Genomic DNA, 57480 nt, shown 5'->3' with positions numbered 1-57480 from the left:
TAATTGCCCTTCCAAGGAATACCGTGACCGCGATCTAGTTCAAGTATCCATTCAGCGGCATTGTCCAGGAAGTAGCGATCATGGGTAATCGCCACGACCGTACCAGGGAAACGCAGTAAAAATTGTTCCAGCCAATCAACCGACTCCGCATCCAAATGGTTAGTAGGCTCATCGAGCAAGAGCATGTCTGGCTTGGAAAGTAAGAGTTTGCATAGGGCAACGCGACGTTTTTCACCACCGGACAACACGCCAATTTTGGCATCCCAAGGCGGCAAACGCAGCGCATCGGCCGCCATCTCCAATTGCAGTTGCACATTGTCACCAGCCGAGGTCGAGATTATTGCTTCCAATCTAGCCTGTTCGTTGGCCAGTGCGTCGAAGTCGGCGCCTTCTTCAGCATAGGCGGCATACACTTCTTCCAGTTTTGCCTGGGCTTCAAACACTTCGCCCAAAGCCGACTCCACGGCTTGACGCACGGTTTGTTCAGGATCGAGCTGCGGTTCTTGTGGCAGATAGCCGATATTCAAATTCGGCATCGGTACCGCTTCACCCTGAATATCTTTATCGATGCCTGCCATGATTTTTAACAGCGAGGATTTACCGGAACCATTCAGGCCGAGCACGCCAATTTTGGCTCCAGGAAAGAAAGAAAGCGAAATGTCTTTCAGGATCTGGCGTTTAGGCGGCACGATTTTGCCAACGCGATTCATGGTGTATACGTAGTGAGCCATTTTTGTCGATTTGTATAGTAGGAATGAAGATGATGGGAAGGATACATCAAGCGGACTAGCTTATGGGAATTCCGCGCCAAATTTGTGCTGCGCACCAATCTTGATTTAGCTCAAACCGCGTGCTGCGTTGCAGCACTACACTGGCACCGCTACTTTAAATTTAAGGAAAAGAAAATGAAAAAAATTGCATTCGCGCTCTCTTTGGCAGCTATCTGTCTGGCAGCAAATCAAGCTGCCGCGCAACAGAGCCCTTGGCAAGTACGCGCTCGCGTAGTCAACATCAGTACCGCAAACGGATCTGATCCTGTGGCGGGCGTTGGCGCATCTGACCGTATCACGGTCAGCGACAAGACAATTCCAGAAGTGGATATTTCTTACTATTTCAGCCCAAACTTGTCAGCAGAATTAATACTGACTTACCCGCAAGAGCATGATGTGATGCTCGATGGCGTGAAAATTGGTACATTCAAACACTTACCACCTACCTTGACCGCCAAATATCATTTTATGCCTGAAGCACAATTCAGTCCTTACCTTGGTGCAGGTGTCAATTACACACGGATTTCAAACGTAGATTTATTGAATGGCGCTGGCGATCTTAGTCGCAACAGCTTCGGTTTAGCGGTGCAGGCTGGCGTGGATTTCAAGTTGAGCCAAAATTGGTCTTTGAATCTGGATGTAAAAAAAGTTCAAATTCGCAGCGATGTCAGCATCAGCGGTGTCAAAGTTAGTGCCGTACAAGTCGATCCATGGTTATTCGGTGTTGGTGTCGGTTATCGCTTCTAAGTCCTTCCAAGCAAAAAAAAACCGGCTGCGGCCGGTTTTTTTTGCTTGATCACGTATGTTTGACGTTAAAAACCAAATTAACTGAAGTATTAACAGATATTTTGTTGTTAATAGTAAAATATGAGTAATGTAGCAATGTAAATAATGTGAGCAGACGTTAAAATTTGGGGTTACTCTTCAACAACCTGGGTATAAAATGACTATTCGGTTCTGCTGTCAGAGCAAAGAATCGACATCTGGTCTTTGCTATATCAGTGTGACAGAACATTTGTTGAGACTGCTTAAGCACAATACGCAGACCAAGACGCAGGCAAGTTCCTCTTAGATAGCGAGCATGGAAACAATTATTAAACATCTGGTAGAGATTACAGGGCATAGAGATCATGAGCTCCTGAATATTTCCGTCATTTCCGCATTGCGTGAATTAACACATGCCGAACAGGCGCGCGTCTTAGATATTTTGGTTTCTGGGCAACAAATTTTCGTTAAACCGCGTATCTCGTTTGAAAATGAGAAATTGATAGTCGCCGACGATGGACTTGGCGTCAACAACAACGGTGAACTGATTTCGACTTTTCCAGATTTACAAAAAGGAATTGCGGAACATCAAAATGTGATCGAGAACGTGGACGCACACGGTACGCGCACGGTCTGGTTACCCATCTGGATGAATGACAAAGTCCATACTTGCCTGGAAATCGTCAATCCGACGACTTACAACCAAAATACCAAAGAAGTCATGGATGGTATTTTGATCGTGTATCGTAATTTCCAAAATCTACTCGATTATAGTGAGCGCGATTCATTAACTGGTTTATTGAACCGCAAAACCTTCGACGATAATTTTTCAAAAATTTTACGTACTTCGGCGCTTGCCGGCGCATCCGCTGACAGTGCCCGTACCGACCCTGAGCGGCGTCATGATGAAACTGAAAAACAGCACTGGTTAGCAGTGTTGGACATCGACCACTTCAAACGTGTCAACGATCAATTCGGTCACTTATATGGCGATGAAGTACTGATTTTGATCGCCAATCTATTGCGCTCTTCATTCCGCCCTAGCGATAAATTATTCCGTTTTGGCGGTGAAGAATTCGTTATTTTGTTACGTTCCACTTCATTAGAAGACGCCAAACATATTTTTGAGCGTTTCCGTGAAAATGTAGCGCATTACGACTTTCCGCAAGTGGGCACCGTCACGGTCAGTATGGGGTTTGTGCAGATCAACCCTTTCGAACCTGCAGTCGGCATCATAGGACGGGCCGATCAAGCTCTGTATTTTGCCAAAAGCAGTGGCAGAAACAAAACCTGCTATTACGACGAGTTAGTGGAAAACGGAGATTTAAAAATTGAACATTCCAACGATGACGTGGAATTTTTTTAGATCTTTCTTACATAGACCCGATAAAAAAATGGCTCCTGCAAGGAGCCATTTTTTTCGATTAGTGCACCGCGCGTTTGACGCCCGCCATCAAGATTCCTGCCAACATCAATAAACTGCCAGAGGCACGATTGCTGGTTTTAACAAATTTGGCATTCGCAGTAAATTTTTGCGTTTTACTGCCCAACCAGGCATAAAAACTATACGTCATCGCATCCAAGCCTATGCAGGTGCTGCCGTAAATTAACATTTGCTGACCGATTGGTTTGCCTGGGTCTATAAATTGCGGTAGCAACGCGACAAAATACAGCAAGGCCTTGGGGTTAGACAACTCGACGATGACGGCATTCCAAAAAGCCGCCCAGCCCTGTATCGCCACGTTCGGTTCACTACTGACCGAGAATGCGCTGCCTTTGCTGAGTATCGTGGAAATACCCAGATAAAACAGATACGCCACACCGGCCCACTTGATGATGGAAAACAAATTGCTACTGGCGACGATCAAGGCCGCAATCCCGGTCGCCGACAAGGCGAAATACAGGGCATTGGCCAGCGCGATTCCGGCAATCGCCCAGTACGAGCGGCGCATACCGTTTGACATGCCTTGCGCCACAATCAACAGCGCAGCGGGGCCAGGGGTCAGGCAAATCACGCCGGTGGTTACAATAAAAATAAAATAGGCTTCCCAGCTCATGGCAGGCTCCAGAAAAAAAATTAATAAAAGTAGGACTCAATACCGCTAGTTACGCTTACCCATGCTCGTCAACAGGCTTGCGTGCCAGAGTAATCAACAACACACTGGCCAAAATAATCGCCATCGCCAGCATCGCGCGCGGAGCGACCGTCTCGCCAGCCAGCAAGACCCCAAGTGCCACCGCGATCACTGGATTCACATAGGCATAGCTAGAGGCCAATGCCGGTCTCACCTTAGAGAGCAAATACATATAGGCAGTGAAGGCCAGTAAAGAACCCGCCACCACCAGGTAAGACCAGGCAAAAAACGCCGGCAGAGTAATCGGGGCATTAAAATTTTCGCCCCTGGCGAAACCTATGACACATAAAAAAGCACCACCAAGTAGCATTTCGCTGGCAAAGCCCATGGCACCCGGCGCTAAATGTAGTTTTTTTTGCGACAGGACAGAACCCAGATCCCAGCAAATAATTGCGCCCAATAGCGCCATCATGCCTAGCGGTTGGGCCGATAATTCCGCCGTGCCACTGAGCAGCAGGGCACCGCAAAAACCGGTCAAAATTCCTAGCCATTCGCGCTTATTCGGCCAAACCCCGAACATGCCGGCACACAAGGACATAATCATCGGTGAACAGGCGATAAACACCGCCGTCATGCCGGAAGACACATATTGCTGCCCGACCGCAGTCAAACCCATACCGCCACCGAGCAAGAGTACGCCGACGATGCCGGCATCCCGCCATTGCCGGCGCGTCGGATAGTCAGTGCCACGCCATTTCAAATAAGCAAACAGCAAGGAACCGGCTACTAAAAAACGACTCCCCATCAATAAAAACGGGGGAAACGATTGCAGAGCTACGTGAATCGCAAAATAGGTTGAGCCCCAGACGATATACACAGTCAGTAAAGCGAATAAGACATAGCGAGGAAGTGCGCGCATAAAAAGTAAGGCAATTAATGTCAAATAAAGGAGACTAGTGTATGCGGTCGCATCTGATTTTTAAATAGATAACCCAAGGAAAATGAGGTACATTACCTTGGTATCAATCGAAAATAAGGCAAATTTCAATGAAACTAGATTTAGACTTGATGGATGCAAAAATCCTCGATATTTTGCAAGCCGATGCCCGTGTGACCTTGACCGAGATCGGCAGGCGCATCCACCTGAGCCAGCCAGCAGTGGCAGAACGCGTTAAACGCATGGAAGCGGCCAAGGTGATTACCGGCTATCACGCCAGGGTCAATCCGGAAGCCTTGGGTTACAACATCACTGCCTTTGTACGCATCGCTGGACGTACTGAATATCAGGCGGTGGCCGCCATGGCCGAAAAAATGCCGGAAGTCATAGAGTGTCATTCGATTACGGGTGACGATTGCAGTATCGTCAAAGTAGTGGTGCCTTCGGTGCGCGAACTGGAACGCATCCTGGTCGATCTGACGCGCTGCGGTGCCACCTCGACCTCGCTGATTTTGTCCTCGACATTAGAACGTCGCGCGCTCAAACCTGTGCTCGAATAAGCGATCAGACACGCCATGGAACTACGCCAACTCCGTTATTTTGTCGCGATCCTTGACCACGGCTCGCTCTCGCGCGCGGCCAAGGTCTTGCATATTGTGCAGCCTGCGTTGAGCCAGCAATTGCAACTACTGGAAGAAGAACTCGGTGCTAGCCTGATGCATAGATCGGCACAGGGCATGCAGGCCACCGATGCCGGGAAAATTTTCTACCAGCATGCGCACGCCATCCTCAAGCAAGTTAATGACGCCAAATCTGCCGTGACGCAATCAACTGATGCGCCCAGCGGAACAGTGGCGCTAGGCATACCGCAGAGCGCCTCGGGGGCATTGGCGTTTCCTTTGCTCACTGCAGTGAGGACGAAATATCCTGACATCGTCTTTCAGTTGACCGAAGAATTAACCGGGCACCTGAGCGAGCAATTGCGATCCGGTCGCCTCAATTTTGCAATCCTGTTTGATGACGGACAGTTGGCCGGACTCAACAGCAGACCCATGGTCGAAGAAGAGATGATGTACATCACGCGCGCCGACTCGCAATTTTCCGGCAAAAGAAAATCTATATCCTTGGCAAAGGCGCTGCAATCGCCCTTAATTTTGCCTAGTCTGCAGCATGGTGTCAGACCGCGCATAGAGAGCCAGTTAAGGCAGGCCGGGCTGCAATTGGCGCAGGATCAGGTGATAGATATTACCTCGATCGCGATTTTGAAATCGGCAATTATGGCCGACATGGGTGCCACCATCTTGCCGGTCTCACCGTTTCTGGCTGAGCTAGAGCGCGGCGAAATGCGTGCCTTGCCGATTTCTGGGATACACCTGTCGCGTACCGTGGTGCTGTGCTCATCGAAGAATATTCCCCTGACCAATGCCGCACTAGCAATAGAGAAACTGGTCTTGGATGTGAGCCATGAATTGTGTAGCAGCGGTCGCTGGCTAGGTGCGCGCAGCATGAGGCCTTAAGCCACACAGCGTGCGAACTTTTTAAAAACTGAGCTTCTAATGCACATTATGTTCAAGAATTTTTTCAAGCACCGCATCCGTAACGCGATCGCCCTAGGCTGGCTGATATTCTGGAGTCTGATGATCGCGGTCGCCCTGCAAGAACATCTGCGCAATGGTGGCAAGACCATCTGGGAACCGATATTTTGGGAATCTTCCTCAGCCATAGTCGGCACGTTTTTATTACTGATGCAGAGGCGACTGCTCACCAATCGTCAGTTATTACAAACACCGATACGTTGGTTTCTGGCGCAGTTGGCGGTGCTGCCTGTGATTTGCGTGCTGTTTGTTGCCATCGTTTTTGCGATTCGACATGCCGTCTATTTGGCCTTAGGGCTGGTCTATCAACATGCTAGCTGGGGCAAGTTATTTCTGTATGAATCTAGCAAACTAGGGATGTTTCTCGGTATATTTTATGTTGTCATCTTCGGGATTCAAGCGTATGCCGCTTTACTCGAAGAAAAGAAAAATTCAGAAAAATCACAAAGCTTATTGCGGCAGGCGCAGATGCATAGATTGACGCAGCAGATGCAACCTCACTTTTTGTTTAATGCACTTAATACGGTGTCGTCCCTGATGTATTCCGACCTGAAGCTAGCGGACACGGCCCTGACGCAAATCGCCGATTTACTACGAGGCACGCTGGAGTTAGATGAACAAACCGAGATCCCTCTGTCGCATGAGCTACGTCTATTGCAGGCCTACGCCAAACTCATGAGTCTGCGATTTGTCGATAGAGTGGAAATAAGCTGGGAGATCGCGGACCAGACCTTAACTTGTAAAGTTCCCGTCATGTGCTTGCAAACCTTATTAGAGAATAGTTTTAAACATACGGTAGAACGACGTTCGCAACTGACGCGTATCCGCATTGCTGCGCATTTAACCAGCACGAGCGCAAATGCGCGGCAGCTGGTACTCAGCGTAGAAGACGATGCCGGCGTACTCGGCGACATCATGGCGCCTACATCGCAAACGAGCGGTATAGGCCTAAACAATTTAAGACTACGTCTGAGCGCTCTGTATCAGGAACAGGCAACGCTACAGATTAGCCAACTGCTACCCGCCGGAGTCAGAACCGAATTACGCTTGCCATGCTGAGGACAGGATGAAAATACTCATAGTCGATGATGAACGTCCGGCACGCGACAAACTGCGCCGTCTGCTCAGCGAGCAGGCCGATGTCAGCCATATCGCCGAAGCACGCGATGGCACAGAAGCTTTGCAAGCGATACGCGAACAGCGGCCTGATCTGGTGTTCCTGGATGTGCAAATGCCAGAGTTAGATGGAATCAGCGTCGCCTCACAATTATCCGCGCCTTGTCCCTTGATCATTTTCGTCACCGCCTATGATCAGTACGCCTTACAAGCTTTTGATGCCAACGCCATCGACTATCTGATGAAACCGTATGACGAGGCACGCTTTCTGCGCGCTCTACAAAAAGCGCGTGCCCGGCTGCAAACACCAACGGCGACACCAGATCATTTGCTCAGCAATGATAGAGGCCGGGTACAAGTCATCAAACTGCTTGACATCTTGTGGCTGGAGGCAGCCGATAATTACGTCCTGGTACATACCGTCAGCGCCCAGCATATGTTGCGCCTGACCCTGAGCGGACTATTAGAAAAACTCGGCAGCGGCTTTGTCCGTTGTCACCGGCGTTATCTGGTGCAATTGTGCTACATAGAGCAACTCATACCGACACAAAAAGGCGATGCAGAGCTGATCATCCGTGGCGCCAAGCGCCTGCCTTGTAGCCGTCAGTACCGCAGCGCAGTGCTCGATTATTTGAAACTTGAACACTAACTTATTCACTTAATTAATCACTGAGTTGATCACGAGATTTTTACCGAAATAAGCCAAGCAATCCGGCTCGCCCCATCCCAAGCCCGCTTCGCCACAATTTGATGGCAAGCCCGGCCCCGTGCGCGTAGTCTCAGCCCTATCGTTCACTACCCGAAGCCATCATGTCTGATTCATCCATCGCAGCGATCTCGCAACACGCCAGCGCCAGCGAGCGCCTATATTTTTTGGACTGGGTCCGCATCATCGCCTTCTTCTTACTCATTGTTTACCACGTCGGTATGTATTACGTAGGTGAAGACTGGCATGTGAATAGCCAGCATGCCAGTGACGCCATCAAACCGCTGATGCTATTGAGTTCGCCGTGGCGCTTAGGCCTCTTGTTTCTGGTGTCGGGGGTGGCATCATCCTTTATGCTGGAGAAGTTAAGCGCAATAAAATTTGCATGGCTAAGAAGTAGCCGTTTATTCCCGCCTTTATTGTTTGGCATGCTAGTCATCGTGCCGCCGCAGACTTATTTTGAAGTCATAGAGAAGCTTGCCTACCCCGGTAGTTACCTAGACTTCATGAAGCTGTATCTGAGCGGCTATCATGGTTTTTGCAAGGATGGCTGCCTGATTTTACCGACCTGGAATCACCTCTGGTTTGTCGCCTATCTGTGGGTATATAGTCTGGCGCTGGGCTTATTCATTGCGCTTAAGCCGTCGTGGTTTTCTGCTCTGCGCAACAGTTTAATTAAGCACTTACACGGCTGGCGCATCATCGTGCTGCCTATCGCCTATCTGGCGCTGATACGCTTAACTCTGCTCAGTTATTTTCCTACTACCCATGCCCTGGTCGATGACTGGTTTAATCACGCCAACTACCTCTCGCTATTTCTGTTTGGCGCCTTGATCGCGCCCTCGGACAAGTTCTGGCAACAGGTGGCGCAACTACGCTGGCCTAGTCTAGTAATCGCACTGGCCGCCTGGATTTTTCTGATTAGTTACTACGCCTATTTCAACGATGTGCGCCCGGTTCCCGACTGGTTTCGCTTATTTCAGCGCGGCATATGGGTGAGCTTGGAATGGACGGCAATACTGGCAGCTTGCGGCTTTGCCCGCATCCATCTGCAAAAAGACCATGCGGCGCGCCGATATCTTACACTGGCGGTGTTCCCTGTGTACATATTTCACCAGACCGTGATCGTGATGTTGGCACATAGTCTGAAGCCCTTGAATTTGCCCGCCATACCGGAGGCAATATTTTTAATCATTGCGACCGTCTTACTGTCTTTTACCGGCTTTGAAATAGTCAGACGCAGCGCAATATTAAGACCTTTGTTTGGACTAGCCATGCAGGAAAAGAAGCCATCGATCCTGCATATGAAGTTGATGCCAAAATAAATTTAGGCACCTAGCCCAGCGCGCATATCCCATGCGCCTTGGCGGGCAGGCAGGCTGGAGACCCGCATGGAATATGCGCGCTGGCAGGGGGGGCGGTTTAAAGCAAATTTTCCGTCGCCATCAAAGCCTATAGGTTTTCATGATAGGCCTATAAAAATTTCATATTTTTACTATTTCGCGGCTAGGCTTACACTGTATTCACAGCAGATTTCAAAGGAGTCGAGAAAGCGCTGCAGCGATATTTCGAAAGCTTTCTTTGATGCCATCCAGTCGGTTCAAGTTCGCACAACTAGCGGGAGAAAAGCCTTATCACTAAAACTCCAGCTCCGCTGGCGACTCGATTTTGAGCAAGAATTGGACTAAAATGGCTGCTATCACAGCCACCGCAATGAGAGCCTAACTCTGATACCTCAGTCTAGGCTCTGAGCAAAATTGTTTCTTACCGGATACAGCCCATGCTCTTTGCACACTAAATTACAAATTTTGGAGCCTCACATGTCATCCGACACAGCTAAGAAATCTGCTGGTCCGGCGCTCGCGCCTGCGTCTAGTTCTACATCTTATTCGACTACTTCGTCATTCACTTCGTCCGAGAAAAATTCTCCGCCCCCTGCATCATATTCAGGCTTGGCAGCGGTCAGTCTTGACGACAAATATACGTCCAACAGCGGCACCATCTTTTTATCCGGCATTCAGGCCTTAGTGCGTTTGCCCATGATACAAAGACAGCGTGATCTAGCCGCGGGCTTAAATACTGCCGGCTTTATTTCCGGCTATCGCGGTTCGCCCTTGGGTGGCCTGGACGAAACCTTGTGGAAGACCGAAAAACTGTTGACGCAAAACCACGTCAAGTTTGTACCCGGCGTGAATGAAGACTTAGCTGCGACGGCGGTCTGGGGCACCCAGACAGTAGATTTGATCGGTCCGTCCAAATACGATGGTGTATTCGCCATGTGGTACGGCAAAGGCCCTGGTGTCGATCGATGCGGTGACGTTTTCAAGCACATGAATCACGCCGGCACCGCCAAACACGGTGGCGTATTATTGGTAGCCGGTGACGATCACGGCGCTTACTCTTCGACGCTGCCGCATCAGTCTGACCATATATTTTCTGCCTGCATGATCCCTATGCTGTATCCCTGCAATGTGCAGGAATACCTCGATCTCGGTCTGCATGCCTGGGCCATGTCGCGCTATTCCGGTTGCGCGGTAGGCTTTAAGGCGCTGGCCGATACGGTAGAGTCTACCGCCTCGGTAGACGCCGATCCTTTCCGTCTGAAGATCGTGTATCCGCAAGATTTCGTGATGCCGGAAGGCGGTCTGAATACCCGCCTGTCCTTGGATACGCTAGGCATACAAGCGCGTAAGCAAGAAGCCTTGATGCAGGATTACAAGATTTATGCGGCACTGGCCTATGCGCGCGCCAACAAACTCAACCACACCACCATCGATAGCCCGACTGCGCGTCTGGGTATCGTGGCATCCGGAAAATCCTATCTGGATGTGCTGGAAGCGCTGGAAGAGTTGGGCATCGATGAGGCATTCGCAGCTGAGATCGGTATCCGTCTGTATAAAGTGTCGATGCCGTGGCCGCTAGAGCCGGATGGTGTGCGGGAATTTGCCCAGGGTCTGGACGAGATTCTGGTCATAGAAGAAAAACGCCAGATGGTTGAATACCAGCTGAAAGAACAGCTGTACAACTGGCGCGACGACGTGCGACCACGCGTGATCGGTAAGTTTGATGAAAAAGGCGAATGGGTACATCCACGCGGCGAATGGTTGCTTACTTCCAAGGCCGATTTCTCGGTGGCGCAAATTGCCCGCGTGATCGCTTCGCGGATCGCACGCTTCCATACCAGTGATCTGATCAAGGCCAGGTTGGCTTTTTTAGAAGCCAAGGATGTGGTTCTGACCAAGCAGGTCAACACACCGACGCGTCCGGCTTACTATTGCTCAGGTTGTCCGCACAATACCTCGACCAAGGTGCCAGAAGGCAGTTTGGCCTTAGCCGGTATCGGCTGCCACGTGATGGCTACCGCGATTTACCCGGAATTTAATAAGCTCACCACCCACATGGGTGGTGAGGGTGCTCCGTGGATAGGTCAGGCCGCGTTCTCGACGCTGCCACATGTGTTCCAGAATCTCGGTGACGGTACTTATTTCCACTCCGGTTATCTGGCGATACGCGCCACCGTAGCGGCCAAGGTCAACATCACTTACAAGATTCTGTACAACGACGCCGTCGCCATGACCGGTGGCCAGCCAGTGGACGGCATTATCAGCGTAGCCATGATGGCGCAACAGATGGCGGCCGAAGGCGTACAACGCATCGCGCTGGTGACCGAAGATTTGTCGCGCTACACCGACCGCTCTAATCTGCCGGCATTCTTGACGCTGCACGACCGCAAGGATATGGATGCGGTACAACGCGAGTTGCGCGAACTACCAGGTTGCACGGTGCTGATCTACGACCAGACCTGCGCTGCCGAAAAACGCCGTCGCCGCAAGAAAGGCGAGTTCCCTGACCCGGATCAGCGCATGTTCATCAACGAAGCCGTGTGCGAAGGCTGCGGCGATTGCGGCGTGCAATCGAACTGCACTTCTATCATGCCGCTGGAGACAGAATTCGGTCGCAAGCGCACTATCGACCAATCGTCTTGCAACAAAGATTATTCCTGCGTTAAAGGTTTTTGCCCTAGCTTTGTCACGGTAGAAGGCGGCAAGCTGAAAAAATCCAAGACCGGCACGGCCAAGCAAGATGACTTTGGCGCTTTGCCAGAACCGGTCTTGCCAGCTTGCGCCAGCTCTTACAATATTTTGCTCAATGGCATAGGCGGCACCGGTGTGATTACGGTCGGCGCTTTGTTGGGCATGGCCGCGCATCTGGAGGGCAAAGGTGCTTCGGTACTGGATATGACGGGCATGTCGCAAAAAAATGGCTCGGTCACTTCGCATATCCGCATTGTTGAACAAGCCAGCAAGTTGCGCGCGCAGCGCATCGCCACTGGTGAAGCCGATCTGATCCTTGGTTGCGATATCCTGACCGCTGGTGCGCATGACGCCATCTCCAAGATGCGGGTAGGCCGCACCCGTGCAGTGATCAATACGCACGAACAGCCGACCGGGCCTTTCGCCAAAAATCCGGATTGGCAGTTCCCGCTGGAATCCACCGAACACCTGATCGCCGAGTCGGTCGGGAATCAGGTCGATTTTATCAACGCCACCAAATTAGCCACAGCACTGATGGGCGACTCGATCGCGACCAATCTGTTCATGCTCGGTTTTGCCTACCAAAAAGGGGCGATCCCGGTTACTGAAGCGGCCTTGCTGCGCGCCATAGAACTCAATGGCGTAGCGATAGAGTCGAACAAGAAAGCCTTTTTATGGGGCCGGCGTGCTGCCGTCGATTTTAGCCGGGTAGAGAAAATCGCGATTCCGGCGCAACCGATAATCGTGCAGATGCCGCAAAGTCTAGATAGCCTGATACAGCGCCGCGTCAGCTTTTTGACTGACTACCAGAATGCCGCCTACGCCCAGCAATATAACGATTTGCTAAGCCAGGTACGCAAGGCAGAATCTGCCCTCAGCGCGGGTAACCGATTGAGCACGGCAGTGGCGAAATATGCCTTTAAGCTAATGGCTTACAAGGATGAGTACGAGGTCGCACGCTTGTACACCAATGGCGATTTCACCGATAAGCTCAAGCAGCAATTTGAAGGCGAGTTCAGCCTGAAATTCAATCTGGCACCGCCACTGTTCTCGAAAAAAGATGGCCAGGGTCATCTGATCAAGGCGCAATACGGCTCCTGGGTATGGCAGGCGTTTAAACTGCTGGCCAAATTCAAGGGTGTGCGCGGTAGTAAATTAGATATTTTTGGCTATAGTGAAGAGCGTAAGAGCGAGCGGGCCCTGATCGCAGAATACCGCGACATGGTGCAGATGCTGATCGCCAAATTAACTAGTGATAATCTGGAACAGGCCATCGCTTTAGCGAACCTGCCCGAGAAAATTCGGGGTTTCGGCCATGTGAAAGAAAAAGCCATGCAAGAGTATCAGGCGCAAAAAGCGATCTTGTTGCAACAGCCTAAAGCGGAAGTAATAGGCCAGATTCCACAGGTACCGCACGCTGCGTAGTAGTTAAAAATAGAATACGCATATTCCATGCACCTTTCCAGCCATTTTTGGCCTGTAAGGCGCATGGACATTGCGCATGCTGTTTTAAAATTTAATTAACACTAAGTTTACATTGACGATAGCCGGAAGGTTTCGATTGACGTTTACGTTAACGTAAGCTAACTTAGCGTCATATAAATAGCCAAACCTTGTGTGGTATGCGCAGCGATTACTGTGCGCCACCCCAGTTTCAGACCCGTTGAGGAAGACATGACCGACCTGTCCATAGCCGAAAAATTAAGCGAATATAAACCCGCCAACAAAGTGCGTTTCGTCACTGCCGCCTCTTTGTTTGATGGCCACGATGCCTCAATTAACATCATGCGCCGCATCCTGATGGCCAATGGTGCCGAAGTGATACACCTCGGGCATAACCGCTCGGTAGAAGAAATCGTTACTGCCGCGCTGCAGGAAGATGCGCAAGGCATCGCGATTTCCAGTTATCAGGGCGGGCATGTCGAATACTTCAAATACATGATCGATCTGCTCAAGCAACGCGGCGGCGAACATATCAAGGTATTCGGCGGCGGCGGTGGCGTGATCGTGCCGGAAGAGATTGCCGAGCTACACGCGTATGGCGTGACGCGCATTTTTAGTCCGGAAGACGGTCAGCGCCTTGGTCTGGTTGGCATGATTTTATCCATGATACAAGCTTGCGACATTGATCTTAGCGGCTACGCGCCGACCAAGCTCGATGTCCTCACTAACGGCGACATCGTTGCCAAACACCGGCCGCTGGCACAACTCATCACGGCTTTAGAGAACCAGCGCGTCGCACCGGAGCTGCTCAAAGCACTCCATACGGCCGCAGCACAAATTAAGATTCCGGTGCTGGGGATCACCGGCACCGGCGGTGCAGGTAAGTCTTCACTCACCGATGAACTGATACGCCGCATACGTCTGGATCAAAACGACAATCTGAACATCGCACTGATCTCGATTGATCCGTCGCGCCGTAAATCGGGCGGTGCCTTGCTGGGCGACCGTATCCGCATGAATGCGATCAATCCGTGGAAAGGCCAGCTCAAGGTCTTCATGCGCTCGCTCGCCACGCGCGAAGCCGGCTCTGAAATCTCGCAAGCGCTGCCCGATGTGATCGCCGCCTGCAAGCTGGCTGGCTTTGATCTGGTGATCGTCGAGACTTCTGGCATAGGCCAGGGCGACGCTGCCATCGTGCAGCATGTCGACCTGAGCATGTACGTGATGACACCAGAATTCGGCGCGCCTTCGCAATTGGAAAAAATCGACATGCTCGATTTTGCCGACTTTATCGCCATCAATAAATTTGACCGCAAGGGTTCGCAAGATGCCTTGCGCGATGTCGCCAAGCAATATCAGCGCAACCGCGAACTGTGGACAAAAAAATCGGACGAAATGCCGGTGTACGGTACCCAGGCATCGCGTTTTAACGATGACGGCGTGACCGCCTTGTATCAGGGCTTGCTGCCGGCTTTGGCAGAACGCGGCCTGAAAGTGCTGCCCGGTAAATTGCCTTTGATCGCCGTGAAATACTCTAGCGGTAAAAACGTGATCGTGCCGCCAGCGCGCAGCCGTTACCTGGCCGAAATCGCCGACACCGTGCGCCACTATCACAAACACAGCGGCAAGCAAGTCACGCTGGCGCGCGAGCGTCAGCAATTGCAAGAAACCCGACGCATGCTGGCCAAAGCGAATAAGGCGACCGAGGTTTTTGCCGATCTGGACGCACTGATCAGCGAGCGTGACAATCACCTCAGCGCTGAATCCAAGCAATTGGTCGCCATGTGGCCAGACATGCAGGCCGCCTATGCTGGCGACGAATACGTGGTAAAAATTCGCGACAAAGAAATCCGCACCCAGTTGGTCAGCAGCACCTTGTCCGGCACCAAAATCCGCAAAGTGGCACTGCCGCGCTTTGTCGATCATGGCGAAATCCTGCGCTGGTTGACCCTGGAAAACGTACCCGGCTCCTTCCCGTTTACGGCCGGCGTGTTTGCCTTTAAGCGCGAAGGCGAGGACCCGACCCGCATGTTTGCCGGCGAAGGTGATCCTTTCCGCACCAACCGCCGTTTTAAGCTAGTCTCGCAAGGCATGGATGCCAAGCGCCTGTCCACCGCGTTTGATTCTGTCACGCTGTACGGTGCCGATCCGGCAATCCGCCCCGACATCTACGGCAAGGTCGGCAATTCCGGCGTCTCGGTGGCCACGCTGGAAGACATGAAAGTCTTGTACGATGGTTTTGATCTATGCGACCCGACTACCTCGGTCTCGATGACCATCAACGGCCCGGCCCCGACGATTTTGGCCTTCTTCATGAACACGGCAATCGATCAGCAGCTCGATAAATTCCGTGCGGATAATAAGCGCGAACCGACTGCGGACGAAGCCGCCAAGATCAAAACCTGGGTATTGATGAACGTGCGCGGCACGGTACAAGCCGACATCCTGAAAGAAGACCAGGGCCAAAACACCTGCATTTTCTCTACCGAATTTAGCCTGAAAGTGATGGGCGATATTCAGGAGTATTTCGTGCATCATCAGGTGCGCAATTTCTACTCGGTATCGATCTCCGGTTATCACATCGCGGAAGCCGGAGCCAATCCTATTTCTCAGTTAGCGTTTACGCTGTCGAACGGCTTCACCTTTGTCGAAGCCTACCTGGCGCGCGGCATGCACATTGACGATTTCGCCGCTAACCTGAGCTTCTTCTTCAGCAACGGCATGGATCCTGAATACACGGTGTTAGGCCGCGTAGCACGCCGCATCTGGGCCATCGCCATGCGCGACAAATACGGCGCTAACGACCGCAGCCAAAAGCTGAAATACCATATCCAGACCAGCGGCCGCAGTCTGCATGCACAAGAGATAGATTTCAACGATATCCGCACCACGCTGCAAGCCTTGATCGCGATCTACGATAACTGCAATAGCCTGCACACCAATGCCTACGACGAGGCGATTACCACGCCTACCGATGAATCTGTCCGTCGTGCCTTGGCGATACAGCTGATCATCAACCGCGAATGGGGTCTGGCGAAAAACGAAAACCCTATCCAGGGCAGCTTCATCATCGAAGAGCTGACCGACATGGTAGAAGAAGCGGTGATGCAAGAGTTTGAACGCATAGCCGAACGCGGCGGTGTACTCGGCGCGATGGAAACCGGTTACCAGCGCGGCAAGATTCAGGAAGAATCGATGCACTACGAACACATGAAACACGACGGTACTTTGCCTATCGTCGGCGTCAACACCTTCCGCAATCCTAAGCAAGGCGACACGCCCCAGAAAATCGAACTGGCACGCTCCACCGACGAAGAAAAGCAATCGCAGCTGAGCCGCCTGGCCGACTTCCAGCAACGCCATGCCGACGTCTCCGGGCAAGCACTGGCGGCCCTGCAAGAAGCCGCCATCCAGGACGAAAACGTGTTCGGCAAACTAATGGACGCCGCCAGAGTATGCTCACTAGGGCAAATCACCACGGCGCTGTTTGAGGTTGGTGGGCAGTATCGACGCAATATGTAAGCTGGCCTAGTCTGCCGCTGTATAGGCGGCTATCCACCCGCTAACGCAAAAAATCCCGGACTGGCTCCGGGATTTTTTATTCATGAATTGGAAGGTAAAAAAGTAGGGCTTCCCCAATTTTCATCAAAATTTTCCATCTTTATCAACCAATACAAATTGGCATTGGGGAGCTTCTAAAAAACCTTTAATCGGGATGCAGTGCAAGACGCAAACCGGAGCAATACGTCGGTATTGCGAGGAGTTGCAACGCCGCGATGCGCCCGAGTATGGGGTTTTTAGAAGTTCCCACTGGCCTGGCGCGCATATCTGATGCGGCCTGCAGAGGTGGCAGGCTGGAAAGCCGCATGGAATATGCGCGGCAGGCCGGGTCATTGGTGACATCGTCTATTCGTGAGTGGCAAGCCTTAGCGCCTGCTCAAGCTAGCTATTTCTTTTAGCAAACAACAATCAAAACCACGCATATTTTCCTATCGAAACACCTAAGAAAATTCATCAAGAAATAGAATTAATTCTTGTATTTTTTTAAAAATATTCTACGCTTCAATGGTTGTTAAAAATATAGTGAACATAGAATTGGAGCACACCCTTTTTTGCTATTTCAGTCAAAATCAGCAAGGTCGCACACTCTGACATTCATTCAAACAGTTGCATTCGAGGACTAGCGTCATGGCCGATGAAATCCGCTCCGCTGATCAGCTTGCGAAAAACATTATCGAAACCCCAGGTGTGCTGGCAGAGCTTCAAGCCAAGCCTGAAGAGACCATATTAAAACTCCTGGCACAGGCAAAACAACAAGTCCCATCGCGGGCGCTTGAGCAAGACAAACTCATCTACAGAATTGTGGTGTCTTCGCTAGGCCTAGTTGTGCTGCTGGTGGTCGTAGGAGTGATCGCTCTGGCTTTTAAAGCGACGGCAAACCCAGTGCCAATTCCCGATGTGCTGACCGCACTAGGCTCCGCAGCAATTGGAGCTCTGGCAGGTATCCTGGCTCCATCACCGGCAACAAAAAGCTAAGTTTCAGACGCAAGCTATGCGTTTGTTTTTTTGTGATTTTGAATCAGTGAGCCATGAAAATGACAGCTATTCTGGTTTCAAGGTATCTAAGAATACCGGTGCTCTGCGCACTGATCCTGTCGGCGTCGGCATGTGCGTCTTATAGCAGTAGCTCTCCGCTTAGAAATGGGCCGGGTGTAGATTCCATTTCCAGTGAAATCGAAACCTATAGGAAGAATCAGGACGAGGTATGGAATACCCTCGTCAAACTATCCAAACTCCCCGAAAACGATACTAGCGCCAAAGAAGCGCCTAGCGTCCCGGCCACGCCTTTAGCCGCGCTGACTCCGGGCTTAGATTACGACTTGCTGGTTCAGGCGGGCATGAACCATGCTGACAATAAATGCAAAGCCTATATGGATGCATTGTTTCGCTTAAACCGCGACAAACGTACTTCGGTGGCGCAACTCGGACTCATTGGTACGGCCGCCGCTGGCTTGATGGCAGCCGTTGAATCCTCTGCCAAAAGCGTCTCTATCGTCGCCATTTTATTTGGACTAGCCAGCTCGACGGTCGATAATTTAAGCAGTAATTTGCTCTATGACTTAGACCCTTCTTCAGTGCAAACACTGGTGAACACCTTACAAAGCAGTTACCGGGATGAGCTGAAAAGCGGATATAAAACTCGACCCGCGGTGATCAATGCCATAGGCGCTTACGCCCGCCTCTGCGTGCCATCGAATATCGAAGCAGAAATTAATTTAGCGGTAAAAAAAGCACAGCCGAAAGTTGAAAAAGGAGACCCTGCAAGCGGACGTGCACCTGTCGTCACCAATGCCATCACGACGGCTTACGACCGCAGCTATCAGAGCGATGACAATGCCGAATTGTTGAGAAATTTTATTTTTCCCAACGGTAGTATCGATAACGCGGCCAAACTGAGACTAGAAGCCTATCTTCAGGCTCGCGATATCAAGTCTAGCGTGGTGGGCTTTTATCGCGGTGCGAGTCCCGCGGAGCGGGCAGAAGCCGTGCAGTTCTTCAAATTGACCAAATAGGAGGAACCAATGAGCACACAAGAGATACTCAGAGATGTACCTGCGGATCGGGTAGAACAACTTATTTCTGATTATGTTGCGATCGGCGCCAGCGCAGAAAAATATCCGCAGGCTAACGGTATGTTCACTGTGGTTGCCACCTTTTTGAGTTCAACCTTGTTGTCACCTGCTGCAACAGAAACACTGGCGGAAGCATTGGCGGTCCCGGCTTCGATACCAGAGACGATCTTACCAAAAATCAGCGTCACTACAGATTTTTCTCAGCTCGCCTCAGAGTACCAATTATTTTTTGATAGCTGCACGATTTTGCCTAAATATCAGGCACAAGTCCAAGCCCGGCTAAATCGGCTCAAAGAGAATGCGCCGAGATATGCCGCCTTAGGCCAGCAACTGGGTATCCCCTGGTACTTCATAGGGATAATACATTCACTAGAAGCAAATTCGAATTTTTCTACCCATCTTCATAATGGCGACCCACTTCGCGCCAAGACGGTACATGTACCTGCTGGTCGGCCGGTACTTGGTAACCCGCCCTTTACCTGGGAAGTCAGCGCCCGTGATGCCTTGGAAATGAAGGCCTACATTGGGCAGACGGATTGGAGCATCACCAGAATGCTGTATCGATGGGAAGCCTACAATGGTTTTGGATATAGACAACGCGGCTTGCCCTCAGCTTATCTATGGAGTTTTTCTCAGCATTATACGAAAGGGCGTTTCGTCGCCGACCATAAATTCGACCCGGAAAGCATTTCACAGCAATGCGGTGCCGCAGTTCTCCTCAAAGCGCTGCAAAACGACATATGAAAATGATAGACGACAGGTTTTTTATCCTGGTTTTATCTTGTATTCAGCATCTATGAACAATTTCTCGCTAACCATTTGAAAATCCAAAATGCATACCTACCCCTACGATGCCAGCCGGGAGTCTTTGTTCACTCCGGGTTTGGCGGAGGACTTTTTTCAACTTGGCGCTTTCGACTGCGAGGCAGCGCTATGTGCTGAAATGGCCCGTCTGGCCTATGTAAAAGACGAACGGCGGCTTGACGCCTATCTGGACCGCGCCGAATTTACCCGGGATCTGGCGCTGGGCTATGGCGGCAAGGGCAGCCAAGTTTTCATCGCCACTAAACCAGCGAAAAAACTCACGGTCCTAAGTTTTCGCGGCACCGAAACCGATGATCCCTCGGATCTGTTTAGTGACGCCAATTTTCTCCTGACGCCATGGGTCGATGGCCACGAGCGCGCGATGGGGCAAGTTCATCAGGGCTTTGCCGAGGCCTTGCTGACACACAGGGTATTAGCAATCGTCATTGAGCACCTGAGCGCGCTAGATCCAGGCTACCGTCTATTAATCACTGGTCACAGTTTGGGGGCGGCATTAGCGACCCTGTGCGCCAGTCGTTGGCCGCCAGCTGGTTTGTACACCTTTGGCTCACCTCGGGTTGGTGATGCGGTGTTCGCCATGGCGATGCGCGATGTTACGCATCAGCGCTATGTCGATTGCTGCGATATTGTTACCCGAGTGCCGCCTGAGGAATTTGGCTATCAGCATACGGGTAACTTGCGCTATCTCGATAGCCGCGGCCATAAGCTGGATCAGGCAAACGAAGAGCAGATGAATATCGACAAATCAAAAGCCAGCGCTCTGTATCTGATGCGTCAGGCTTTTTTACGCGGAAATATTTTTTCGCGCGAACTAGCCGACCATGCGCCTATCAATTATGTCAGCGCCGTGATGGGAATCCGCGCCTGAGCAGGCTAGTTCCTGGCGCAAATAGTCAACAATTTTATGGAGAATAAAATGTCTAAACTACTTGAACAACATGATTTCGAGACCGCTGCTTACCTTTTAGATTGTGATGTCGCTGCGATTAAAGCGGTGGCGGAAGTCGAGAGTCGTGGCGCTGGTTTCTTAAACGAAGGCAAGGCGAAAATTCTTTTTGAAGGGCATATTTTTTACAAGTACACCAAGGGTGCTTTTAAAGATAGCAATCCTAGCATCTGTTATACACCCTGGACCAAACAATATTATCTGGGTGGTATCAAGGAATACGAGCGACTGGCAGAAGCCGAGAAATTAAATAGAACTGCGGCCCGCATGTCGGCCAGTTACGGCAAATTTCAGGTGATGGGTTTTAATTTTGCCACCTGCGGCTTTACCTCTGTGGATGAGTTCTACAATGCCATGCAAACAGATGAAAAATCTCAGCTCGATGCCTTTTGCGAATACCTCAAACATACTCACCTCAGCAACGCACTGCGCCAGCATGACTGGGTGGCGTTTGCCAAAGGCTATAACGGCCCCGAGTACTGGAAAAATAATTACGACAAGTTGATGGCCGCGGCCTATGAAAAGTTTTCGCACGAAAAAACAAATTCGAACTGAAACTGCGACGTGCCATGGACGCATTGCAAGTTGACAGTGAAACCGAAAAATTTACCACCAAACCAGGTTATCACAGCGAAAGCTCCAGAGGCAGTAGTAAAACTGTCGACGCATAGACGCTAGCGTATGTGCAATCGATAGCTCGGGTCGATTTCAGCATGCGGGTTCTGCGGGTTCTGCGGGTTCTGCGGGTTCTGGTTTCTCATTTTTTTAGAAAGCGCATCATGAATCTGCGACTTGTTAGAGAGATTTTCACTGAAAAAAGTAGTATAGGCAGCCTCTACGTGAATGAGGTGTTTGAGTGTTTTACTCTGGAGGACAGGATACGCCCGGTCAAGGTAAAGGGTAGCACCGCGATCCCATATGGACACTACGAAGTCATCATCAGTTATTCAGAGCGATTTAAAAAGCCCTTGCCTTTGTTGCTGGCAGTGCCAAATTTTGATGGAATACGGATACACCCCGGCAACACCGACGTAGATACAGAAGGCTGCATTTTAGTCGGCGTAGAAAGACTTCCAGATGAGATCAGGCAGAGCAAAATTGCTTTCGACAAGTTATTTAAACAGCTGCTGGCCGCAGCAAAAATTGAGAAAATTTTCATAGAAATACTTCAATAACTCTCAATAAAGACGGCAATTGATAAGAACAATTTCCCGGACAGAAAACCCAACCCATCGCAGATAAAGGAAGCGACATGTTAATCAGCATCGTTAACCGCTCTAAAAAAATCACTGACGAGCAAGTACAGACAGCGGTGCGTGCTATCAATCGTCAGATAAAAGAAGATTTTGAACCCTACTGGAGCTTTGGGGCGACGCTGAGACTAGAGGGCAGAATCGGCAGAGATGTGAATAAAAACACTCTGGCAGAATTGCGCGGAGACGCGATACTCTATCTCGCCGACAAGGCCGATGTAGAAGATGCGCTAGGCTATCATGATGCGAATTTTCGCGGCATTGCTTACGGTTTTGTGTTCACCCAATTGTGCGAGCAGCTCAAAGAAAGTTGGACCGTAACGCTGTCGCATGAGGCGATGGAATTGATCGGTGATGCGCAAGCTAATCTGCTGGTGCAGGGGCCGCACCCTAGCACCCCGGGTAAAGAAGTGTTTCACTGGTTTGAGATGTGCGATGCGGTGCAATCGGACACCTATGCCATTGACGATGTTGAAGTATCGAATTTTGTCTTACCGTTGTATTTCACCACTGAAGAACAGGAAGGCGGGCGCAATGATTTTCTCGGCCGGCTGACTAAAGGCAAAGCGCTCAACTCTTTTGGCGTCAACCCGGGTGGCTATGTAGGTTATTACGATCCGCAGTCGCGCACCCATGAAACCTATGCGGCCCCTGATGACAAAAAAGCCCAGCAACGCATACAGATCAAGAGCAAGGTAAAATTTGGGCGCAGTTATGTGCGCAAGCGCGCCGATGCGACTATCGTCAAAGAGCAGGAGCACAAACGTATCTTGGGTGCCAACCCAACAACCAGTGTGGCCACGCATCCCGACCCGATACGCCACGTGATTGTGCTAATGCTAGAGAACCGCTCTTTCGATCACATGCTGGGAGACGCCAGCAAGATCTACCCGGATCTGGAAGGCATACCTCAGCATGGCCCCAGCTATCAAAATACCTCGTCCACCAGCAAAATATCCTACTCACAAAAACCCAATGCTATGAACAAGATCAGCATCGGCATGCCGCATGAATTTGTCGATGTGATGGCGCAGCTAGGCAGCGCCAGCGTGCCGCCCATGGGCGGCTTTGTCGATTCTTATCTGGGTGTGGCTGGAGTCAAGGAAAGCAATCCTGGGCAAGTCGAGCAAGTCATGAGCTATTTCCCTTTCGGCGCTACTCCGGCCAAAGATAGTTTGCCGGCCTTGCATGGCCTGGCACGCAATTTTTTAGTGTGCGATCACTGGTTTTCATCGATGCCGGGGCCGACCTGGCCGAACCGTTTCTTTGTGCACAGCGGCACTTGCCTGGGTCGAGTGCTGATGCCTTCACGTCAGCATCCGGCTAACTTGTTCGGCAACAATCAGGACACCATCTACGATCGCCTCGACGATGCCTATAAAACCTGGCGTATCTACCATCAGGGTGTGCCGCAAAGCATAGTCTTGACTAAGCTCTTACCTAAGCTACTCACTTCACATTACTCTGGCATGAAAAATTTTTATACCGACGTCGCCGGTCCTGAGAGTGATTTTCCGAACTATGTGTTTATCGAGCCGGCCTATTTCGGTGCCGATGAAAACGATCAACACCCGCCTTCCGACGTAGCGCTGGGCGATCAGCTGATCGCCAATGTGTATCAGGCGCTGCGCGCCAATCAAGAATTGTGGGAGTCGACACTCTTGATCGTTACTTATGACGAACATGGCGGATTATTTGATCATGTACCACCGCCCTTGACAGTCGCGCCCGACCCACACACCAAGGAGTTTGCTTTTAACCGTTTAGGCGTAAGGGTGCCCGCCATCCTAGTCTCGCCGTGGGTCGATCCCGGTGTATGCAAAACGCAGTTTGAACACAGCAGTATTTTGCGTTACTTGTGTGATAAATGGGCGATGCCGGCCTTGAGCGCACGCACCAGCAGCGCAGCAGGCGTGTATCAGTGCAAGAGTCTGTTAGCAGAGCTGAGCAAACGCAGCAGCCCACGCACTGACACGCCTGCCACGATAGGTGCCAGCGCTGCGACTGCCTTGAAGAAAGCCGGTCGCAGCGCAGCGCCAGCAACACCGGTCGAAGGCTCACGCGAAGCCCTGATGTATTTTGTCGCCAATCTTCCCGACGACGTGAAGGCAAAACCTGCTGCCCGTAAAGTGACCGCGGCCAGCGCGACTAGCTCAGCCAAGCTCAAGCAAATCAGCGATAAGGAATTGCGCATACTTGCGGAACAAAAATTTGCCAGCTTGCTTGCGGAAAAAACGACAGCTGCTGCTGCCACAAAGAAAAAAACAGTGGCTAAGTAATCGCGCTCGCTTTGGGAGTCTGACTAGTTTTTATGAAAAAAATGGCATGCTGCCAGCGCGCATATCTGATGCGGCTGACAGCCGTGCCTTGCGAATTAAAGTTCGAATTGCGACGGTAAAAGGATAAAAATACAAAGGTTTTGCTCGTTACAGGAGTAGCTTTGTGTTGTTCTTAACCAAGGAAATCGCAATGGAATTTACTCATCTCAAAGCTAAACAGCGCTCCCAGATTGAACGTCTCTTAGTGTCAAAAACCAGCGTGAGCGAGATTGCCAGCGCAGTTGGGGTAGATCGTTCGACCATTTATCGCGAGATCAAGCGAGGTAAGGTAAATCAAAAATACAACGCCCTCGCGTCCAATGAAAGGACGCTTAAACGCATTGCCAAAAGCGCGGCCAATCATCCAACGAAGCCTAAAGAAATATGGCCGCTGGTACGGTATTTATTAAATCAGGAATGGTCTCCAGACGAAATCAGCGCACGTTTGCGCATTGCTGGCAGCGAAGAGAATTGGTCTATCAGTCACCAAACGATCTACAACTGGATCCGGCGTACCAAGAGTGCTTTGAATAAAAAATTACGTCGCTATCAGCTTGCCAAGGTCTGGAAGCCCGCCAAATCTAGCTATCCGGCCGGTCGCAAGAGTATTCGACAACGTCCCAAAGACGCGCTGACAAGAGAGATTGCCGGTCACTGGGAAGGCGACACCATCCGCGGACAGTCACATCATCACTGCCTACTCACCTTGGTCGAACGCAAAAGCTTGTACACCAAAATTTCTCCCGTCTTGCAAAAGACGGCCATCATTGTTGCCGCTGCGGTTGGAAAGGAACTTAATGGACTGCCAGCCCTTTCACTGACCTTAGATAATGGCTGTGAATTTGCGCACTTTAAAGACATGGGCTTACCTGTCTTCTTTGCCGATCCTGGTCGCCCTAGACAACGGTCACGCAATGAAAACACCAATGGTTTGATCCGTCAATACATACCAAAAAGAATGCGTCTGAAGACACTTTCCAATGCGCGCATTCAACACATTGAGGACCGCCTTAACCATCGTCCCAGAAAAACTTTAGGCTATAAAACGCCACATGAAGTACTATTTAATTTACCACCTAATTCCGTCGCATTTCGAACTTGAATTCGCCTGCCTGCCCGCAAACCCGCATGGGATATGCGTAACAGGCCGATGTCATTTTAAATTTGTAAACCTATTTTTCTACGGAGTTGCTGTCGCGCGCTTTGTCGGCGAAGGCGCCCATCTTGATCGCTGCCTGGGTCGCCATTGCATCGGCTTTGAGCGCCACATCGGCCGCCCTTAAGGCCAGTTGCTCACCAACCAGCGCTGCTTTGGAGGCGACTTCATTGGCCGCTTGGGTGCTGCTGTCCCACACTTGATCGGCCACCAGACTGGCGCTATCGGCTAGCTCTGCCGCCTTAAACGAAACTTGTTCGGCCAGCACATTAGCGGCATCGGCTGCTTGCGCCGCTTTCATGGCGAGCTCATCACCCACCAGCAAAGCCTTGGCGCTGGCTTCACTGGCAGCCAGTTTGCCGCTATCCCAGGCTTGGTCGGCAAATTCAGCAGCGGTGGCCGCAGCCACTTTTGCGATCACCTCTAGATTTTTTTCAGTCTCATCCAAAAACTCTGACAGCTTATCGCTTAATTGGCTCATGTTATGACTCATGGTCGTGCTCCTGATTGGGAAAAAATTCGCTACTCGAATAGTGTATATCATGACTTTGCTGGTTTTTTCAATATTGCACAACACTCAGCCTTGTCATAGCTAAGTCACATTTACTTATTAAAATTTTATGATAATTTCCTAAAACCAAACTGAAAGCCACTCATGTCGCCGAAAAAAATTCTACCTTTGTTATTGCTAGCGGCATTTGCCACGCAAGCTGCCAACGCGAGTATTTCTTTATTGGCGATCGGCACTTTAGATGGCAGTGGCGCTGATCTGTCTGCAAAAACTTCAGGTCTGCTGGAAAATGGTCTGGCCGGTAATTTACTCGGTGGCGTAGGCTCAGGCCTGGCATGGGCGGGTGGCAATACCTTTATCGCAACACCGGATCGCGGCCCCAACGCCACCGCCTATAATCCGCTGGTGGACGACACCACGTCTTACATCGCCCGCTTTCAAACTATTAAACTGGCGATGACCCAGAACACCTCGGGTTCTGGGCTGGCTTACAATTTGGCCCCGGTACTCAGCGCCACCACTCTGTTATCCAGCGCCACGCCTTTGGCGTATGGCACAGGCGCACTGGGCACGGGCACCGTAGGTGGCACATCGTATTCTTTAGGAAGTGGCGTGCCGTTACTCAATGCGATCGACAAAACCAATTATTTTACTGGCCGCTCGGATAATTTTGATGCTAGCAAGACTTCAAGCAACCCGAATAATGCGCGCTTAGATCCGGAAGCGGTGCGTGTCTCCAACGACGGCAAGAGCGTTTTTGTGTCCGACGAATACGGACCTTACGTCTACCAATTTGATCGTGCCAGCGGTACCCGCATTAAATCGTTTGAATTGCCATCCAATCTCGCGATTAGCAAGCCGAGCGCACAAAGCAGTATAGAAATTGCAGGCAATAGCAGCGGCCGCGTTACCAACAAGGGTATGGAAGGTTTGGCGATCTCGCCAGACGGTAAAACCTTGGTGGGCATCATGCAGGCTCCGCTGGCGCAAGACAGTAACAAAAACCTGCGTATCGTGACGATCGATATCGCTTCCGGAGCAACCCATCAATATGCCTACAAACTGAGCAGCGGTAGCGGCGTGAGCGAAATCGTCGCACTCAACGATCACCAGTTCTTAGTCGACGAACGCGATGGCAAAGGCCTGGGCGACGGTACTTCGGCAGTAGCAAAACAAATCTTTAAAATCGATCTGGCGGGAGCCCAGGATGTCAGCGCCATGAGCGGTGATTTAAGTTCTAAAGCAGTCAAAAAATCTTTATTGCTCGATGTGGTGAGCACCCTGAATGCGAACGGCATTAGCAGCAATAATATTCCCTCAAAAATAGAAGGCATGGCTTTCGGTGAAGATCTGACGATCAAAGGTGTCAAGACTCACACCCTGTTTATCGCCAACGATAATGATTTTGTCGTAGGCAGCGCAGGCCATAATAAATTCTACGTATTTGGCGTGACCGACGCCGATCTGGGTGCTGGTTATAGCTACACCGCACAAGCGGTATCGGCAGTGCCAGAACCAAGCAGCTACGCCATGTTATTGGCTGGTTTAGCATTTGTCGGTGTCGCTGTGCGCAGAAGAAAAAACTAAAATACTGCACGCTGCTAACAAGATAAAAACCGAACTCGTTTCGGTTTTTATCGTTTACGACAACACTTCGTCATCTCTCGTAGCGCGACAGAGCACAAGCAAGCGCAGCTGGTATAGAATTCTCATCACTTATTCTTGAGGTGATGCCATGCAAGTTCTTGAACTCGATCATCTGCAAATTGCGATACCGGTTGGTGGCGAGGCGCTGGCCAGGGAATTTTACGCCGACATCTTGGGCATGCCTGAATTGCCTAAGCCGGTACTGATGCAGTTACGCGGCGGTGCCTGGTTTGCCTGTGGCGACCGCCAAATTCACCTCGGCGCCGAAGTTAATTTTCAGCCAGCCAAGAAAGCCCATCCGGCCTTTATCGTCAGGGATCTCGACGCGCTGTGCGCGCTGTTGCGGGCGAGCGGCTATGCGGTGTTAAAAAATGAGGAATTGCCGGAAGTGCGAAGAGTGTTTACCGAAGACCCGTTTGGCAATCGTATCGAATTAATCCAGAGCAAGTACGTTGCCTGAAACTGTCACTTAGCGCAGACCGAAATTGCCGGTTTGCCGGATCCTGGGCCCAAGTCTGAGCAGATTTGAACGCCCGCCGCTAGGGAAAGCAGCTGTCGCTGGTTTATACTAGCGGGCTTAGCACTTCGCATTTATAGAAAGAAATCATGTCTACCCTGCCAGCTTGCCCAGTATGTTCTATGGAAAACACTTATCCTGACGGTGAGAATTATGTCTGCGCCGATTGCGGCCACGAATGGCCTATGGTGGCTGCGGCAGCGGCCGATGACAACGACGAGCGTATCGTGAAAGATGCCCTGGGCAATGTCTTGTCGGATGGCGATGCGGTGGTTTTGATCAAGGATCTGAAGGTCAAGGGTTCGTCGATTACTCTGAAGATGGGCTCAAAAGTAAAAAGTATCCGTCTGGTCGGTGGCGATCATGAAGTCGATTGTAAGATGGACGCTGGTAGTTTTATGTTAAAAGCCTGCTACCTGAAAAAAGCCTAAAAACTTGCTTACCAACCACAGGCACGATCGGGCCTGTGGTGCCAGTGTTGCAAAAGTCGCGCTTCGCGACGTTTTCAGTATTTTCCTTTGTCTAGGCACAAAGTCGTTTCTGTATTTAGTCCTACAATGAGTTTTTGTCGCATTTTTGTGGAGAACTTCCCTTGCTGGCAGCTTACATAACTCACCCTGATTGCCAAAAGCATGAAATGGGCGTGGATCACCCCGAAGCTCCTGCGCGTATCGGTGCGATCAATGATCAATTGCTCATCACCGGTCTGCTCGACTATATGCAAAGCTATGAAGCGCCATTGGCCAGCACTGCGCAATTAGAGCAAGCCCATTCACCGCTGTTTGTGCGCGATGTCGAGGCGCACCGTCCTAGTTCTGGCTATGTGCAGGTGGATCCTGATACCCGCATGAACCCGTTTACCTTTCAGGCCGCCAAACGTGCCGCCGGCGCCGCGGTGCTGGCCACCGATCTGGTCATCAAGGGCGAGGCGCGGGTGGCTTTTTGCAACGTAAGGCCGCCTGGCCACCATGCCGGGCGCGCCTCTGCAGCTGGTTTCTGTTTCTTCAATAATGTCGTGGTCGGCATCCGTCATGCGCTCAATGTGCATGGTCTGGAGCGGGTGGCACTGATAGATTTTGATGTGCATCATGGCAACGGCAGTGAAAACATCCTGCATGAAGATCCCCGCGTACTGATGTGCTCGACCTTTGAAGAAGGCGTCTACCCGTTCTCCGGTGCGGTACCCATGGGCCCCAACATGATCAATGTCAGCCTGCCTAGCCGCTCCGGTAGTAAGGCTTTTCGCGCCTCGGTCAGCGAAACCTGGATCCCGGCGCTAGAAAAATTTAAACCGCAGATGATCTTTATCTCGGCTGGCTTTGACGGCCACCGTGAGGACGATATGGGCAATCTGGGTCTGGTGGAAGACGACTACGCCTGGGTCACCGCACAAATCGTCAAAGTCGCCAACACTTACGCACAGGGGCGCATCGTTTCCTGTCTGGAGGGCGGCTATGTTTTATCACCTCTGGGGCGCAGCGCTGCGGCCCACGTCAAGGTGCTGATTGGTGCCGATTAGGCAATTACGCTAGCTTCAGGGATAATCATTGTTTTTTTAATAGTGTCGTCCATGCCTAGCTTACAGTTCCGTCGCGCAGTGAGCGCCGACATCCCCGCCATGCAAGTGATACGTCTGGCGGTCAAAGAAAACGTGCTGAATAATCCGGCCCGCGTGCCCGCTCAGATGTACGAGGACTATCTCGATCAACTCGGACGCGGCTGGGTCTGTGAAGAGCAAGGCAAGATCATAGGATTTTCGTATGCAGCCAGCGCCGACGCCTCGATCTGGGCGCTATTTGTCAGCCCGGATGCCGAAGGCAAAGGCGCAGGTGCGCCCTTACTCAAACTGGCAAGCAATTGGCTGTTTAGCCAGGGCCATCAAAAAGTCACGCTGGGTACCGCGGCCAATACCCGTGCCGACCGTTTTTATGCAAAACAAGGCTGGACACGCGGTGAGATGAAAGATGCGATAGAAGTGTTCTACACGCTAGAGCGACCGCAAGTATAAAAGGGCGGTCTAAAGTTCCAAGTCGCCCCTGCCAGCGCGCATATCCCATGCGGGCTGCAGGCCAGGCAGGCTGGAAAGCCGCATGGAATATGCGCAAGCGGCGCCTGCGTATTTTGAGCGCCACTCAATACACATCGCGCCGATACCGTCCTTGTGCACCGAGTTCTTGTAAATGCGCGGCACCGAGAATAGTGCTGAGTGCCTCGCTCACTCCGGCGGCCATGCCTTGCAGACTGCCGCATACATAAATGGCGGCACCTTGCGCCACCCATGTACGTAGGCTATCGGCTTGTTCTAGTAGTTTGTCTTGCACATAGCGCGCCTGAGTTTGATCGCGCGAAAACGCCAGATCGAGTTTCTTCAAAACCCCGCTAGCGTGCCAGGCTTGTAGCTCATCCTGATAAAAATAATCGTGTTGCTGATGGCGCTCGCCAAACAGTAGCCAGTTGCGATGATGACCTTGCCGGGCTCTCTGTTTCAGATGGGCACGCAAACCTGCCAGCCCGGTACCGTTACCGATCAGTATCAGCGGTCTGTCATCGAGCGGCGCATGAAAGGCGCGGTTCTCGCGTATACGCAAAGCGATCTGGCTACCGCAGGCGGCATACTCGGTCAACCAGCCAGAACCTAAACCCAGAGCGCCATCCTCCAGACGGATTTGCCTTACCAGTAATTCTAGCTGGCCATCGGCCGCGATCGAGGCAATAGAATAAGCGCGATGCGGCAGCATAGGTAGTTGCGCAACCCAACTCAGCGTACTCGCTTCTGGGTTAGTCTCCGGATTAGTTAGCGCCCATGTGTCGGGCAAAACTCTATGCCGCAGATGCTGGCGCAGGCTAAGTTTTTGTTCGCCTATGCTTAGCGGGCTTTCGCCATTTAAAGCATGCTGGCGTAGCCAGTGATCGATCTGCTGCGGCGTATTCTGCGGACCGATCTCAGCAATATCGCCGGCCTGCCACAAGGTCGTACTGTGTTGCGTGTCGGCCACTAAGCCTAGTGTCAGATGAAAAGCCGGTGCGCCGGCGCTGCCAGGATTAAGCAGGCTGCGCTCATGCAGTATCCAATCGGCATAGGGCGCGGCACGCCAATCCATCGCCAGGCTAGTCCCTGCTGGTGAGTTCAATCTCTGACTCAGTTGCAGCTGCCAATCGGCTAAGGCGGCTGGATCGCCCTGATCCACTTCTATCAATTCAAACCAGGCCTGTGCCTGCTGTTGTTGCAGCGATTGCTGCAAGCTATGTCCGAACGCACAGTAATGGCGATAATGACGGTCACCCAAGGCGAGTATCGCATATTGCAAAGAATCTAAAGGCTGGCCAGGCTGACTCAAACTATGCACAAAATGCGCGGCACTATCGGGCGCATCGCCCTCACCGGTAGTGCTGACGATGAACAAGACGCGGCGCGCCTGCTGCAACATAGCACGGTCAAATTCTGAGATGCACAGCAAACGCAAGGCGAGATCGAGCCCCTGCAAGGCCTGCGCGGTTTGACGGGCGAGCCGCCCGGCGTAGCCAGTCTGGCTGGCATAGACGATATACACAGTGTGCGCTGCATCTTGCGTCCCAGCGCTCGTTGCCAAAGGGCGGGCGCGCCAAAAATACGGCAAACAAAACGCGCCATAGGCCAGTAGCAAGAGCATGGCCGCCAGATTGCGATCGACGGTGTGCGCTGGCAACTGGCTCAGCAATAACAAGGCCGCAGCTATCAGACTTAGTGCCAGTACGGCAAACAAGCGATGGTAGCCACGCCAGTTCAAGAGTTTTTGTACGCCCGTCATAGCACTCTCCCTTACGACAACATGAGGCGCATGGCCTGGCTCATGCTCTCGCGATAGCCATCTTTGGTTTTACTGATGAAGCGGCAAGCCAGGCGCCATTCTTCGGCATACGCCATGCCCTGCTTGAGCCCCATCACCATCAGCGCGGTGGCGAGCGCATCGGCCACCATGCACTCGGCATGTAGCACCGTGACCGAAGCCACACTATGCGTGAGCGGATAGCCGCTGCGCGGATCGATACTGTGCGAAAAATTGCGATCACCGAGCTGTATTTGCTGGCGGTAATCACCCGAGGTGGCGATAGCCCAGCCATGCAGCGCCAATATGGTGCTGCTGTCGTTGGCGGCGGCACTACCCTGCGCTGCTTGGGTGGCCGGATGCTCTAACTCTACCCACCACGGCTGTTGATCTTGCTTGATGCCATAACCGCGCAATTCGCCGCCAACTTCGATCAAATACGAGACCACGCCCTGACTCTGCAGCCAGCGCGCCACCTGGTCTACCGCATAGCCCTTGGCGATAGAAGACAGATCTAAGGACAAGCCGCCAGGCTGGCGTACTCTGCGCAAGAGTCTATCAACCTGTACGCGCTGCCAACCGGCGTCTTGCATGGCGGCCGCGATGGCATTGGCGTTTGGCATTGTTTGTGGCTTAGACTTGGGGCCAAAGCCCCACAGGTCGACCAGCTTACCGATACTGGGATCGTAAGCACCAGCAGTTTGTTGCGCCAGATACAGCGCGTAATCGAGCACCTGAAAAAATTCTGCCGGCAGCACATGCCAAGTTCCTGCTGCGGCATGATTAAATTTGCAGAGATTGGAATGACTTTCCCAATGGCTCATCTGCGCTACTACTTGGGCCAGTTGCCGCTCTATCCCCAGTTGCAAATATGCGGGCGAGATGCTGCCAGAGACCATCAACTTGACCGTCCAGTGCGTGCCCATAGTCGCACCTTGCAGTTGGCGCAACTGGGCATCAGCGGGCAGCTCAGGCGGCGTCTCTAAGCTGGTCGGTATTAGTACCCGTTTAGAATTTATGGTATTGGCCATGCGAGGCATCCTTGCTAGCGATTGCTGGGATTTTTAAAACTAGCACCACTCAAGTCGAAGCGGGTTACCCAGCCTGAGTGGCACATCAAAAACGGTGAGCTACACAACGGGGCGCATTTACTGTGGCAATACCTCTAGGGTTGCCACATAATTGGCGCGTCTTTCTTTTGCCGCAGGCACGCTGCTGTTTTTATCGCTGACACTCGCCTCCATCCAATACATGCCCGCGCCCTGCCAATTAACCGTGAACTTACCCTCGGCGTCGGTGCTGATGCTTTGCTCGCCAAGGTTCTGGCGATAGCGTATGCCTCCGGCGATCACGGTCACCTTGACCGCTGCTGCCGGTTTGCCATCGAGCAGCAGACGAAACTGCGCAGGCTCACCAGCCATCAAATCATTCGGATGCGTGATCGGATCTAGCTCCAAACCCTTGCCGGTAATTTCCAGCGCTTTTTTGTCGGGTTTGCCATTGCTCACAAAGGTTTCGATACGTCCCTGCATCTGCGTCACTTGCAGCGCTTGTGCGCTGGCCGGGATTTCTTTCGTCAGCGCCTCAGCTGTACCGCGCCAACGTTTGGGCACGCCTTGCTCTTTGTAATTGGCGAATAGATTCTGATTTAACAGACTCAGTTTATACGTGCCTTTTTGACTCAGGCGCAGATCAAAACTGCTGCGATATTTACCGGTGCTGGCGTTCTCGGCTTTGGCGGCGCTGCCATCTGGCGTTGCGATCACCAGACTATCTAGCTGCAAAGGCACATGATCAAAATAAAACAGATCGGTGGCCGCGGCCGCATCAAAGCTGACCCAGGGTGTATTGCCCGCCACGACGGTGGCGCTAGGCAGTAAAAAAGTGCGATGCGCTTGTGCAGCGAGCGGTGTTATCAGTGCGGCACACAGCAAAAGATGCAGGCTAAAGCGTGGCGAAAAAGAGCGGGTCGACAGGTTTTTCATACTGAGTTTTCTTTAAAGGTAAGCAAAGTGGGGAGGCTTAAGATTTTATGTTGAGGGTAATTAGCCCCAACTCATTGCTACCCTGCACCTTGATTTGTTGATCTGCTTTTCCCGACCACTGAAACGGTACTTTGACGACCTCGCGGCCACCGCCTTCGCGTGCTGCCTCGACCAGCAATTGATAATCGCCGGCCGGTAGTTTGGCCAGCACGCCCTTATCGCCCGAGAAGCTCAGGCTATGTTCGCCCACCACCCGGGTCGCGCCGCTGACACCATCCGCAGGCAACTGCAAATCGCGACCGCTACGACGCCACCACTGGCGCATGTCCTTGAGCCATTTTGCGCCCTCGTTATCGCGCTTCTTGAGGTCGTACCAGACCGCCAGATTACCGGCCAAGCTTTGATCCGGGCGCTCTATCCAGACCGCCACATACGGACGGTGATATTCCGCCACATTGATACGCGGCACTTCAATTTTCAGGCTCAGATCCGCCGCCATCACAGGCGCGGCGATCAGACTACCAATAGCAAACGGGAGTAACTTACGCATAGAGAATGATCCTCAGGAAGTAAAAAATGAATTCAATGAATGAACACGATCGCCAATAACACTGGCAGCAGTAAGCCCAGCGCCACCACCGGCCAGGTCGCCCGGCGGTTACCGGCATGCATTTGCAGTAGCAGCAAACCAGTCAGGCAAAAAATCAGGCAGGCGATTGCAAAGGCGTCGATAAACCAGCCCCAGGCAGCGCCGGTATTGCGGCCCTTATGCAAGTCATTAAAATACGCGACCCAACCACGCTCGGTTTTTTCATATTCCAGCGCACCGCTGTCCAAATCGATGCGTAACCAGGCATCGCCACCGGGGCGCGGCAAAGCGATGACTAACTCTTGCGGCGACCATTCAGGCGTCTGCTGAGTCACGCTAATTGCCAGCGTTGCGTCTATCCAGCCAGCCACCGCCGGCGGCAAGGACGACGGCGCAGTTGCTGGCGTAGCGCTCAACTGCGCCTGACGCGCCTGCAAAATTTTCAACAAAGAAGGCGGCATTTGCGCCTCTTTATGCGTCAACACTGGCTGCGCCTCGATCTGCGCTGAATGATTCAGGGTGATCCCACTGACGGCAAACATCAGCATCGCCATCAAACACAGTGCTGAGCTGATCCAATGCCATTGATGCAATTGCCGCATCCAAAAAGCCCGCGTCTGCTGGCGTGCGGCGGCGGGCTGAAACGCGCAAGCGGGCATAGCGGAATGTTGAGTAACAGGAGAATCTGGGCTAGACATGACAGCAATAAAAGAAAATCAGATTTTCATGTAAATGATAATGATTCGCAATTATACATATAAAAATTCTAGTGAAGAAAAATTTCTAGATTTAAATAAAAAGGCAAAATATTGACAGAACACATATCAATTACAATGCTCCTTTTCCTATATCCCGCTGAATATCTCGTCTCTCACTTTAAGAAATATCCAATATGAAATTGTTAGCCTTTGCCGCCAGTAGTAGTAAAAAATCGATCAACCTGCAATTGGTGAGACACGCCGCCAGTTTGCTGCAGGATGCGCAGGTCGAAGTGCTCGATTTGAATGATTATGAACTCCCCTTATTCAGTGTCGACCAGGAAGCATTGCTAGGGCAGCCAGCTTTGGCGCAAGCCTTCCTGGCAAAGATCGCTGCCAGCGATGCTTTGCTGATCTCTTTTGCCGAACACAATGGCTCGTATAGCGCTGCATATAAAAACCTGTTCGATTGGTGCTCACGGATTAATCCCAAAGTTTTTCAGAATAAGCCTATGGTATTGCTATCCACCTCGCCAGGCGCACGCGGCGGTGCCAGTGTGTTGGCGGCAGCGACTAATTCGGCGCCTTTTTTTGCCGGCCAGGTGAAAGCCAGCCTGGCGATTCCTAGCTTTTATGAGAATTTTGATGTCGCACTGGGTAGCCTTAACAAGCCCGATCTGCAACAGCAATTAGTTCAGGCGCTGAACAGTTTACAGGCTTAAAACCCGCGATTGCACTAAAATGCGGGCCTTATCGTAATCACGCATTTTGCTGCCGCTGGTAGAAACACCCATGACACAAATCCACTTACCGCACGCTGTCGCTCGTCTGCGTGCCTCCCGCCTGCTGCGTAGTACCAGACCGTTTCTGGCGCGTGGCGGGCCGCATGGCGAGCGCTGTGGCGGCTGCCGGCTGATCCTCAGCCATTGCCTGTGTGCCTTGCGCCCGGTGGTGCCTACGCGCGCCGCAGTATGCCTGATCATGGCTGAGCATGAGACCCTAAAACCGAGCAACACCGGCTGGCTGATTGCCGATGTGCTGCCCGATACCACAGCATTTGGCTGGGCCCGTACCGAAGTAGACCCTGCGCTACTAGCTTTGCTGGCCGACCCGCAATGGCAGCCGTACGTGGTGTTTCCAGGCGAGTTTGTGACGCCGGACAGAGTGGTCACAGAATTGCTGGCAGACGACGTTACTCACCAAGTTGCTGATGAAATATCAGGACAGCAAAGCAAACGGCCGCTGTTTATCTTGCTCGATGCCACGTGGCCAGAAGCGCGCAAGATCTTTAAAAAAAGCCCCTATCTAAATCAATTTCCGGTGCTCAGTCTGGCACCAGAACAAGTGTCACGCTATCGCCTGCGCCGCTCACGGCGCGACGATCATCTATGTACTTCTGAGGTGGCTGCCTTGTGTCTGGCACTAGCAGGCGAGACACTGGCAGCGCACACTTTAGAAGCCTATCTGGATGTATTTACCGAGCACTACCTATGCGCCAAGCAACAGCTCAAGCTCGACCGCGACGACGCGGTGCATCAGCGCTTAAGGGATTTACGCCTGCCGTAACAGGCGCTGCCAGATCCGCCCCTGCCGAACTCTAACTCTAACTCTAACGCTCCCCCTTTCAAGCGCGGCAAAGTACGCTCCATGTAGGAGCTGTAATTCTGCCGCGCTGCACCCGAGTAGGGGGGGTTAGAAGTTCCCAAAACTGGTCACGCAAGCTGGATGCGGCCTGTAGAGCAAAATCCTGCCACCAGGCGCATACAGATTGCGGATTCACCTGCGGCGATTGCCAAACCCGGCTGCACATACAACGCATAAATCTCTGCAAAAACTTCATCCTGTCTGCACATAGGTACAGCATGCTCTGAGCGTGGACTATTTAACCAGGAGCGATCAAATGAAGAGTTTATTCCAGATGGCGGCGCAAGATGCGCGCGCATGCGCCAGCGAAATGGCGACGATGGCGCTAATGCTGCCAGTGCGGGTATTGACGCAGGTGTCGGGGAAATTATCGGAGCAGCTGTCGGAACCATTGCGTGCGAGTCAGTATAAGACCGCGCAAGCAACGCCTACCCCAGATCAAAACCCAGCCGCAACCCGAATCACGCTGATCGACACCGAGGTCAAGCTGCGTCTGCTGGGAGCGATTGCCAATGTAGTGGTGACGCGCAAATACCGCAATCAAGGCAGCACCGCGCTTGCAGGTCTGATCGTGTGCAGTGCCAGCACCGGCCTGTATGCTATCAAGCTGCGCTTAGGCGATCGGGTACTTCGATCAGGTATCCGTGCTCCAGGCGCGGCCAAAACGGCAGACCCCGCGCCCGCCAGCAAGCGCATCATGCTAGCGCTATGCCAGATCAGGCCTGACCAGGAGATCAGCTTAGAACTACGATATACCCAGCTGTTGTGTGGCAGAACCGGCGAGTAGCAAAAATTCTGCAAATAGTGCAGGCAACTAGTATCAAGCAAAAGGGCCAGCACCTTGATGATGCTGACCCTTTTTTAGATTTTCTTTTTAGGCTATGTTGATTGGTGAAGCGACTCTTAGTCGCCCGACTTAAATAGCAGTCTTAACGATAAAATGGTTCTACCGCGCCTTTGACTTTGATCATCAGCGGTTGGCCCTTGCGGTCGACCGCTTTACCAGCGGGGACTTTAATCCAGCCTTCGCTGATGCAATATTCTTCGACTTCCAGGCGTTCTTTGCCGTTCAGATTAATGCCGACTTCGTGTTCGAACACGGCTGCACTGTAGTAAGGGCTGCGTGGATCAACCGACAGACGGTCGGGAAAAGGGGGAAAAGTAGTGGTATCGTTCATGCCCGCAATTATCCACTAGAAAACCTAAGAGTTCAATTGCCGCTCGCTTAGCATTCCAATCGCCAAGGGAACACGCAATCCCGGCGCGGCCTGCAGACCAATATCGCGCCAGAAGGCGCATGGGGATTGCGGGAGCGATTTTCTGGTTGGCACGCGCATAGCCGTCCGCCATGCTTGTTGCCACATTTTCAGGCAAAAATCTGCGTGAATAATTTACTCTTCCTGATGGGCTGTTGCAAGCTGGCGGCTAACGATGCCATCACGATCATGCTGCCGCCTAGTAAAATTTGAGCACTTAAATGTTCGTCTAAAAACAGCACCGCAAACATGGCACCGAATGCCGGTTCACTGCCTAGCAACAGCGCCACCTTGGTTGGTGTGCTGCGGCGGATCGCATAGTTTTGTGCGAAGAAGGCAAACAGTGTGCAAAATAGCACCAGGAACAAAGTCGCGCCCCAAAACTCTGGCGCCTGCGGCAAAGCCGGCAAACCGCTAGGACTACATAGCGCCAGGCTTAAGCAGCCAAACATCAAGACTCCGGCTTGCACCGCAGTGAGCGCCAGCGTCGATAATTGCTGATGTTGCGTCAGGCGTTTGCTCTGCACCATAAAAAATGCCCGTAAGGCAGCCGCACCCAGTATCAGGCCATCGCCTGGATTCAAGCTGATGGCCAGATTAGGTATCAGCAAAAACGCACCCAGCAGCGCCAGCGCGATTGCTGCCAGCGTGAAAGAGTTAGGCGCTTGTTTTAGCAGCAGCCATTCCACCAGGGGCGTCAACACCACGCACAGAGAAATCAAAAATGCCGCATTGGTGGCCGTGGTCAGTGCGATGCCATAGGTTTCACACAGAAAAATCGATAATAAAATCAGCCCCAGAGGCAGGCCTATGCGCCAGGCGTTTTTAATCTCGGCGTGCCGAAACTGCCTTAAGCTGGGTAGCAATAAAAAAAAGGTCAGACCAAAACGTAAAGCCAAAAATCCCAATACCGGGTAATAAGCCAGGCCAATTTTAGCCACGCCATAACTACAGCCCCAGACCAGGGCAACCGCAAACAGCATTAATTCAGCAAGGGGCAGGCGTTTCAGCATGGCGAATTTTATCTCTATTTCTATCGATGGAAGATGGCAGGCAAAGCTCAGCAAGCACTACCCGGGCAACGCAGCCACGCCGAAAGGCCAGCCTTGTAGCGATTATCGATCTATACTCTGATTTTGATAATCCAGTAATTTTGCATAGGACTTGTGCGTCATGAGCATCAATGATCGCCTCATCAATTTACTTCCGGGCCTGGCGGTGATGGTCAAGGTGATAGAAACCGGTAGTTTTTCGGCCGCGGCGCGCGCCTTAAATTGCATGCCATCGGCCGTCAGCCGGCAAATCTCCAGTCTGGAAGCCAGCCTCAAGCTGCAATTATTTGTCCGCACTACGCGCTCTTTACGGCTCAGCGAAGCGGGGCAAACGGTGGCGCAGTACGCCCAAGATATGCTGGCGGCAGCGCGCTCGGCCAGCACCGTCAGCGCGCTGAGCGCGCAGCCGCAAGGCCTGATACGGCTGAGCGCCCCGAAAGCCTACGCCAAGCAAGTGATACAGCCCCTGGTCGGCCCGTTTTTGCGTCTGTATCCCGAGATCAATCTGCAACTGTTAGTCACCGACCGCCCTACCGATCTATTGCAGGAAGATATAGATTTAGGGATACGCATCACCGATCAGCCGCCGCCCGGCCTGGTCGCCAAAGCTTTAATGGCGATCGACCAAATCTTAGTCGCCTCGCCCGCCTACCTGGCCTTGCGCGGCACACCAGATTCGCCACAAGAACTAAGCGGCCACGACTGCATCTATCTGGGCGAACATGCCAACGACAATCGCTGGGTCTTGCAGCAAGGCGGGGACAGCCAAAGCGTGCTGGTGCGTGGCCGCTATATCGCCAACAATACAGAAATGCGCCTAGCCGCTGCGCTCGACGATTGGGGCATCGCCAGCCTGCCGCTGTTCACCGCCCAAACCGCGCTGGCCGAGGGCCGCCTGCAACGCGTATTAGCCGATTGGCAGCTACTCACCGCCTACCGCGGCAGCGCCTATCTACTGTATCCACCAAACCGCTACCTGGCCCCCAAACTCAGGGTGCTGATTGATTATCTGGAGAGCCAATTGCGGGGCTGATACCTGCGCATAGCAAAGGCAATTTGAAAAGGGAACTTCTAAAAATCCGTTAATCGGGATGCAGCGCAAGGCGCAAACCGGAGCAATACGTCGGTATTGCGAGGATTTGCAACGCCGCGATGCGCCCGAGTATAGGGTTTTTAGAAGTTCCCAAAAACCATCACGCAATCCCGGTGCTGCTTGCAGGCCGATATCGTGCCACGAGGCGCAGGGGGATTGCGGATAAGCTTACCGCGCGTAGGGTGGGCACAGCATCATCGTGCCTACGCGTAAGGCTCAAGCAACAACACATCACGTTAAACCCATCCAACCAAAACCTCCATGCATCGATGTCGGTTCATCTCTGCGTGGGCAAAAAAACGTGCCCACCCTACCAGGCTGACGGCATGCGGCAAGTGTGGTTTGCGGGGCCTAACGCTGGCGCTGACCGGAACAGAACCATCGCTGCGAAGCCGCAGCTCTTGGTTGTGTTTCCGCGTCGAGCAAAATGTTATGCAACGTGGTCAACATAAACCCAAAGGCCAACGACGACAACTGTGCAGCAAACGACTGCTGCGTAATATAGCCGTTTGAAAAATCGCATGCGGCCGGGGTTGAGCTTTGGACCAGTGGCCAATAAGTACTCTCCCAACCCAAAAATCCACGCTGTTATCGCGCACAGACCGATCATCGAAAATATTGCGATCACAGACAAAGCAATGTGTTCGTTAAGTGGATTAGTGTCAATTCCTGCTGCGTCCCTTAACATTTGAAATGAGAGAATTCCAACAACAAATGCTGCTGCCTTCACTATGCCCGAGGTCGGATACATCATCCTCATGCGGACTCTCCTTGCGCATAACGCTGAATTGAGGTGAGCCGCGAAGCACAACTTATATGTAGAGAAAATACTTTCACGGCTTCATTCTCGAATGTAATGTTAAAGGGCGACACCCTCTGCGCAAGATATCTATTCCGCAAACGACAATAACTGATTGCATAGATGCGACAAGGGTACCGGTAACCCAATCTGGGAGGACGTAACTTAATGTTGTTCCGAAATACTGCCAGAAATAATATTTATTAGAAATGGCACCATCAAAAACTGCAAGGATAAAACCTGACGGAAAACAAACCGGCGCAAACGAGAATAAATATAAAAATTCAATCCCACTAAGTGATCCGTGACCATATGCACGAACAAATGCCACAAATTGAATCAATATACCGACATCGATCAACATCCACAGTCCCAAGAGTTGAGCGATGTTTCTACCTTCTTGCCTAATGGCGCAAACAAACCAAATCACCCAACAGAGTGCGAAGTAAATGCTTAAAAATAGAAATGGCCATTTTGCATTAACCATGCCAAAAGTGGCTGCAGCGAAACCACCTAGTGCCAATGTGTAGCCAAATTTCAGTATCCGTGTCATCGACATTTTTGCACTTTAACGTCGAATTGAAAGGCGCGCGCGCCAATCAGAAAATTTAAGGGACGTGCCTATTCGCGCGTCATTTTCGAATGTCATGTTATAAGTCATTTTGCTAAAGGCTTCCATTCTCCACCACCCCCGTGATAGGTCTCCGCATTCAATTGGAAACGTTGACCGCAGAAATTGCACTTAAAGAGATATTGGACAATATCATCCCATGCACCTGTCGCAACAAGTTGGCTAAAAGGTTGTGACCAATTACCTGTTCCATTTTCAATAACTGAAATAGTGTTATCGGCTACATTTTCCTGCGCAATGCTAATCGCTTGCTTCAAATGAGCTGGCAATTTTATTTTAAAAACCTTGCGCAGGTCTTTACACTTTTCGCAATCGGGCATATGTTTTCTAGGACTTATAACTTCAAATAGGGTGAAAAAAATTCCGCCTAACCTGGCGGTCTGTCCGCCTATCTTGGCGAGAAAATCCGATGGTACCTTCAAGTCCGCAGTCTTTTCGCAGTCTTACAAGAAACAATACAACCAAGTGCCGCGCCGAGTGCGCAAAAACCCAATAAAAGGGGAAGTTCATTAGTGCGAAAGAAATCGCCCTATTTACGCCCTGATATTCACTCAGAGGTGTGACGCCCAGTTCAATTGCAATTGTGCTGCACATGCCCATCAGAAGAGATGCCGGAACCGACAAAAACACGCCCATCGTGAATTTAAATCGAGGAGCAAGAATTGCGATTAGCACTGAACCGGAAAACGGACCTAGCAAAATAAGAAACAATCCTGATCCATCGTTGAGGTGTTCCGAAATCTTAAGGACATAGTAAATTGCATGGCTCACAGCAAAAATAGCTAGCCCGATGAAAAACGCTCGCAGAACCAAGTATCTCATTTGCAATTTAACTAGATATGTGCGACACCGTGACGGGCGAATCGGGCGAGTGACGCATAAAAATTTAAGAGCAAGCTCTCAAAACCCAAATCCAGCATGGCTTTCCGGAGATGTACTGTAAATGCGATCAGTACTAAAAAAATCGTGAAAAGCGTCATTGCTATTGGCTTTCATTCTATCAATAGTATTTGCATATTTGAAATAAAAATTACTTTTTTATTGTCCAGAATGCTAGCCCTGTGTGCGCGCTGTCAGCTTTTGCAGAGTAGCCTGCGCGCATTTTTTGCCACGTGCCTGGCGTGGGCTTACTAAGCATACTCCCCTCTAGTGTTTTTTAAGTGCGCAATGGATATATGCGCAAACAGGGGTATTCGACTATAAAAATCGGGGAGTATCTGTTTTTTGCGGATTTTTTATTGTACCGATGAAGCAGCTAACGCGTGCCGAGGCGTACGCCGTTGGTAGGCGCAATTTTCCGCGCTGGGTTCGCCGCTTTGAGTGTGCGCAGGCTGGCATACGCACTGGCTCGCAGAACTTTTATCACCACTTCCGGTCTAGCTAATGGCTAGGCAGTCCGCGTAGGGTGTATTAGGCGCAGCCGTAATACACCATTTAGATATTCCATGCGGCACATTGCACCTTACGCGTGCTCGGGCTGATGGCAGACTGCTTCAATGTTATTGCCTTCAGGGTCAATCACAAAAGCACCATAGTAATGCGGATGATAGTCGGGACGCAGGCCTGGCGCACCATTGTCCTTACCTCCGGCGGCCAGCGCGGCGCGGTAAAACGCATCGACCTGCGCGCGCGTCTGAGCCCGCCACGCTAGGTGACAGCCAATAGTTGCTGCTGGCCCGCCATAGGGCGAGGGGCCATCAATAAACCACACATCGGCTTTTTTGCCGTCCGGCTCAGAGGAATCCGGGTAGGCCAAGCCCAAAATGTTCATGCCATAGTTGCCTTCAAAAGCAACGCTGTAGCCCAAAGGTGCTAAGGCCGCGCTGTAAAACGCTTTGGTACGCCCAATATCGGCCACGCGGAAAGTCATATGATCAAGCATAAATAGTCGCTCCTGAGATGGATAAAGAAAGCGCATAGCGCGCCCCAATACTGTATATTCATACAGCTATGTTGGCAAGAGATTCAGACATATTTATTTTTATTTGCCAAAAAATGCGAAACCTATCGCAGCCTGGAAATACCGTAAAAAGCCCGCGCAGGGTGTCCGCGTAGGGTGTATTAGGTGCAGCCGAAATACACCATTTAGGCCTTCCATGCGGCGCAATTGATGAAGGCCATTGCAACCTACGCGTACTGGCGCATAGCAAAGACAATTCTAAAAACCATCACGCAATCCCGGTGCGGCTTGCAGGCCGATATGCCGCCACCAGGCGCATGCGGATTGCGGCTACGCTTACAGAACTTTTATGTGAACTATCGGTCTAGATTCTGGCACGCTTGCTAGCATTCATTTTTCCTCAAACAGAAAGAGCCGCATGAGCATACTCAGCACCAAACGCCTACGCCTGGTACCGATGAACGACAGTCATTTTGATGGTCTGTTCGCGATGAACAGCGATCCCGCCGTGATGCGCTATATCACCGGCAAGCCAGATACGCGGGCCGATACGCAGGCGATGATAGAGCGGGTAAAGGCGCGCTGGTTAGATTGCGGCTATTCGTGGTGGAGTTTTTTTGAGCTGGACAGCGAGCAAATCATCGGTGCCGGGTGCATCCAGCATCTGGGCCGCGATTCTGCCAATCCGCTAGAAATCGGCTGGCGTTTGCGTCAGGATAAATGGGGCCAGGGCTATGCCTCCGAGGCCGCTGAGTGCATGGCCAGCTTCGCCTTCGACACCCTGAAAACCGATCTGCTGTGTGCCGTCTGCCATCCAGAAAATACAGGCTCGGCCCACGTCATGAAAAAACTCGGCATGCACTACAAGGACCTGGAACGCTGGTATGAGATGGAGGTCGCGGTGTATCAAATGACAGGGAATGATTGGGCTAACCGTGCGTAGGTTGGATAAGCCTATGCGCAATCAATATGCGGCCTGCAGGCCAATATCCTGCCACGTGGCACATGGCGCTTACGCTTAGCATTTTAGAACTTCACTTTCTAATCGTACTGCGGATTGACCCTGGAGTAGCGCTGCAGTAAGCTAGCTGGCTTAGTGTTGGGTGTATTTGCCCGACCGCCCGATCGCCCTACGACTCACTCGCTCTACTCTGGAAACCGTAATGAAAAAAATCGTCGTCAAATTTGGTGGCTCTAACCTGCGCCGGCCGCAGGATATTGACCGCATCGTGAATGTGGTGCAAACCTATAATCGGCCGCTGGTGCTGGTGGTCTCGGCGTTTTACGGTATCACCAATGAGCTGGTGGCTTGCGTCAAAGCCGCCCAAGAAGGTGCCGGTACGGCAGCGGCATTAGCCGAGAGTCAGAACTATACGCAGGGCTTGCGCGCCCTGAAAAAACAAATCGTAGCGGCGAATATCAGCGACACTGCGCAGCGCGCCCGCACCGAGGCGGCATTGGCAGTGCGGCTCGATCAGCTGGATCGCTATCTGACCGGCATCCATTGCATCGGTGCGGTGCCGACCTTTGTGAATGACGCCATTCTCAGTTATGGCGAGCGCCTGTCTAGCTTGCTACTCACCGAAGTGCTGATCAGCCGCGGCATCGATGCGCGCGAAGCCTTGCCAGAACATATAGGCTTGATCACCGATGGCGTGTTCGGCAATGCCGCCTGCGATTTTGCAGAGAGTGCGCCCAAGGTCGCCAAGGCCCTGGCGGGTGATGGCGTGATCGTGGTGCCAGGTTTTTACGGTGTCGCTCCGGATGGCAAAACGACTTTGTTCGGGCGCGGCGGTTCGGATTATTCGGCCGCCTCGATCGCCGCTTGCATAGGCGCAGAATCACTCGACGTCTGGAAGGATGTCGATGGTTTTCTGAGTGCCGATCCGGGCGCAGTCAGCGCACCGCGTTCTATCGCACAATTGAATTATCTGGAGGCGGCCGAGCTCTCGTATTTTGGGGCCAAGATTTTGCATCCGCGTACGGTCGAGCCGCTATTTGATCGGGATATTCCTATCCGCATCCTGAACATCACGCGCCCCGAGCGCGGCTTGCAGCCTTACACCATCATCGACGACCAGCGCCGCGTCACCCACGATGTGGTGAAAAGCGTGACCTCGACCACTGACGTGGCGATCCTCAAGCTGCACGGTCCCGGGGTCGGCTTTAAGCCCGGCATACTGGCGCAAGTGACGAATACCCTGGATCAACACGGTATCAACATCAAGAGCGTACTAACGGCGCAAACGGCGATCAATCTGCTTGTGGCGCGCGATCAGCTCGATGCGGCTTATGCGGCATTGGTAGAGCATCATCTGGCCGGGGTAGTGGAGGTCAGCCGCAATGCCGCAGTGGCGATCGTGGCGGTGGTGGGCGATGGCGTACTGGAAGCGTCTGATGTGGGCGGTGCGATTGCCAGCCGCGCCTTGTCAGCCGCCGTGGCCGGTGGTGTCAGGGTCTGTCTGGCGGCAGCCGGGGCTAGCGAAGTGGCGGCGTATATGCTGGTGCATGAAGACGATTGCAAACTGGCCTTACAACTGGTGCATGCGGAGTTTTTTGGGGCTTAGTAGTGATGGTCTGGCATCGCTTGCAAGCGATGCCAGACCCTGATTGCTAAGTGCTCCAGGTCTAAGAGAATATTAATTTTCGGGTTTTATTTTGAGACTCAAAGAACTCAAGGCAGCCAATATGCAGAGTGCAGCGGTGCCCAGAAACGCGCCCTGATAGCCTAGCAACTGCGCTGGCATTGCTGCCTGTGTCAGACTATTGGCCTCAGTGATGCTATGCGCTAGCGTTGACAGGCTCGCGATACCTAAGGCCGCGCCCAGTTGACGTGAGGTATTGAACAGGCCAGATGCCAGCCCCGCCAGTTTCGCCGGAACACCGGCCAGTGCGGTGTGCGCCGAAGTCATTAGCATCAAGCCCAAACCAAGGCCGGTCAGCAAAGTGGGGCCGAGTATATCGATCAGATAATTCGGCTGCAGCGGCAAACGGCTGAGCCAGGCGAGCCCGGCAGCACTGATCAATCCCCCTAGAAAAGGCAAGCGCCGGAATCCGCCATCCATCAGCGGGCGCGAAACGATGGCGGCGATCGCCAGCGTTGTCCCCATAGGCAGCAGCGCCAAGCCGGTATCTAGCGGGCTGTAACTGAGAATTTGCTGTAACACGATGGAAAGGAAAAAAGTCGAGGCGGTCAAGGCTGCTCCCAGAGCGAGCACCACAACATTTCCTATACGCACGCTGTGTAACTGAAAAATACTCAGGGGTATCAGCGCATGCTTAGTCTTGGCCTGGATCAGTATAAATCCCAGGATCAAGATCAAGGCACTCGTCAGTGCCACAAGAACGGTAGGAGAACCCCAGCCAAGTGTGACGGCCTGCGTGATCCCGAATAACAAGGCAGCAGTTCCTAAAGTAATGCTAAGCGCGCCCCAGACATCAAGTCTGGCAGGTGGATTGCCAGCATCCCGGGCTTGCATACACAAAGCCACACCGGCTATTAAGGCGCAGCCTATCGGGACATTGACGAACATGACCCAGCGCCAGCCGAATTTTTCGGTCAGCAGACCACCGATCAGCACTCCCAAAGCGGAGGCGATCGCGCTCGATGCCGCCCACAGTGAGATCGCCCGCGCTTTGGCTGGCCCGCCAGGATACACCGCGACGATTACCGCCAGCGTCGAGGTTGCCAGAGCCGAGGCACCAAAGCCCTGAATCGCTCTGGCGATCAATAAGGCCGCTGGCGTGCTCGCCAGACCACCGGCCAGGCTGGCAGCGGTAAATACCAACAGGCCAGATTGTAAAATGCGCTTACGTCCATACAAATCGCTGGCGCGCGCCGCCAGCAACATACAACCGCCCAGACACAGCAGATAGGCGTCCACCACCCATTGTTGCTGGACCTTGGACAGGCCCAGGTCGGCCTGCATGGCCGGCAGGGCGACATTGACGATAGCACCATCCATGACCACCATGAAAGAGGCCACGCAAGCGATCACGACCGCCATCCAGAGCGGGATATGCGGATGAATTAAGGACTGCGCCGGTAGCGCAGCCGAGGTAGGGGAGGCGTGCATAAAGAGGTCCTGAAATGTTGGTTAAGTTGCCTATTCTGGCTAGAAGGGAATAAGCGCCTTCATCGCCACTGACAGTATTGGACTTAGATGCAAAAGCCTGATAACGTTGTTTGGACAAAAAATAATGAGGAACGGCCAAATTGAGTTTATCGACTAATCCTGGCTTGCCCGATATCGAAGATCGCCTCGATGGCCCTGCTGTGGTGGCTATTTGGGGTGAGGATCAGCCTGGCAATGGTTTTCGACTCGGCACCCGCGAGTACGACTGGCACGCGCATGCGCGCGGCCAGGTGTTTTGCGTGGAAAGCGGCTTGATTCATATGCGCACCGAGCATGGCTCCTGGCTGTCGCCGCCGCATAAGGCTGGCTGGATACCGCCGGGCATGCCGCATCAGGTCAGTGTGAATGGTGCAATGAGTGGCTGGAGTGTTTTGATTACACCGCAAGCGAGTCTGCATTTGCCTCGCCAGCCTTGCGTGATTGGTATCAGCGATGTGATGCGAGCCCTGGTGCAGCGCGCGGTCAGCTGGTCTGAGCGAGAGCAATTGGAAGTCGAACAAGAACGCTTGACCGCAGTACTGTTGGATGAAATCCGGCTGGCCCCACAACTGGGGCTGCACTTGCCGCTGCCGCAAGACCGGCGCTTACTGCGCATTTGCAACGCCTTGTATCAGCAACCGGACGATACCAAAAGTCTGCAAGTATGGGCAAGCTGGGGTGGGGTGTCTGCGCGCACCCTGAGCCGCCTGTTCCGGGAGCAGACGGGACTCAGTTTTGCACAGTGGCGGCAGCAGGCAAAACTGAGCCATGCTTTGGAGCGGCTGGCGCAAGGTGAATCGGTGGCGCAGGTAGCGGATGCTTTAGGTTATGCCACGCCGAGTAATTTTATCGCGATGTTCCGGCGCAGCTTTGGTGATTCTCCCGCACACTATTTTTCCAGCCTGTCTAGCCACATCCTGACGCGTTAGCGAACTTCTAAAACCCGTTAGCGACACGCAATACCGGCGCCGCTTGCAGGCCAAAATGCTGCCAGCAGGCGCATAGATATTGCGCACTGCTCTTTCGAAGTTTCCCTTCGTTAAAGAGCAGGCTATTTTTTACGCAAGAGATCAAGCTCGGCCACTATTTGTCGGGCTCTGGCGGCGGCCGTAGTCTTTAACTCCGGACTGGCGTTTTTTGACATATCGTTGAGTCGGAACCAGTCTGCGCTGATGCTATCGCCCATTTGCTCAGACACGATATGCCAGGCATAGGATTCCAGCGCATTGTTTTCGTTAAAGTAGAGTTCAGAAATGATGCCGGCGGAGCGAATATTCCCCGCCACCAGCGCCTGTTTAAAGGCCTGTTTGGCGGCGTCCGGATAATTCATGTCGGGCTCGAATTCTGGATGATCTTTTTGCCCGTTCAATTCAAACGCATACTTCTCACCGATATGTACCATAGCAAAGGCGTCGCCCGCCTTGGCCATCTTGCGTAAGGTTTTTAAATCTTTGGTGTAGTAATCCGGCGGCACCATATAACCGAGTTGCTCCATTTTTTTGCGACGGGCCGCTTCGTGTGGCGAAATTTCTTCTTTTTCAGGCAGCTCAACTAAGCTGTTAGACGCGAGATTGTTGGGCATATTGGCAATCGCCTCGTTGTTTGCCTGGCCTAGTTCAAACGGTGAGGCCTGCAGATTATTCCCCCCGTTTTGCATGCCAGGCTTGCCTGGGTTTAGCGTAGACCCGGATCTGGATTTTTCACTCATTTGGCTAGCGCCCGCAGTATTTTGATCGCCGCCCTGCTGACTTAAGATGGCGGGCGGCTCAGTCCAAAAAAGCAGCACCACAGCGACACCGGTCAAGGCCAGCAGTCCGACTAAATAATAAGATTTTTTCATACACGATCAAGGTGAAACTAACAGCAAGCGAGGCCGCGTCGGCAAGCGAAAACTAGCTGTCGAATCGCAGCGCTCCAGGAGTAGCTCGCTAGCCTAAGTGTGCATCAATTGGCAAGCGAGCCGGCTTTCTAAAGCTTACACACGCGGTAGATTGCTATAGCATTTTGAGGTGCCATTGGCATAGCCCCAACGGGTGTAATAGTCGCGCTGGGCTGGTGTGCCGTGGTCACCGCCGGCATAATAACGGGCGCTGCTGACCGCAGCCGCCAGGAAAGGCGTGTAGCGCAATGTATTTTCTGCATATTTGACAAAAGATCCGCCCGCACAATCGGCCTGCAATTCCATATACGGTGCACGCTGATTGATGTTTCTGGTGAATTGTATGGAGTGACCCCATTCATGCCCCAGCACCGCTTTGGCCGCATAGTTGCCGTGATTGCTCTCCACCGTTTGTAAGAAACTAGTGCCGACGCTGATGATGTAAGGGCCACAAGCACGTGCATCTGGAGTCCCAGATTCGCCACATGCGCGTTGATTTATATACACAGTAGGATTTGCCATGGAACCAAATACACCGCGTATCTCTGTGGCGGTTTTATTGATATAGCTAGTGGTGACGGTCACCGCCTGCGCTGACTGTGTCAGGCTGCAGAGAGTGAGTGTGATGGCTATGGCCAGTGGTAACTGTTTTTTCATGGTTTGCTGTCTCCGGGTTGGGCTGCGAGCCGGCTGTTTTTTAGAAAGTGCCGGCTTCAAAAAACCATCTGCAAAGGTAATCGCAGATGAGGTGCTCGAAACAGCGAGAGTGACGCCGATCGAGACACTAGTAGAGCGTTTTTTGCAGCAGAAAGAAAGTACAGACAAGCAGATACCGCGCCAAATTTTAGCCGGAGTAAAGTGTCAAAAAAACATGCGAACGAAGATAATTTTGTAAATACGAAAAACAGGGCGGAATATCTCGATGACTGAAAATCAATATTTCTATTGTGATTCATTCCATCTCTATTTATCCACAGTCTTTTGTTAAAAAGTAGTGTTGTTAATCAGCTGCGTTTGCGCGCAGAGCGCAGCATTGCTGGCTCTGCGCGCTCTCTTAAATTTTAGCCAATATGAGCAATTACAATTGCTTACACTGTTTAAATTTGCCGATTTTAGAAACCGCATACAATCATCAAACCGTGCCCCAAAGAAAGATTGCAAGATGGAACAACTACCTGAAATAAACCAAGATGCCAGCCTGCCGCTAGCGAGTTTATTGACAGCGACGGCATTGCTAAGTGCCTGCGGTGGTGGCGGCTCTAGCATAGGTGGAAACAACGCGACGGCAGCAGGTTCGCCGCCGCCAGTGACGCCACCTGCCGTAATAACAAAGCCTGCTAATGAAGCGGAAGCAGCGCGTTTTCTGGCGCAAGCCGGTTTTGGCGGGTCTGCAGTGGCACGCCAGGCTTTAATCAGCAATGGCTATGAGCCCTGGATTAACGAGCAACAAGCACTAGCGCAAGGGCAATCCCGATTTGATGAATTAAATGCGATCAAGCTCAGTGATCCCGCCAGCTTTGCTCTGCAAAGTGAACAACGCGATAATCTGATGTGGAAGCGCATTGCCGCCGCCCCGGATATGTTGCGCCAACGCATGACTCTGGCCTTATCTGAAATTTTTGTGGTGAATATTAGCGGCGTCGATCTGCCTACCCAAGCGCATGCACTGTGCGGCTATATGGATATGCTCGAAAAGCATGCTTTTGGTAATTTCCGCCAGCTGTTAGAGGATGTCACTCTCAGCGTTCCTATGGGGCGTATGCTCGGCACCTTCCGGAATATGAAGGAAGACAGCAAAACGGGCCGTCGTCCCGATGAAAATTACGCGCGCGAAGTGATGCAGCTGTTCACCATAGGTTTGGTCGACTTGAATATGGATGGCACTGCCAAGCTCGATGCCAATGGCAAGCCCATAGACAGCTACAATCAAGATACCGTCAGCAATCTGGCACGGGTGTTTACCGGCTGGAGCATCATTCTTGATTGGACGTCGCCGGACCCCGATCCTGAGCCTATGCGCCAGCCTATGCGTCTCGACGAAAATGCCCATTCTTTATTAGAGAAAAAATTCCTCGGCGCGACGATCGCAGCCAACACCGATGGCCGCGCCTCACTGAAAATCGCGCTGGATACTTTATTTAATCACGCCAATGTCGCGCCCTTTATCAGCCGGCAGTTTATACAGCGTTTTGTCTGCAGTAATCCTAGTGCCGCTTATGTAGGCCGCGTTGCGGCTGTATTTGCCAACAATGGGCTGGGAGTGCGCGGCGATCTGAAAGCCGTCGTCAAATCTATATTGATAGACAGCGAAGCGCGTACCGCCCCAGATGTCAGCAATCTGTTTGCCGGCAAAATCGTCGAGCCTATGGTGCGCGTCGGCAGCTTTTTCCGAGGCATGAAATTCACTAGTCCGGATGGTCAATGGCGACTGGTACGCGCCAGAAGTTTTGGGCAGCAACCACTCGGTGCCCCTAGTGTGTTTAACTTCTTCCGTCCCGGTTATGTACCGCCGAACACCGTCTTGGCGACCCAAAACAAACAATCGCCAGAACTGCAAATTGTTTCTGAGCAAACGGTGCTGACTCAGGTCAACGAGTGGGCTAGTCTGTTAGATAATCCGGCATCGTATACCCACCGAAATTATCAGGATGCTGCCAAGGCCTATAAATCAGATGCGGACAGCACTGGTTTGCAAATGGATTGGACGCTGGAGTTGGCAATGGTGAGCAAACCCGATACCTTGATTGAACACTTCAATCTCTTATTCTCGGCCGGCCAATTGTCTGCCAACAGTAAGCAGATCATTCTCAGCAGCGTGAGTAAAATGCCGCTGACCGACACCGATCCAGCCAAGCTGCGCACCAAACAACTTAATCTGATAAAAACCGTTGCCTTGATGGTCTTGGTTGCCGCAGATACTCAATTGCTGAAGTAAAGGAGTCACACATGGATCATCATTTTACGCGACGCGAATTTCTCAAGCGCGCCAGCCTGCTTGGGGTTGCCGGTGTGGCAGCTCCCATGGCCTTGAATTTATCGATACTCAATGAAGCGGTCGCTGCCACTAGTCCCAGCGATTACAAAGCCCTGGTCTGCCTGTATATGGCAGGCGGCAATGATTGCCACAATGTGCTGATCCCCTACGATAATGCCAGTTACGCAAAATATGCGGCAATCCGTCAGGCGTTGGCGATACCGCAGGCAAATCTGAGCGCAACGGCATTAGGTGTGCTCGATGCCAATGGCCGGCAAATGGCTTTAGCGCCGCAGTGGGCGGGTCTTAAAACTTTGTATGATGCCGGTAGTTTGGGGGTGATCAGCAATATTGGTACCCTAGCAGCGCCGATCACCAAGACCCAATATAAAAACAACTCGGTAGCCTTACCGCCTAAGTTGTTATCGCACAATGATCAGACCAATGTCTGGCTATCCGGTGCGGCCGAGGGTGCAGGTAAAGGTTGGGGTGGGCGTATCGCCGATCTGTATATGGCCAACAATACCAGCACCGCCCTAACTTGCGTGATGATAAGTGGTTCACGGGTGTTTTTAAGCGGCCAGCAAACCGCTGCCTTTACTCAGGGTACCGGTAACCCTTTGCAATTGCTCGGTGGCGCCACGAGTCGTTGGGGTAATACGACATTACGCGCGGATCTGATCGATCTGATGACCAAAGGCAAAGACAATGAGCTCGCCAATGCCTATCGCGAAATTAGTAATCGCGGCATCAGCACCTCAACGACCGTTGCCAATGCCTATGTAGGAAAAACTGATCCCGTCGGTTTTCCGGCGAATAATAATTTGGCCGATCAGCTCAAAGCGGTCGCCAAAATGATCGCAGCGCGCGATACTTTAGGGAATAAACGGCAAGTCTTCATGGTGCAAATTGGCGGTTTCGATTTGCATGATGATCTGATGCAAAAACATCCAGGATTATTGACGAGCATTAACGACGCCATGCTGGCGTTTCAAAATTCTATGGTGGCTTTGGGCTTGCAAAATAATGTCACCACCTTCACCGCTTCTGAATTTGGCCGCACCCTCTCCTCGAATGGCGATGGCTCGGATCATGGCTGGGGTAGTCATCATCTGGTGATGGGCGGCGCAGTCAAAGGCGGGCAAATTTTCGGTAAAAAAATGATGCCGGAAATTGACGGCGACTTCGACATAGGCCAGGGTCGTCTGATCCCCGATTTTGCTACCGATCAACTCGCATGGTCGCTCGCCAAATGGTTTGGTGCACAAGACAGCGACAAGTCTTTGATTTTGCCAACCATGGCCAACTTCGATGCCAGTGCACTCAAGATATTCGGCTAAATACGCGATAGCAAGCCAGATTAATGACAAAATCTGGCGCTATAGCTAGCCTCCACCCGGTTTCTCTGAGCTTAGCTCAGCGGTGCTCCTGATAATTATAAAAATAGCACTTGTATTGCCAATTCAATTACGCAATACTAAGCTCTGGTGCGCACATTCCCGCTCAGGGAAATATCAGCTTCATTTAGCACCCAGCCCTCTCACTAAGGAGAACCAGGATGCCTACGATGAATGCCTATCCCCAAACTTTTGCTTACGCGCCGCGCTGTATGGGCAGCGTCGCTAGTTTGCTGCTGCTTGCGGCCCTGCATGGCTGCGGCGGCACGCAAGAGCCTGTGATCAGTGTCAGCAAAATCACTTATACCTCGCTAGACCCTGTCAAAGCTTTGAACGTACCGGCCGAATTACGCATGCCTCGTGGCCAAAAACTGCCAGCCGTGGTCATCGTGCATGGCAGCAGCGGCATCGACAGCCGCGGCATCAGCTATGCCAAAGAACTCAACGCTGTAGGGATTGCCACCTTAGAGATAGATATGTGGGCCGCGCGTGGCATTAGCGATGCCGCTGGCCGCCCTAAATCGGTACCCGAAACCCTGCCGGATGCTTATGGTGCCCTAAAATTTCTGGCTGTCCAGAGCCAGATAGACAGCCAGCGCATAGGCATCATGGGCTTCTCATGGGGCGGAGTGGTGACTATGTTGAGCGCGACCGCGCCCTACACCCAGCAATACATGGCAGGCAGCGGCTTGGCGTTTGCCGCGCATGCGCCAAATTACCCGGTATGCTGGGTATATAACCGGGTGCCTGGCTATGCCTTCAATAGCTTTACCGGTGCCAGGGTATTTTTACAAGGAGGCGATCTCGATACTTATGATCTGCCCGATACCTGTCCCAAGCTAGCATTATCGGTCGCTGCTGCCGCCCCGCCCGGCGTGCTCAGGGTCAAAATGTACGCAAACGCCACCCATGGTTTTGACCGCAGCGAAGCTGCCGTGACGATCAGCGATCCCTTCTCGCACCTGGGCAAAGGCGGCGAGGTGTTGATGGCACCGAATCCAGAAGCGGCAGCGCTAGCACGCACCGCTACCGTGGCGTTTTTTCTTAAACAGTTCGGAATGTAAATCAGCACAATAAAATCGCGTGCGCAAGCGCCATGCGGCTTGCAAGCCAATATAGGCCTGGGAGGCGCATGGATATTGCGCATGCGATTTGAAAATTACGTTTAGCCTTGGAGCTCTATTTTTCTCGCACCAGATACACGCAACGACGCGCACCGGCTTGCAAATGTTCGACTCTTTCTACGCTGCATTGCGGCCCTAATACGCGCTGAAAAACCGCTAATTCTGAACGACAAAATTGCTGACAGCTTTGCGCTGCTGCGCAGATCGGGCAATGGTCTTCGATCAGATGCAGACTGCCGTCGTCTTGATTCTCTATATGCGCCATATAGCCTTCGGCATTGCGTGCCGCACTGAGCGCCTTGAGCTTGGCTTTCAGGTTCTTAGCCTTGGACAGGGCGGCGACATACAGCGCCTCAGTATCTTGTTCGCGTGCGCTGATGAGTTTTTCCAAACCAGCTTCGCCAAACAAGCTGCGCACCTGCGCGATAATTTGCACAGTGAGATCGCCATGTCTATCCGGGAAACGCGCATGACCGGCGGCAGTTAAATGCCAGCGGCGCGTCGGCCTACCGATTTTCTCCGCGGCGTCTTCATAGTCGAGCATGCCTTTTTCTTGCCAGGCTTCGAGCTGGCGACGCGCGCCCATGGACGTAAGTTCTAAACTTTCGGCAAGCTCTTGCGCGGTTTGCGGGCCACGGGTTTTGAGCAGATACAGGACACGTTCAGCGGTATTCATGCGGTCTCCAGCTGGCGGCATGATTGCTGCGCCAACTCTTTTTGCCAATGCCCGATACGCCAGGCGGCCCAACTACTTAGCGCGGCGCCCAGTAGCAAAATCAGACGGGTATCGATCAAGGTCAGCACCGATCCGAGCAAGGCCATAATGATATTCGCCAGACAAAAAGTGGTCGAGATCAAGCCCATTACCGCGCCTTGGCCGTAGTGACCAAACTGCTCGGCACACCAACTCGGTAGTATCGCGTTATAGAAAGAATTCGGTATCCCAAACAGGATAATCGCTGCTAAACCCAGCCACAGATTACCGATAGCCAGACAGGCAATCGCGCCCGCCACAAAATACGCATGCCAGCGTATCCGTCGCAAAGGGGCTATCGTGCTTGGACGTCCGGCAAAAAACGAACTCACTATCATCAAGCCGCAAAGTCCCGCCGTGATCCAGGCAATACCTTGCGCATCGTAGCCGGGTACTTCGACCAGCCACAGCGGATAAAACTCGTAAAACGCGGTGACACCACAGGTGTAGGCTAGCTGAATCACGAACAAGCTACGCAAAGCTGGATGGCGCAATAACAGCAAGGTATGCTGATCACGCGCCACTTGCCACCACGAGGTAGTGGCTTTGGATGGAGCCTCCCTGGGCATGCTAATCATCACCAAGGCGGCGGCCAGCACGAGTGCGCCTGCCGCCACCCAAAATGGCACGGTAATCCCCCAGACCAAAGTGACGCCGGCCAATAATGGCCCAGCCAACCAGCCTGCATAAAACGCGCCATTCAACCAGGCCAATGCCTTGACTCGCTGATCGCCAGTGAGCCTGTCAGCCAGTAAGGCGCGCGCCACCGAAGCATTGCCTTCCATTAATCCGGTAACAAATCGTGCCAGTATAAACAGCGGATACGACTGCAATAACAAAGCCCAGGCAGTAATCGCATGCCCGAGTGCGGCTCCCAATGCGCTGCTTAATAATACCGGACGCCGACCAAAGCGATCCGATAAAGGCCCGAGTAAGGCCGAACCTAGCAGCAAACCAAGCGGATTAATACTCAAGGCGATACCAAACAAAAGTTTGGGCGGCAAACCCATGAAGTGATTCAGACTATTGCTGGCATCGGCCGCAAACAGCGGCGGCAAGATAGGATAGGGCAGCGCCGCACCCACAGTAGAGAGCAGCGCCAGCAGACAGGCGGTGGCGATCAGTAGCGGTGTTTTCATAAAGCCGTCGTTTCAAATTGGGATGGAAACCTAGTCTGAAGTATAGACGAATTTAAATTTAAATAAACAAAAATGTTTATTTAAATTGAATGTAAAAAAAACGACCGTAACAATCCAGCTTAGCAAGCCCAGAGCAAAATATCGCTATCAGTCCAGGCGCGACCGCCAGACTCAGCCTGACATTCAAAAGCAACAGCGCCAGCGCGCATATTCCATGCGCCTGTTGGCAGCATATTGCGATGTCAAGTTCGAATTGCGACAGGAGTAGGCATGAGATTAAATAGTACTTCATGCGGAGTTCGGTAGCCTAAGGTTTTTCTAGGGCGATGATTCAGGCGATCTTCAATCTGTTGAATTTGCGCTGCCGAATATTTCATTAAGTTCGCTTTTTTGGGAAT

The 57480-nt window shown here is 52.1% G+C and carries 53 protein-coding genes and 1 pseudogene (1 of these 54 only partly in view); 33 read left to right on the top strand and 21 right to left on the bottom strand.

The features are described 5' to 3' along the window. Nucleotides 1–731: the start of an energy-dependent translational throttle protein EttA gene (ettA, locus tag ACO0K8_RS06920; RefSeq protein ID WP_422945918.1), read on the bottom strand. The gene continues 937 nt to the left of window position 1, outside the view; 731 of the gene's 1668 nt are visible here — the first part of the coding sequence; its start codon is at nucleotides 729–731; the stop codon falls past the left edge of the window. Between the two features lie 174 nt (nucleotides 732–905). On the opposite strand from ettA, the gene ACO0K8_RS06915 reads away from it, so the two are divergent. Then, complete coding sequence (locus tag ACO0K8_RS06915) at nucleotides 906–1517, top strand: OmpW/AlkL family protein (protein ID WP_422945917.1); 612 nt, start codon at nucleotides 906–908, stop codon at nucleotides 1515–1517. 334 nt (nucleotides 1518–1851) lie between these two features. Beyond that, nucleotides 1852–2901: a GGDEF domain-containing protein gene (locus tag ACO0K8_RS06910; RefSeq protein WP_422945916.1), complete on the top strand. Its 1050-nt coding sequence runs from the start codon at nucleotides 1852–1854 to the stop codon at nucleotides 2899–2901. A 58-nt stretch (nucleotides 2902–2959) separates the two neighbouring features. Here the strand turns inward: ACO0K8_RS06910 and ACO0K8_RS06905 are convergent, their stop codons facing one another. Further along, a complete protein-coding gene (locus ACO0K8_RS06905) occupies nucleotides 2960–3592 on the bottom strand; it encodes a LysE family translocator (RefSeq protein ID WP_422945915.1) in 633 nt (210 codons plus the stop codon). 55 nt (nucleotides 3593–3647) lie between these two features. Continuing rightward, nucleotides 3648–4529, bottom strand: a complete 882-nt coding sequence (gene yedA / locus ACO0K8_RS06900; protein ID WP_422945914.1) for a drug/metabolite exporter YedA — start codon at nucleotides 4527–4529, stop codon at nucleotides 3648–3650. 128 nt (nucleotides 4530–4657) lie between these two features. Here yedA and ACO0K8_RS06895 point away from each other — a divergent pair, with 128 nt between their 5' ends. The 16 genes from ACO0K8_RS06895 to ACO0K8_RS06820 all read left to right on the top strand — a co-directional run bounded on the left by ACO0K8_RS06895 (nucleotide 4658) and on the right by ACO0K8_RS06820 (nucleotide 25518). After that, complete coding sequence (locus tag ACO0K8_RS06895; protein ID WP_422945913.1) at nucleotides 4658–5107, top strand: Lrp/AsnC family transcriptional regulator; 450 nt, start codon at nucleotides 4658–4660, stop codon at nucleotides 5105–5107. Between the two features lie 15 nt (nucleotides 5108–5122). Beyond that, nucleotides 5123–6064 carry a LysR substrate-binding domain-containing protein gene (locus tag ACO0K8_RS06890; protein ID WP_422945912.1) on the top strand — a complete coding sequence of 314 codons (942 nt, stop codon included), beginning with the start codon at nucleotides 5123–5125 and terminating at the stop codon, nucleotides 6062–6064. A 48-nt stretch (nucleotides 6065–6112) separates the two neighbouring features. Beyond that, nucleotides 6113–7201 carry a sensor histidine kinase gene (locus tag ACO0K8_RS06885; RefSeq protein WP_422945911.1) on the top strand — a complete coding sequence of 363 codons (1089 nt, stop codon included), beginning with the start codon at nucleotides 6113–6115 and terminating at the stop codon, nucleotides 7199–7201. A gap of 7 nt (nucleotides 7202–7208) precedes the next feature. Beyond that, a complete protein-coding gene (locus ACO0K8_RS06880) occupies nucleotides 7209–7907 on the top strand; it encodes a LytR/AlgR family response regulator transcription factor (protein ID WP_422945910.1) in 699 nt (232 codons plus the stop codon). A 161-nt stretch (nucleotides 7908–8068) separates the two neighbouring features. Then, nucleotides 8069–9289: an acyltransferase family protein gene (locus ACO0K8_RS06875; RefSeq protein ID WP_422945909.1), complete on the top strand. Its 1221-nt coding sequence runs from the start codon at nucleotides 8069–8071 to the stop codon at nucleotides 9287–9289. Between the two features lie 66 nt (nucleotides 9290–9355). Continuing rightward, complete coding sequence (locus ACO0K8_RS06870) at nucleotides 9356–9652, top strand: hypothetical protein (RefSeq protein ID WP_422945908.1); 297 nt, start codon at nucleotides 9356–9358, stop codon at nucleotides 9650–9652. A 132-nt stretch (nucleotides 9653–9784) separates the two neighbouring features. Beyond that, nucleotides 9785–13423, top strand: a complete 3639-nt coding sequence (locus ACO0K8_RS06865; RefSeq protein ID WP_422945907.1) for an indolepyruvate ferredoxin oxidoreductase family protein — start codon at nucleotides 9785–9787, stop codon at nucleotides 13421–13423. 249 nt (nucleotides 13424–13672) lie between these two features. Then, nucleotides 13673–16963, top strand: a complete 3291-nt coding sequence (gene icmF / locus ACO0K8_RS06860; protein ID WP_422945906.1) for a fused isobutyryl-CoA mutase/GTPase IcmF — start codon at nucleotides 13673–13675, stop codon at nucleotides 16961–16963. 666 nt (nucleotides 16964–17629) lie between these two features. Then, nucleotides 17630–17977: a hypothetical protein gene (locus ACO0K8_RS06855; RefSeq protein WP_295765223.1), complete on the top strand. Its 348-nt coding sequence runs from the start codon at nucleotides 17630–17632 to the stop codon at nucleotides 17975–17977. Nucleotides 17978–18030: 53 nt separating this feature from the next. Further along, a complete protein-coding gene (locus ACO0K8_RS06850) occupies nucleotides 18031–19014 on the top strand; it encodes a hypothetical protein (protein WP_422945905.1) in 984 nt (327 codons plus the stop codon). A gap of 9 nt (nucleotides 19015–19023) precedes the next feature. Beyond that, nucleotides 19024–19818, top strand: a complete 795-nt coding sequence (locus tag ACO0K8_RS06845; RefSeq protein WP_422945904.1) for a hypothetical protein — start codon at nucleotides 19024–19026, stop codon at nucleotides 19816–19818. 88 nt (nucleotides 19819–19906) lie between these two features. After that, complete coding sequence (locus ACO0K8_RS06840) at nucleotides 19907–20767, top strand: lipase family protein (protein ID WP_422945903.1); 861 nt, start codon at nucleotides 19907–19909, stop codon at nucleotides 20765–20767. 48 nt (nucleotides 20768–20815) lie between these two features. Then, nucleotides 20816–21400, top strand: a complete 585-nt coding sequence (locus ACO0K8_RS06835; protein WP_422945902.1) for an N-acetylmuramidase family protein — start codon at nucleotides 20816–20818, stop codon at nucleotides 21398–21400. 224 nt (nucleotides 21401–21624) lie between these two features. Continuing rightward, on the top strand, nucleotides 21625–22020 hold the full coding sequence (locus ACO0K8_RS06830; RefSeq protein WP_422945901.1) for a DUF5675 family protein: 396 nt from the start codon (nucleotides 21625–21627) through the stop codon (nucleotides 22018–22020). A 77-nt stretch (nucleotides 22021–22097) separates the two neighbouring features. Then, nucleotides 22098–24377, top strand: a complete 2280-nt coding sequence (locus tag ACO0K8_RS06825) for an alkaline phosphatase family protein (protein ID WP_422945900.1) — start codon at nucleotides 22098–22100, stop codon at nucleotides 24375–24377. A gap of 190 nt (nucleotides 24378–24567) precedes the next feature. Then, entirely contained in the window at nucleotides 24568–25518 is a 951-nt protein-coding gene (locus ACO0K8_RS06820) for an IS30 family transposase (RefSeq protein ID WP_422946257.1), read from the top strand. A 70-nt stretch (nucleotides 25519–25588) separates the two neighbouring features. Here the strand turns inward: ACO0K8_RS06820 and ACO0K8_RS06815 are convergent, their stop codons facing one another. Next, entirely contained in the window at nucleotides 25589–26065 is a 477-nt protein-coding gene (locus ACO0K8_RS06815) for a hypothetical protein (RefSeq protein WP_422945899.1), read from the bottom strand. Between the two features lie 162 nt (nucleotides 26066–26227). Here ACO0K8_RS06815 and ACO0K8_RS06810 point away from each other — a divergent pair, with 162 nt between their 5' ends. The 5 genes from ACO0K8_RS06810 to ACO0K8_RS06790 all read left to right on the top strand — a co-directional run bounded on the left by ACO0K8_RS06810 (nucleotide 26228) and on the right by ACO0K8_RS06790 (nucleotide 30255). After that, the gene (locus ACO0K8_RS06810) at nucleotides 26228–27670 is read left to right on the top strand and encodes an FxDxF family PEP-CTERM protein (RefSeq protein WP_422945898.1); all 1443 of its coding nucleotides are present in this window, start codon (nucleotides 26228–26230) and stop codon (nucleotides 27668–27670) included. Nucleotides 27671–27818: 148 nt separating this feature from the next. Beyond that, on the top strand, nucleotides 27819–28190 hold the full coding sequence (locus ACO0K8_RS06805) for a VOC family protein (protein WP_422945897.1): 372 nt from the start codon (nucleotides 27819–27821) through the stop codon (nucleotides 28188–28190). A 146-nt stretch (nucleotides 28191–28336) separates the two neighbouring features. Further along, nucleotides 28337–28678: a zinc ribbon domain-containing protein YjdM gene (locus ACO0K8_RS06800; protein WP_422945896.1), complete on the top strand. Its 342-nt coding sequence runs from the start codon at nucleotides 28337–28339 to the stop codon at nucleotides 28676–28678. A 161-nt stretch (nucleotides 28679–28839) separates the two neighbouring features. Further along, nucleotides 28840–29766: a histone deacetylase family protein gene (locus ACO0K8_RS06795; protein ID WP_422945895.1), complete on the top strand. Its 927-nt coding sequence runs from the start codon at nucleotides 28840–28842 to the stop codon at nucleotides 29764–29766. A gap of 51 nt (nucleotides 29767–29817) precedes the next feature. Next, the gene (locus ACO0K8_RS06790; RefSeq protein WP_422945894.1) at nucleotides 29818–30255 is read left to right on the top strand and encodes a GNAT family N-acetyltransferase; all 438 of its coding nucleotides are present in this window, start codon (nucleotides 29818–29820) and stop codon (nucleotides 30253–30255) included. A 124-nt stretch (nucleotides 30256–30379) separates the two neighbouring features. Here ACO0K8_RS06790 and ACO0K8_RS06785 read toward each other — a convergent pair whose 3' ends face one another. The 5 genes from ACO0K8_RS06785 to ACO0K8_RS06765 form a co-directional block, all read right to left on the bottom strand. After that, nucleotides 30380–32035 (bottom strand): sulfite reductase subunit alpha, encoded by a 1656-nt coding sequence (locus ACO0K8_RS06785; RefSeq protein ID WP_422945893.1) that lies wholly within the window; start codon nucleotides 32033–32035, stop codon nucleotides 30380–30382. An 11-nt stretch (nucleotides 32036–32046) separates the two neighbouring features. Further along, on the bottom strand, nucleotides 32047–33084 hold the full coding sequence (locus ACO0K8_RS06780; RefSeq protein WP_422945892.1) for an FAD:protein FMN transferase: 1038 nt from the start codon (nucleotides 33082–33084) through the stop codon (nucleotides 32047–32049). A gap of 117 nt (nucleotides 33085–33201) precedes the next feature. After that, nucleotides 33202–34038 carry a DUF4198 domain-containing protein gene (locus tag ACO0K8_RS06775; RefSeq protein WP_422945891.1) on the bottom strand — a complete coding sequence of 279 codons (837 nt, stop codon included), beginning with the start codon at nucleotides 34036–34038 and terminating at the stop codon, nucleotides 33202–33204. A gap of 37 nt (nucleotides 34039–34075) precedes the next feature. After that, on the bottom strand, nucleotides 34076–34588 hold the full coding sequence (locus ACO0K8_RS06770; RefSeq protein ID WP_422945890.1) for a DUF2271 domain-containing protein: 513 nt from the start codon (nucleotides 34586–34588) through the stop codon (nucleotides 34076–34078). A gap of 32 nt (nucleotides 34589–34620) precedes the next feature. After that, on the bottom strand, nucleotides 34621–35286 hold the full coding sequence (locus ACO0K8_RS06765) for a PepSY-associated TM helix domain-containing protein (RefSeq protein WP_422946256.1): 666 nt from the start codon (nucleotides 35284–35286) through the stop codon (nucleotides 34621–34623). Nucleotides 35287–35519: 233 nt separating this feature from the next. On the opposite strand from ACO0K8_RS06765, the gene ACO0K8_RS06760 reads away from it, so the two are divergent. The 3 genes from ACO0K8_RS06760 (at nucleotide 35520) to ACO0K8_RS06750 (ending at nucleotide 37756) form a co-directional block, all read left to right on the top strand. Continuing rightward, the gene (locus ACO0K8_RS06760; protein WP_422945889.1) at nucleotides 35520–36047 is read left to right on the top strand and encodes an NADPH-dependent FMN reductase; all 528 of its coding nucleotides are present in this window, start codon (nucleotides 35520–35522) and stop codon (nucleotides 36045–36047) included. A gap of 70 nt (nucleotides 36048–36117) precedes the next feature. Continuing rightward, nucleotides 36118–36891: a tRNA-uridine aminocarboxypropyltransferase gene (locus ACO0K8_RS06755; protein ID WP_422945888.1), complete on the top strand. Its 774-nt coding sequence runs from the start codon at nucleotides 36118–36120 to the stop codon at nucleotides 36889–36891. 334 nt (nucleotides 36892–37225) lie between these two features. Beyond that, nucleotides 37226–37756, top strand: a complete 531-nt coding sequence (locus ACO0K8_RS06750) for a hypothetical protein (RefSeq protein ID WP_422945887.1) — start codon at nucleotides 37226–37228, stop codon at nucleotides 37754–37756. 142 nt (nucleotides 37757–37898) lie between these two features. Here ACO0K8_RS06750 and ACO0K8_RS06745 read toward each other — a convergent pair whose 3' ends face one another. Together ACO0K8_RS06745 and ACO0K8_RS06740 are read right to left on the bottom strand one after the other, a co-directional pair. Then, nucleotides 37899–38147, bottom strand: a complete 249-nt coding sequence (locus tag ACO0K8_RS06745) for a DUF3297 family protein (RefSeq protein WP_422945886.1) — start codon at nucleotides 38145–38147, stop codon at nucleotides 37899–37901. A 188-nt stretch (nucleotides 38148–38335) separates the two neighbouring features. Next, nucleotides 38336–39238 carry a DMT family transporter gene (locus ACO0K8_RS06740; protein ID WP_422945885.1) on the bottom strand — a complete coding sequence of 301 codons (903 nt, stop codon included), beginning with the start codon at nucleotides 39236–39238 and terminating at the stop codon, nucleotides 38336–38338. 160 nt (nucleotides 39239–39398) lie between these two features. Between ACO0K8_RS06740 and ACO0K8_RS06735 the strand changes: the two genes are divergently transcribed. Continuing rightward, nucleotides 39399–40310: a LysR substrate-binding domain-containing protein gene (locus tag ACO0K8_RS06735; protein ID WP_422945884.1), complete on the top strand. Its 912-nt coding sequence runs from the start codon at nucleotides 39399–39401 to the stop codon at nucleotides 40308–40310. A gap of 490 nt (nucleotides 40311–40800) precedes the next feature. Here the strand turns inward: ACO0K8_RS06735 and ACO0K8_RS06730 are convergent, their stop codons facing one another. The 4 genes from ACO0K8_RS06730 to ACO0K8_RS06715 form a co-directional block, all read right to left on the bottom strand. Then, a complete protein-coding gene (locus tag ACO0K8_RS06730) occupies nucleotides 40801–41130 on the bottom strand; it encodes a hypothetical protein (protein ID WP_422945883.1) in 330 nt (109 codons plus the stop codon). Between the two features lie 73 nt (nucleotides 41131–41203). After that, nucleotides 41204–41728, bottom strand: a complete 525-nt coding sequence (locus ACO0K8_RS06725; RefSeq protein ID WP_422945882.1) for a hypothetical protein — start codon at nucleotides 41726–41728, stop codon at nucleotides 41204–41206. Nucleotides 41729–41826: 98 nt separating this feature from the next. Further along, nucleotides 41827–42222 (bottom strand): hypothetical protein, encoded by a 396-nt coding sequence (locus ACO0K8_RS06720; RefSeq protein ID WP_422945881.1) that lies wholly within the window; start codon nucleotides 42220–42222, stop codon nucleotides 41827–41829. Between the two features lie 1040 nt (nucleotides 42223–43262). Further along, on the bottom strand, nucleotides 43263–43682 hold the full coding sequence (locus ACO0K8_RS06715; protein ID WP_422945880.1) for a VOC family protein: 420 nt from the start codon (nucleotides 43680–43682) through the stop codon (nucleotides 43263–43265). Between the two features lie 436 nt (nucleotides 43683–44118). Here ACO0K8_RS06715 and ACO0K8_RS06710 point away from each other — a divergent pair, with 436 nt between their 5' ends. Both ACO0K8_RS06710 and ACO0K8_RS06705 read left to right on the top strand, forming a co-directional pair. Further along, complete coding sequence (locus ACO0K8_RS06710; RefSeq protein WP_422945879.1) at nucleotides 44119–44643, top strand: GNAT family N-acetyltransferase; 525 nt, start codon at nucleotides 44119–44121, stop codon at nucleotides 44641–44643. A gap of 220 nt (nucleotides 44644–44863) precedes the next feature. After that, nucleotides 44864–46267 carry an aspartate kinase gene (locus tag ACO0K8_RS06705; protein ID WP_422945878.1) on the top strand — a complete coding sequence of 468 codons (1404 nt, stop codon included), beginning with the start codon at nucleotides 44864–44866 and terminating at the stop codon, nucleotides 46265–46267. Between the two features lie 72 nt (nucleotides 46268–46339). Here the strand turns inward: ACO0K8_RS06705 and ACO0K8_RS06700 are convergent, their stop codons facing one another. Next, nucleotides 46340–47776 (bottom strand): MFS transporter, encoded by a 1437-nt coding sequence (locus tag ACO0K8_RS06700; protein ID WP_422945877.1) that lies wholly within the window; start codon nucleotides 47774–47776, stop codon nucleotides 46340–46342. 140 nt (nucleotides 47777–47916) lie between these two features. On the opposite strand from ACO0K8_RS06700, the gene ACO0K8_RS06695 reads away from it, so the two are divergent. After that, nucleotides 47917–48744: an AraC family transcriptional regulator gene (locus ACO0K8_RS06695; RefSeq protein ID WP_422945876.1), complete on the top strand. Its 828-nt coding sequence runs from the start codon at nucleotides 47917–47919 to the stop codon at nucleotides 48742–48744. Between the two features lie 122 nt (nucleotides 48745–48866). Here ACO0K8_RS06695 and ACO0K8_RS06690 read toward each other — a convergent pair whose 3' ends face one another. After that, nucleotides 48867–49655 (bottom strand): hypothetical protein, encoded by a 789-nt coding sequence (locus tag ACO0K8_RS06690; protein ID WP_422945875.1) that lies wholly within the window; start codon nucleotides 49653–49655, stop codon nucleotides 48867–48869. 135 nt (nucleotides 49656–49790) lie between these two features. Beyond that, complete coding sequence (locus ACO0K8_RS06685) at nucleotides 49791–50351, bottom strand: hypothetical protein (protein WP_422945874.1); 561 nt, start codon at nucleotides 50349–50351, stop codon at nucleotides 49791–49793. A gap of 505 nt (nucleotides 50352–50856) precedes the next feature. Between ACO0K8_RS06685 and ACO0K8_RS06680 the strand changes: the two genes are divergently transcribed. From ACO0K8_RS06680 to ACO0K8_RS06670, 3 genes are all read left to right on the top strand, one after another. Beyond that, nucleotides 50857–52629, top strand: a complete 1773-nt coding sequence (locus tag ACO0K8_RS06680) for a DUF1800 domain-containing protein (protein WP_422945873.1) — start codon at nucleotides 50857–50859, stop codon at nucleotides 52627–52629. A gap of 11 nt (nucleotides 52630–52640) precedes the next feature. Continuing rightward, nucleotides 52641–54008: a DUF1501 domain-containing protein gene (locus tag ACO0K8_RS06675; RefSeq protein WP_422945872.1), complete on the top strand. Its 1368-nt coding sequence runs from the start codon at nucleotides 52641–52643 to the stop codon at nucleotides 54006–54008. Nucleotides 54009–54226: 218 nt separating this feature from the next. Beyond that, nucleotides 54227–55129, top strand: coding sequence for a dienelactone hydrolase family protein (locus ACO0K8_RS06670; RefSeq protein WP_422945871.1), 903 nt, complete (start codon nucleotides 54227–54229; stop codon nucleotides 55127–55129). Nucleotides 55130–55244: 115 nt separating this feature from the next. Here the strand turns inward: ACO0K8_RS06670 and ACO0K8_RS06665 are convergent, their stop codons facing one another. From ACO0K8_RS06665 to ACO0K8_RS06655, 3 genes and pseudogenes are all read right to left on the bottom strand, one after another. Next, on the bottom strand, nucleotides 55245–55865 hold the full coding sequence (locus ACO0K8_RS06665; protein ID WP_422945870.1) for a helix-turn-helix transcriptional regulator: 621 nt from the start codon (nucleotides 55863–55865) through the stop codon (nucleotides 55245–55247). Next, the gene (locus tag ACO0K8_RS06660) at nucleotides 55862–57082 is read right to left on the bottom strand and encodes an MFS transporter (protein ID WP_422945869.1); all 1221 of its coding nucleotides are present in this window, start codon (nucleotides 57080–57082) and stop codon (nucleotides 55862–55864) included. Before ACO0K8_RS06660 ends, ACO0K8_RS06665 begins: the two co-directional genes overlap by 4 nt. 242 nt (nucleotides 57083–57324) lie before the next feature. Then, a pseudogene (locus ACO0K8_RS06655) lies at nucleotides 57325–57480 on the bottom strand (IS30 family transposase); the annotation flags it as partial.

The sequence above is a fragment of the Undibacterium sp. Ren11W genome, assembly GCF_049340485.1.
Lineage (GTDB): Bacteria > Pseudomonadota > Gammaproteobacteria > Burkholderiales > Burkholderiaceae_D > Undibacterium.
This window is presented reverse-complemented; position numbering and strand designations above follow the sequence as displayed.

Excerpts from the sequence above, each read along its gene's own strand:
- ACO0K8_RS06675 (WP_422945872.1), top strand. The coding sequence starts at position 52,641 with ATGGATCATCATTTTACGCGACGCGAATTTCTCAAGCGCGCCAGCCTG.
- ACO0K8_RS06745 (WP_422945886.1), bottom strand. The coding sequence starts at position 38,147 with ATGAACGATACCACTACTTTTCCCCCTTTTCCCGACCGTCTGTCGGTT.
- ACO0K8_RS06690 (WP_422945875.1), bottom strand. The coding sequence starts at position 49,655 with ATGAAAAAATCTTATTATTTAGTCGGACTGCTGGCCTTGACCGGTGTC.
- ACO0K8_RS06730 (WP_422945883.1), bottom strand. The coding sequence starts at position 41,130 with ATGAGGATGATGTATCCGACCTCGGGCATAGTGAAGGCAGCAGCATTT.
- ACO0K8_RS06905 (WP_422945915.1), bottom strand. The coding sequence starts at position 3,592 with ATGAGCTGGGAAGCCTATTTTATTTTTATTGTAACCACCGGCGTGATT.
- ACO0K8_RS06785 (WP_422945893.1), bottom strand. The coding sequence starts at position 32,035 with ATGACGGGCGTACAAAAACTCTTGAACTGGCGTGGCTACCATCGCTTG.
- ACO0K8_RS06855 (WP_295765223.1), top strand. The coding sequence starts at position 17,630 with ATGGCCGATGAAATCCGCTCCGCTGATCAGCTTGCGAAAAACATTATC.
- yedA (WP_422945914.1), bottom strand. The coding sequence starts at position 4,529 with ATGCGCGCACTTCCTCGCTATGTCTTATTCGCTTTACTGACTGTGTAT.
- ACO0K8_RS06805 (WP_422945897.1), top strand. The coding sequence starts at position 27,819 with ATGCAAGTTCTTGAACTCGATCATCTGCAAATTGCGATACCGGTTGGT.
- ACO0K8_RS06915 (WP_422945917.1), top strand. The coding sequence starts at position 906 with ATGAAAAAAATTGCATTCGCGCTCTCTTTGGCAGCTATCTGTCTGGCA.
- ACO0K8_RS06840 (WP_422945903.1), top strand. The coding sequence starts at position 19,907 with ATGCATACCTACCCCTACGATGCCAGCCGGGAGTCTTTGTTCACTCCG.
- ACO0K8_RS06680 (WP_422945873.1), top strand. The coding sequence starts at position 50,857 with ATGGAACAACTACCTGAAATAAACCAAGATGCCAGCCTGCCGCTAGCG.
- ACO0K8_RS06845 (WP_422945904.1), top strand. The coding sequence starts at position 19,024 with ATGAGCACACAAGAGATACTCAGAGATGTACCTGCGGATCGGGTAGAA.
- ACO0K8_RS06775 (WP_422945891.1), bottom strand. The coding sequence starts at position 34,038 with ATGAAAAACCTGTCGACCCGCTCTTTTTCGCCACGCTTTAGCCTGCAT.
- ACO0K8_RS06755 (WP_422945888.1), top strand. The coding sequence starts at position 36,118 with ATGACACAAATCCACTTACCGCACGCTGTCGCTCGTCTGCGTGCCTCC.
- ACO0K8_RS06910 (WP_422945916.1), top strand. The coding sequence starts at position 1,852 with ATGGAAACAATTATTAAACATCTGGTAGAGATTACAGGGCATAGAGAT.
- ACO0K8_RS06850 (WP_422945905.1), top strand. The coding sequence starts at position 18,031 with ATGAAAATGACAGCTATTCTGGTTTCAAGGTATCTAAGAATACCGGTG.
- ACO0K8_RS06735 (WP_422945884.1), top strand. The coding sequence starts at position 39,399 with ATGAGCATCAATGATCGCCTCATCAATTTACTTCCGGGCCTGGCGGTG.
- ACO0K8_RS06760 (WP_422945889.1), top strand. The coding sequence starts at position 35,520 with ATGAAATTGTTAGCCTTTGCCGCCAGTAGTAGTAAAAAATCGATCAAC.
- ACO0K8_RS06835 (WP_422945902.1), top strand. The coding sequence starts at position 20,816 with ATGTCTAAACTACTTGAACAACATGATTTCGAGACCGCTGCTTACCTT.
- icmF (WP_422945906.1), top strand. The coding sequence starts at position 13,673 with ATGACCGACCTGTCCATAGCCGAAAAATTAAGCGAATATAAACCCGCC.
- ACO0K8_RS06700 (WP_422945877.1), bottom strand. The coding sequence starts at position 47,776 with ATGCACGCCTCCCCTACCTCGGCTGCGCTACCGGCGCAGTCCTTAATT.
- ACO0K8_RS06865 (WP_422945907.1), top strand. The coding sequence starts at position 9,785 with ATGTCATCCGACACAGCTAAGAAATCTGCTGGTCCGGCGCTCGCGCCT.
- ACO0K8_RS06815 (WP_422945899.1), bottom strand. The coding sequence starts at position 26,065 with ATGAGTCATAACATGAGCCAATTAAGCGATAAGCTGTCAGAGTTTTTG.
- ACO0K8_RS06895 (WP_422945913.1), top strand. The coding sequence starts at position 4,658 with ATGAAACTAGATTTAGACTTGATGGATGCAAAAATCCTCGATATTTTG.
- ACO0K8_RS06685 (WP_422945874.1), bottom strand. The coding sequence starts at position 50,351 with ATGAAAAAACAGTTACCACTGGCCATAGCCATCACACTCACTCTCTGC.
- ACO0K8_RS06800 (WP_422945896.1), top strand. The coding sequence starts at position 28,337 with ATGTCTACCCTGCCAGCTTGCCCAGTATGTTCTATGGAAAACACTTAT.
- ACO0K8_RS06820 (WP_422946257.1), top strand. The coding sequence starts at position 24,568 with ATGGAATTTACTCATCTCAAAGCTAAACAGCGCTCCCAGATTGAACGT.
- ACO0K8_RS06810 (WP_422945898.1), top strand. The coding sequence starts at position 26,228 with ATGTCGCCGAAAAAAATTCTACCTTTGTTATTGCTAGCGGCATTTGCC.
- ACO0K8_RS06885 (WP_422945911.1), top strand. The coding sequence starts at position 6,113 with ATGTTCAAGAATTTTTTCAAGCACCGCATCCGTAACGCGATCGCCCTA.
- ACO0K8_RS06890 (WP_422945912.1), top strand. The coding sequence starts at position 5,123 with ATGGAACTACGCCAACTCCGTTATTTTGTCGCGATCCTTGACCACGGC.
- ACO0K8_RS06780 (WP_422945892.1), bottom strand. The coding sequence starts at position 33,084 with ATGGCCAATACCATAAATTCTAAACGGGTACTAATACCGACCAGCTTA.
- ACO0K8_RS06705 (WP_422945878.1), top strand. The coding sequence starts at position 44,864 with ATGAAAAAAATCGTCGTCAAATTTGGTGGCTCTAACCTGCGCCGGCCG.
- ACO0K8_RS06825 (WP_422945900.1), top strand. The coding sequence starts at position 22,098 with ATGTTAATCAGCATCGTTAACCGCTCTAAAAAAATCACTGACGAGCAA.
- ACO0K8_RS06725 (WP_422945882.1), bottom strand. The coding sequence starts at position 41,728 with ATGTCGATGACACGGATACTGAAATTTGGCTACACATTGGCACTAGGT.
- ACO0K8_RS06830 (WP_422945901.1), top strand. The coding sequence starts at position 21,625 with ATGAATCTGCGACTTGTTAGAGAGATTTTCACTGAAAAAAGTAGTATA.
- ACO0K8_RS06670 (WP_422945871.1), top strand. The coding sequence starts at position 54,227 with ATGCCTACGATGAATGCCTATCCCCAAACTTTTGCTTACGCGCCGCGC.
- ACO0K8_RS06750 (WP_422945887.1), top strand. The coding sequence starts at position 37,226 with ATGAAGAGTTTATTCCAGATGGCGGCGCAAGATGCGCGCGCATGCGCC.
- ACO0K8_RS06660 (WP_422945869.1), bottom strand. The coding sequence starts at position 57,082 with ATGAAAACACCGCTACTGATCGCCACCGCCTGTCTGCTGGCGCTGCTC.
- ACO0K8_RS06875 (WP_422945909.1), top strand. The coding sequence starts at position 8,069 with ATGTCTGATTCATCCATCGCAGCGATCTCGCAACACGCCAGCGCCAGC.
- ACO0K8_RS06710 (WP_422945879.1), top strand. The coding sequence starts at position 44,119 with ATGAGCATACTCAGCACCAAACGCCTACGCCTGGTACCGATGAACGAC.
- ACO0K8_RS06770 (WP_422945890.1), bottom strand. The coding sequence starts at position 34,588 with ATGCGTAAGTTACTCCCGTTTGCTATTGGTAGTCTGATCGCCGCGCCT.
- ACO0K8_RS06715 (WP_422945880.1), bottom strand. The coding sequence starts at position 43,682 with ATGCTTGATCATATGACTTTCCGCGTGGCCGATATTGGGCGTACCAAA.
- ACO0K8_RS06790 (WP_422945894.1), top strand. The coding sequence starts at position 29,818 with ATGCCTAGCTTACAGTTCCGTCGCGCAGTGAGCGCCGACATCCCCGCC.
- ACO0K8_RS06665 (WP_422945870.1), bottom strand. The coding sequence starts at position 55,865 with ATGAATACCGCTGAACGTGTCCTGTATCTGCTCAAAACCCGTGGCCCG.
- ACO0K8_RS06765 (WP_422946256.1), bottom strand. The coding sequence starts at position 35,286 with ATGCCCGCTTGCGCGTTTCAGCCCGCCGCCGCACGCCAGCAGACGCGG.
- ACO0K8_RS06870 (WP_422945908.1), top strand. The coding sequence starts at position 9,356 with ATGGAATATGCGCGCTGGCAGGGGGGGCGGTTTAAAGCAAATTTTCCG.
- ACO0K8_RS06740 (WP_422945885.1), bottom strand. The coding sequence starts at position 39,238 with ATGCTGAAACGCCTGCCCCTTGCTGAATTAATGCTGTTTGCGGTTGCC.
- ACO0K8_RS06880 (WP_422945910.1), top strand. The coding sequence starts at position 7,209 with ATGAAAATACTCATAGTCGATGATGAACGTCCGGCACGCGACAAACTG.